At 63.8% G+C, this 57,671-nt stretch carries 42 protein-coding genes (2 of these 42 only partly in view); 25 read left to right on the top strand and 17 right to left on the bottom strand.

The window, feature by feature from the left end; translation table 11 throughout:
• Both GYA95_RS16280 and GYA95_RS16275 read left to right on the top strand, forming a co-directional pair.
• Positions 1 to 5,396, top strand: partial view of an amino acid adenylation domain-containing protein gene (locus GYA95_RS16280; RefSeq protein ID WP_457852357.1) — the 3' portion only. 1,054 nt of this gene lie to the left of the window's left edge; the window shows 5,396 of its 6,450 coding nt (coding positions 1,055–6,450); the start codon falls outside the window, past its left edge; it ends in the stop codon at positions 5,394 to 5,396.
• Between the two features lie 22 nt (positions 5,397 to 5,418).
• A complete protein-coding gene (locus GYA95_RS16275) occupies positions 5,419 to 14,022 on the top strand; it encodes a non-ribosomal peptide synthetase (protein ID WP_015271326.1) in 8,604 nt (2,867 codons plus the stop codon).
• A 157-nt stretch (positions 14,023 to 14,179) separates the two neighbouring features.
• Here GYA95_RS16275 and GYA95_RS16270 read toward each other — a convergent pair whose 3' ends face one another.
• Together GYA95_RS16270 and pvdO are read right to left on the bottom strand one after the other, a co-directional pair.
• Entirely contained in the window at positions 14,180 to 16,642 is a 2,463-nt protein-coding gene (locus GYA95_RS16270; RefSeq protein ID WP_015271325.1) for a TonB-dependent siderophore receptor, read from the bottom strand.
• Positions 16,643 to 16,768: 126 nt separating this feature from the next.
• The gene (gene pvdO / locus GYA95_RS16265; protein WP_015271324.1) at positions 16,769 to 17,629 is read right to left on the bottom strand and encodes a dihydropyoverdine dehydrogenase; all 861 of its coding nucleotides are present in this window, start codon (positions 17,627 to 17,629) and stop codon (positions 16,769 to 16,771) included.
• 388 nt (positions 17,630 to 18,017) lie between these two features.
• Here pvdO and GYA95_RS27685 point away from each other — a divergent pair, with 388 nt between their 5' ends.
• Together GYA95_RS27685 and GYA95_RS16260 are read left to right on the top strand one after the other, a co-directional pair.
• Positions 18,018 to 18,182, top strand: coding sequence for a hypothetical protein (locus tag GYA95_RS27685; protein WP_170304001.1), 165 nt, complete (start codon positions 18,018 to 18,020; stop codon positions 18,180 to 18,182).
• A 116-nt stretch (positions 18,183 to 18,298) separates the two neighbouring features.
• Positions 18,299 to 19,180, top strand: coding sequence for a DMT family transporter (locus GYA95_RS16260; protein ID WP_015271323.1), 882 nt, complete (start codon positions 18,299 to 18,301; stop codon positions 19,178 to 19,180).
• A 3-nt stretch (positions 19,181 to 19,183) separates the two neighbouring features.
• On the opposite strand, the gene GYA95_RS16255 is transcribed toward GYA95_RS16260, so the two are convergent.
• Positions 19,184 to 19,642: a DUF4265 domain-containing protein gene (locus GYA95_RS16255; RefSeq protein WP_015271322.1), complete on the bottom strand. Its 459-nt coding sequence runs from the start codon at positions 19,640 to 19,642 to the stop codon at positions 19,184 to 19,186.
• Positions 19,643 to 19,655: 13 nt separating this feature from the next.
• Positions 19,656 to 20,531: a DMT family transporter gene (locus tag GYA95_RS16250; protein WP_015271321.1), complete on the bottom strand. Its 876-nt coding sequence runs from the start codon at positions 20,529 to 20,531 to the stop codon at positions 19,656 to 19,658.
• A 248-nt stretch (positions 20,532 to 20,779) separates the two neighbouring features.
• On the opposite strand from GYA95_RS16250, the gene aceK reads away from it, so the two are divergent.
• Complete coding sequence (gene aceK, locus GYA95_RS16245; RefSeq protein WP_013973730.1) at positions 20,780 to 22,495, top strand: bifunctional isocitrate dehydrogenase kinase/phosphatase; 1,716 nt, start codon at positions 20,780 to 20,782, stop codon at positions 22,493 to 22,495.
• 128 nt (positions 22,496 to 22,623) lie between these two features.
• Here the strand turns inward: aceK and GYA95_RS16240 are convergent, their stop codons facing one another.
• The gene (locus GYA95_RS16240) at positions 22,624 to 23,484 is read right to left on the bottom strand and encodes a DUF6279 family lipoprotein (protein WP_015271320.1); all 861 of its coding nucleotides are present in this window, start codon (positions 23,482 to 23,484) and stop codon (positions 22,624 to 22,626) included.
• A 131-nt stretch (positions 23,485 to 23,615) separates the two neighbouring features.
• On the opposite strand from GYA95_RS16240, the gene GYA95_RS16235 reads away from it, so the two are divergent.
• On the top strand, positions 23,616 to 24,452 hold the full coding sequence (locus GYA95_RS16235; protein WP_013973728.1) for a CvfB family protein: 837 nt from the start codon (positions 23,616 to 23,618) through the stop codon (positions 24,450 to 24,452).
• Here GYA95_RS16235 and GYA95_RS16230 read toward each other — a convergent pair whose 3' ends face one another.
• Positions 24,453 to 24,833, bottom strand: coding sequence for a hypothetical protein (locus GYA95_RS16230; RefSeq protein WP_013973727.1), 381 nt, complete (start codon positions 24,831 to 24,833; stop codon positions 24,453 to 24,455).
• Positions 24,834 to 25,019: 186 nt separating this feature from the next.
• Here GYA95_RS16230 and GYA95_RS16225 point away from each other — a divergent pair, with 186 nt between their 5' ends.
• From GYA95_RS16225 to def, 3 genes are all read left to right on the top strand, one after another.
• Entirely contained in the window at positions 25,020 to 25,199 is a 180-nt protein-coding gene (locus GYA95_RS16225; protein ID WP_015271319.1) for a CsbD family protein, read from the top strand.
• A gap of 221 nt (positions 25,200 to 25,420) precedes the next feature.
• A complete protein-coding gene (locus tag GYA95_RS16220; protein ID WP_013973725.1) occupies positions 25,421 to 26,380 on the top strand; it encodes a YihY/virulence factor BrkB family protein in 960 nt (319 codons plus the stop codon).
• The gene (gene def / locus GYA95_RS16215) at positions 26,377 to 26,913 is read left to right on the top strand and encodes a peptide deformylase (RefSeq protein ID WP_015271318.1); all 537 of its coding nucleotides are present in this window, start codon (positions 26,377 to 26,379) and stop codon (positions 26,911 to 26,913) included. The genes GYA95_RS16220 and def overlap by 4 nt, the downstream gene beginning before the upstream one ends.
• On the opposite strand, the gene GYA95_RS16210 is transcribed toward def, so the two are convergent.
• Positions 26,868 to 27,236 carry a GNAT family N-acetyltransferase gene (locus GYA95_RS16210; protein WP_015271317.1) on the bottom strand — a complete coding sequence of 123 codons (369 nt, stop codon included), beginning with the start codon at positions 27,234 to 27,236 and terminating at the stop codon, positions 26,868 to 26,870. The genes def and GYA95_RS16210 overlap by 46 nt on opposite strands.
• Before the next feature lie 354 nt (positions 27,237 to 27,590).
• On the opposite strand from GYA95_RS16210, the gene GYA95_RS16205 reads away from it, so the two are divergent.
• From GYA95_RS16205 to GYA95_RS16175, 7 genes are all read left to right on the top strand, one after another.
• A complete protein-coding gene (locus tag GYA95_RS16205; protein WP_004375752.1) occupies positions 27,591 to 27,848 on the top strand; it encodes a DUF2790 domain-containing protein in 258 nt (85 codons plus the stop codon).
• A gap of 140 nt (positions 27,849 to 27,988) precedes the next feature.
• Positions 27,989 to 28,243, top strand: coding sequence for a type II toxin-antitoxin system HicA family toxin (locus tag GYA95_RS16200; RefSeq protein ID WP_015271316.1), 255 nt, complete (start codon positions 27,989 to 27,991; stop codon positions 28,241 to 28,243).
• Positions 28,240 to 28,572 (top strand): type II toxin-antitoxin system HicB family antitoxin, encoded by a 333-nt coding sequence (locus GYA95_RS16195; protein ID WP_015271315.1) that lies wholly within the window; start codon positions 28,240 to 28,242, stop codon positions 28,570 to 28,572. Before GYA95_RS16200 ends, GYA95_RS16195 begins: the two co-directional genes overlap by 4 nt.
• 158 nt (positions 28,573 to 28,730) lie before the next feature.
• Entirely contained in the window at positions 28,731 to 29,156 is a 426-nt protein-coding gene (locus GYA95_RS16190; protein ID WP_015271314.1) for a YybH family protein, read from the top strand.
• Between the two features lie 44 nt (positions 29,157 to 29,200).
• Positions 29,201 to 29,545, top strand: coding sequence for a YciI family protein (locus tag GYA95_RS16185; protein WP_013973721.1), 345 nt, complete (start codon positions 29,201 to 29,203; stop codon positions 29,543 to 29,545).
• A 21-nt stretch (positions 29,546 to 29,566) separates the two neighbouring features.
• Positions 29,567 to 30,052, top strand: a complete 486-nt coding sequence (locus tag GYA95_RS16180) for an SRPBCC family protein (RefSeq protein ID WP_015271313.1) — start codon at positions 29,567 to 29,569, stop codon at positions 30,050 to 30,052.
• Positions 30,052 to 31,290 (top strand): RNA polymerase sigma factor, encoded by a 1,239-nt coding sequence (locus GYA95_RS16175; RefSeq protein ID WP_015271312.1) that lies wholly within the window; start codon positions 30,052 to 30,054, stop codon positions 31,288 to 31,290. Before GYA95_RS16180 ends, GYA95_RS16175 begins: the two co-directional genes overlap by 1 nt.
• A gap of 126 nt (positions 31,291 to 31,416) precedes the next feature.
• Here the strand turns inward: GYA95_RS16175 and GYA95_RS16170 are convergent, their stop codons facing one another.
• A complete protein-coding gene (locus GYA95_RS16170; RefSeq protein ID WP_012273633.1) occupies positions 31,417 to 31,887 on the bottom strand; it encodes a MaoC family dehydratase in 471 nt (156 codons plus the stop codon).
• Between the two features lie 34 nt (positions 31,888 to 31,921).
• Positions 31,922 to 32,866: an alpha/beta hydrolase gene (locus GYA95_RS16165; protein ID WP_015271311.1), complete on the bottom strand. Its 945-nt coding sequence runs from the start codon at positions 32,864 to 32,866 to the stop codon at positions 31,922 to 31,924.
• 219 nt (positions 32,867 to 33,085) lie between these two features.
• Here GYA95_RS16165 and fadD2 point away from each other — a divergent pair, with 219 nt between their 5' ends.
• The gene (gene fadD2, locus GYA95_RS16160) at positions 33,086 to 34,774 is read left to right on the top strand and encodes a long-chain-fatty-acid--CoA ligase FadD2 (protein ID WP_015271310.1); all 1,689 of its coding nucleotides are present in this window, start codon (positions 33,086 to 33,088) and stop codon (positions 34,772 to 34,774) included.
• A 360-nt stretch (positions 34,775 to 35,134) separates the two neighbouring features.
• On the top strand, positions 35,135 to 36,832 hold the full coding sequence (fadD1, locus tag GYA95_RS16155) for a long-chain-fatty-acid--CoA ligase FadD1 (RefSeq protein WP_015271309.1): 1,698 nt from the start codon (positions 35,135 to 35,137) through the stop codon (positions 36,830 to 36,832).
• Between the two features lie 158 nt (positions 36,833 to 36,990).
• Here fadD1 and GYA95_RS16150 read toward each other — a convergent pair whose 3' ends face one another.
• The gene (locus GYA95_RS16150) at positions 36,991 to 38,298 is read right to left on the bottom strand and encodes an NAD(P)/FAD-dependent oxidoreductase (RefSeq protein ID WP_015271308.1); all 1,308 of its coding nucleotides are present in this window, start codon (positions 38,296 to 38,298) and stop codon (positions 36,991 to 36,993) included.
• Positions 38,299 to 38,321: 23 nt separating this feature from the next.
• On the bottom strand, positions 38,322 to 39,686 hold the full coding sequence (locus GYA95_RS16145) for a glutamine synthetase family protein (RefSeq protein ID WP_161551431.1): 1,365 nt from the start codon (positions 39,684 to 39,686) through the stop codon (positions 38,322 to 38,324).
• 570 nt (positions 39,687 to 40,256) lie between these two features.
• On the opposite strand from GYA95_RS16145, the gene hrpA reads away from it, so the two are divergent.
• Both hrpA and GYA95_RS16135 read left to right on the top strand, forming a co-directional pair.
• Positions 40,257 to 44,162 (top strand): ATP-dependent RNA helicase HrpA, encoded by a 3,906-nt coding sequence (gene hrpA / locus GYA95_RS16140; RefSeq protein ID WP_015271306.1) that lies wholly within the window; start codon positions 40,257 to 40,259, stop codon positions 44,160 to 44,162.
• Between the two features lie 157 nt (positions 44,163 to 44,319).
• Entirely contained in the window at positions 44,320 to 45,441 is a 1,122-nt protein-coding gene (locus GYA95_RS16135) for a beta-ketoacyl-ACP synthase III (protein WP_015271305.1), read from the top strand.
• A gap of 221 nt (positions 45,442 to 45,662) precedes the next feature.
• Here the strand turns inward: GYA95_RS16135 and GYA95_RS16130 are convergent, their stop codons facing one another.
• The gene (locus GYA95_RS16130; protein ID WP_015271304.1) at positions 45,663 to 46,907 is read right to left on the bottom strand and encodes a putative porin; all 1,245 of its coding nucleotides are present in this window, start codon (positions 46,905 to 46,907) and stop codon (positions 45,663 to 45,665) included.
• A gap of 262 nt (positions 46,908 to 47,169) precedes the next feature.
• On the opposite strand from GYA95_RS16130, the gene GYA95_RS16125 reads away from it, so the two are divergent.
• Positions 47,170 to 48,297 carry a GNAT family N-acetyltransferase gene (locus GYA95_RS16125; RefSeq protein WP_043936234.1) on the top strand — a complete coding sequence of 376 codons (1,128 nt, stop codon included), beginning with the start codon at positions 47,170 to 47,172 and terminating at the stop codon, positions 48,295 to 48,297.
• 126 nt (positions 48,298 to 48,423) lie between these two features.
• Here GYA95_RS16125 and GYA95_RS16120 read toward each other — a convergent pair whose 3' ends face one another.
• The 4 genes from GYA95_RS16120 to GYA95_RS16105 form a co-directional block, all read right to left on the bottom strand.
• Positions 48,424 to 50,256: an ABC transporter ATP-binding protein gene (locus tag GYA95_RS16120; protein ID WP_015271302.1), complete on the bottom strand. Its 1,833-nt coding sequence runs from the start codon at positions 50,254 to 50,256 to the stop codon at positions 48,424 to 48,426.
• Positions 50,257 to 50,319: 63 nt separating this feature from the next.
• Positions 50,320 to 50,877: a peptidylprolyl isomerase A gene (locus GYA95_RS16115; RefSeq protein ID WP_015271301.1), complete on the bottom strand. Its 558-nt coding sequence runs from the start codon at positions 50,875 to 50,877 to the stop codon at positions 50,320 to 50,322.
• On the bottom strand, positions 50,871 to 51,683 hold the full coding sequence (locus GYA95_RS16110; RefSeq protein WP_013973707.1) for an alpha/beta fold hydrolase: 813 nt from the start codon (positions 51,681 to 51,683) through the stop codon (positions 50,871 to 50,873). Before GYA95_RS16110 ends, GYA95_RS16115 begins: the two co-directional genes overlap by 7 nt.
• 13 nt (positions 51,684 to 51,696) lie before the next feature.
• Positions 51,697 to 52,620, bottom strand: a complete 924-nt coding sequence (locus tag GYA95_RS16105) for a LysR family transcriptional regulator (protein WP_009683100.1) — start codon at positions 52,618 to 52,620, stop codon at positions 51,697 to 51,699.
• 48 nt (positions 52,621 to 52,668) lie between these two features.
• Between GYA95_RS16105 and GYA95_RS16100 the strand changes: the two genes are divergently transcribed.
• From GYA95_RS16100 to GYA95_RS16085, 4 genes are all read left to right on the top strand, one after another.
• On the top strand, positions 52,669 to 52,983 hold the full coding sequence (locus GYA95_RS16100; RefSeq protein ID WP_012051530.1) for a hypothetical protein: 315 nt from the start codon (positions 52,669 to 52,671) through the stop codon (positions 52,981 to 52,983).
• A gap of 110 nt (positions 52,984 to 53,093) precedes the next feature.
• A complete protein-coding gene (locus tag GYA95_RS16095) occupies positions 53,094 to 53,693 on the top strand; it encodes an FMN-dependent NADH-azoreductase (protein ID WP_013973705.1) in 600 nt (199 codons plus the stop codon).
• Between the two features lie 285 nt (positions 53,694 to 53,978).
• Positions 53,979 to 54,860, top strand: a complete 882-nt coding sequence (locus GYA95_RS16090) for a carboxylate/amino acid/amine transporter (protein WP_015271300.1) — start codon at positions 53,979 to 53,981, stop codon at positions 54,858 to 54,860.
• 72 nt (positions 54,861 to 54,932) lie between these two features.
• On the top strand, positions 54,933 to 56,309 hold the full coding sequence (locus GYA95_RS16085; protein WP_043935828.1) for a purine-cytosine permease family protein: 1,377 nt from the start codon (positions 54,933 to 54,935) through the stop codon (positions 56,307 to 56,309).
• Positions 56,310 to 56,453: 144 nt separating this feature from the next.
• Here the strand turns inward: GYA95_RS16085 and GYA95_RS16080 are convergent, their stop codons facing one another.
• Positions 56,454 to 57,671 carry the 3' portion of a mechanosensitive ion channel family protein gene (locus tag GYA95_RS16080; RefSeq protein WP_015271298.1) on the bottom strand. 84 nt of this gene lie beyond the right edge of the window, so the window shows 1,218 of its 1,302 coding nt (coding positions 85–1,302); the start codon falls outside the window, past its right edge; the stop codon is at positions 56,454 to 56,456.

Genomic DNA, 57,671 nt, shown 5'->3' with positions numbered 1-57,671 from the left:
ACAACCACCAGACCGAGCTCAAGGGCAGCCAGCACCGCTTGCCGGGCCTGGAAATGTCCGGCTTGGAGTGGAGCACGAATACAGCCAAGTTCGACCTGTCTCTGGACACATTCGAGCACGAAAAGGGCATCGGGGCTTCGTTGACGTACGCCACCGACCTGTTCGACGCCAGCACCATCGAGCGCATGGCGCGGCATTGGCTCAACCTGCTGGAAGCTATCGTGCGCCAACCGGGCCAGCGCATCAGCGAGCTGCCGTTGCTGGGCGAGGACGAGCAGCAGGCCGTGCTGCGTGACTGGACCCGCAACACCGCCGCCTTCCCGGATGAACGCAGCATCCATGAGCTCATCGAGGCCCAGGTGGCCACCGCCCCCGACGCCCCGGCAGTTACCTTCGGCGAGCAGACCCTGAGCTACGACGAACTGAACCGCCGGGCCAACCAGCTGGCGCACAAGCTGATCGAGCGCGGCGTTGGCCCGGATGTGCTGGTGGGCATCGCCATGGAGCGCAGCCTGGACATGGTGGTCGGCCTGCTGGGCATTCTCAAGGCCGGTGGTGCCTATGTGCCGCTGGACCCGGAATACCCGGAAGATCGCCTCAGCTACATGTTCGCCGACAGCGGCATCACTTTATTACTGACCCAGTCGCACCTGCGTGAAGCCCTGCCGATCCCGCTTGGCCTGCACAGCCTGGATCTGGATGTCGAAGACCTGACCGGCTACAGCGATGCCAATCCGAATATCGACGTAGCCCCGCAGAACCTGGCCTACGTGATCTACACCTCCGGCTCCACCGGCAAGCCCAAGGGCACGCTGCTGCCGCACCAGAACGTGGTCCGGTTGTTCGCGGCGACCCAGGACTGGTTCCGCTTCGATGCCAGTGACGTGTGGACGGTGTTCCACTCCTACGCCTTCGACTTCTCGGTGTGGGAGCTGTTCGGCGCGCTGTTGTATGGCGGCCGGGCGGTGATGGTGGCCAAGGACGTGGCGCGTTCCACCGAGGACTTCCATGCACTGCTGCAGCGCGAGCAGGTGACGGTGCTGAACCAGACGCCGTCGGCGTTCCGCCAATTGATCCCGGTTGCCTGCGCGGCAGCGCGGCAGGGGCAGGGGCAGGGCCTGGCCCTGCGGCATGTGGTGTTCGGCGGCGAAGCGCTGGACGTGGGCAGCCTCGAGCCCTGGTTCGAGGTGTTCGGCGACCGGCAGCCACGGCTGATCAACATGTACGGCATCACCGAAACCACGGTGCATGTGACCTACCGGCCGATCACCCAGGCCGATTTGGCCAAGGGCGCGAGCAGCCCGATCGGCGAGGTGATCCCGGACTTGTCGTGGTACCTGCTGGATGCCGCGCTGAACCCGGTGGCCCCGGGCAGCCATGGCGAACTGGTGATCGGCCAGGCCGGCCTGGCGCGGGGTTATCACGGGCGCCCGGGACTGACTGCCGAGCGCTTCGTGCCGAACCCGTTCGACAGCCAGGGTGGTCGCCTGTACCGCTCGGGCGACCTGGCCCGCTACGGCGGCGCGGGGGTGGTGGAGTACCTGGGGCGGATCGACCATCAGGTGAAGATTCGAGGTTTTCGCATCGAACTGGGCGAGATCGAGGCGCGGTTGCAGGCGCAAGCCAGCGTGGCCCAGGGCGTGGTGCTGGCCCAGGACGGCCCGGGCGGCAAGCAGCTGGTGGGTTATGTGGTGCCTGCCGATGCGGCTGTGATGGCCAGCACCGAGGCCCAGGCTGCCGAGCGGGATGCGCTGCGCACTGCGTTGAAGGCGAGCCTGCCGGACTACATGGTGCCGGCCCACCTGCTGTTCCTGGCCAGGCTGCCGTTGACCGCCAACGGCAAGCTGGACCGCCGTGCATTGCCGCAACCGGACGCCAGTCTGCTGCAAGCGGCATACGTGGCCCCGCAGAGTGAACTGGAACAACAGATCGCGGCAATCTGGGCCGATGTGCTGAAGCTTGAGCGGGTGGGCCTGGGCGACAACTTCTTTGAACTGGGTGGGCATTCCTTGCTTGCCGTCCAGGTGATCTCCCGGGTACGTCAGAGCCTGGGCGTGGAGCTGCAGTTGCGTGCGCTGTTCGAAACGTCGAGCCTGGCCGACTTCGCCAGGCTTGCAGCGCAAGGTGAGCAGGCTTGCTCTGCCGTCATTGCACGGGTTTCCCGGAAGCAGCCGCTGGCGCTTTCCTACGCCCAGCAACGGCAGTGGTTCCTGTGGCAATGGGCACCGCACACCGCCACCTACAACATTCCGGCCGCACTGAAGCTGGCCGGGGCGCTGGATGTCGCCGCCCTGCAACAGGCTTTCGGCGCCTTGATCGAGCGTCACGAAACCCTGCGTACCACCTTCCGCCTGGATGGCGAGCAGGCAGTGCAGGTCATTCATGATCAAGTGCCGTTCGAGCTGGCCATCGAGGAGCAGGCGCACGCCGACGAGGCCGCTGTGCGGGCCTGGGTCGAAGCCGAAGCAGGGAAACCGTTCGACCTGGAGCAGGGGCCGCTGCTGCGGGCCAGGCTGCTGGGCCTGGCGGCGGACCAGCACGTGCTGGTGCTGACCCTGCACCATATCGTCGCCGATGGCTGGTCGATGCCGGTGCTGGTCGAAGAGCTGGTGCAACTGTATGCGGGCTACAGCCAAGGCCAGGCGCCGACGCTGCCGGTCCTGCCGATTCAGTACGCGGACTTTGCCGTTTGGCAGCGCAACTGGATGGAGGCCGGCGAGCAGGCGCGGCAGCTGGCCTACTGGACCGAACAATTGGGTGATGAGCAACCGGTGCTGGAGCTGCCGTTGGATCATCCGCGCCCGGCTGTACCGAGCCATCAAGGCGCGCGTTGGCCGATTGAGTTGGGCAATGAGCTGGCGGCCAACCTCAAGCGCGTTGCCCAGCAGCAGAACGTGACGCCGTTCATGCTGTTGCTGGCCAGCTTCCAGACCTTGCTGCATCGCTACTCGGGCCAGGCCGACATCCGTGTTGGTGTGCCCACGGCCAACCGCAACCGGGTCGAGACCGAGCGCCTGATCGGCTTCTTCGTCAACACCCAGGTGCTGCGTGCCGAGTTCGATATGCAGCTGACGTTCGGCGAGCTGCTGCAACAGGTCAAGCAACGTGTTCTGGGCGCGCAGGCCCACCAGGACCTGCCATTCGAGCAACTGGTCGAAGCCTTGCAGCCTGAGCGCAACCTTGGGCACAACCCGTTGTTCCAGGTGCTGTACAACCACCAGACCGAGCTCAAGGGCAGCCAGCACCGCTTGCCGGGCCTGGAAATGTCCGGCCTGGACTGGAGCACTCACACCGCCAAGTTCGACCTGAGCCTGGATACCTACGAAGACGGGCAGGGGATCGGTGCGGCACTGATCTATGCCACCGACCTGTTCGATGCCAGCACCATCGAGCGCATGGCGCGGCACTGGGTCAACCTGCTCGAAGCCATTGTGCACCAACCGGGCCAGCGCATCAGCGAGCTGCCGTTGCTGGGCGAGGACGAGCAGCAGGCTGTGCTGCGTGACTGGAACCGCAACACCGTCGCCTTCCCGGATGAGCGAACCATTCATGAGCTGATCGAGGCCAAGGTGGTCGCCGCCCCCGAAGCCCCGGCAGTCACCTTCGGCGAGCAGACCCTGAGCTACGGCGAACTGAACCGCCGGGCCAACCGGCTGGCGCACAAGCTGATCGAGCGTGGCGTTGGCCCGGATGTGCTGGTGGGCATCGCCATGGAGCGCAGCCTGGAAATGGTGGTCGGCCTGCTGGGCATTCTCAAGGCCGGCGGTGCCTATGTGCCGCTGGACCCGGAATACCCGGAAGATCGCCTCAGCTACATGTTCGCCGACAGCGGCATCACTTTATTACTGACCCAGGCACACCTGCGTGAGGTGCTGCCAATTCCAGTCGCCATCGAGTGCCTGGAGCTGGATGAGCTAGCTCTGGCCAGCTACAGCGGCGCCAACCCCGGGGTTACGGTAGCCCCGCAGAACCTGGCCTACGTGATCTACACCTCCGGCTCCACCGGCAAGCCCAAGGGCACGCTGCTGCCGCACCAGAACGTGGTCCGCCTGTTCGCGGCGACGCAGGCGTGGTTCCGCTTCGATGCCAGTGACGTGTGGACGGTGTTCCACTCCTACGCCTTCGACTTCTCGGTATGGGAGCTGTTCGGCGCGCTGTTGTATGGCGGCCGGGCGGTGATGGTGGCCAAGGACGTGGCGCGCTCCACCGAGGACTTCCATGCGCTGCTGCAGCGCGAGCAGGTGACGGTGCTGAACCAGACGCCGTCGGCGTTCCGCCAGTTGATCCCGGTGGCCTGCGCGTCAGCGCGGCAGGGGCAGGGCCTGGCCTTGCGGCACGTGGTGTTCGGCGGTGAAGCGCTGGACGTGAGCAGCCTCGCCCCCTGGTTCGAAGCGTTTGGTGACCAGCAGCCACGGCTGATCAACATGTACGGCATCACCGAAACCACGGTGCATGTGACCTACCGGCCGATCACCCAGGCCGATTTGGCCAAGGGCGCGAGCAGCCCGATCGGCGAGGTGATCCCGGACTTGTCGTGGTACCTGCTGGATGCCGCGCTGAACCCGGTGGCCCCGGGCAGCCATGGCGAACTGGTGATCGGCCAGGCCGGCCTGGCGCGGGGTTATCACGGGCGCCCGGGACTGACTGCCGAGCGCTTCGTGCCGAACCCGTTCGACAGCCAGGGTGGCCGCCTGTACCGCTCGGGCGACCTGGCCCGCTACGGCGGCGCGGGGGTGGTGGAGTATCTGGGGCGGATCGACCATCAGGTGAAGATTCGAGGTTTTCGCATCGAACTGGGCGAAATCGAGGCGCGGCTGCAGGCGCAAGCCAGCGTGGCCCAGGGCGTGGTACTGGCCCAGGACGGCCCGGGCGGCAAGCAGCTGGTGGGTTATGTGGTGCCTGCCGATGAGGCCGTGATGGCCAGCACCGAGGCCCAGGCTGCCGAGCGCGAGGCGCTGCGCACTGCGCTGAAGGCGAACCTGCCGGACTACATGGTGCCGGCTCACCTGCTGTTCCTGGCCAAACTGCCGTTGACCGCCAACGGCAAGCTGGACCGCCGTGCGCTGCCGCAACCGGATGCCAGCCAGTTGCAGCGCGCGTACCACGCGCCACAAAGCGAACTGGAACAACGGATCGCGGCGATCTGGGCCGATGTGCTGAAACTGGAGCGGGTAGGCCTGGGCGACAACTTCTTCGAACTGGGTGGGCACTCCTTGCTGGCTACCCAGGTCATGGCACGGCTACAGGTCGAGCTTGGCACGAGCCTGCCCCTGGCGTTGTTGTTCCAGGCGCAAACGCTGCAGGACTACGCAGCAATGATCAATAGCTTGAATACCCATAGCGATGCAGACCTGGATGAACTCCAGGACTTCATGAGCGAGCTTGAGGCAGTCTGAAATGCAAACGGATAACAGAAACATGGCCCTGGTGCAGCGCTTCATCGGCCTGCCGCTGCCACAGCGCAAACTCTTCCTCGAGAAACTGGCGGCGAAGGGCATGAGCCTGGCCCAGTTGCCGATCCCCGAGGTGCGCGGTGAGCATCCGTTGCCGGCGCTTTCATACGCCCAGCAACGGCAGTGGTTCCTGTGGCAATGGGAGCCTGCCAGTGCCACCTACAACATCCCGGCTGCCTTGAAATTCAAGGGGAATCTGGATACCACAGCTCTGCAACTGGCCTTCGCGGCCTTGATCGAGCGACATGAAACGCTGCGTACCACGTTCCGTCGCGACGGTGAGCAGGCGGTGCAGGTCATTCATGGCCAGCTGCCGTTCGAGCTGGTCATCGAAGAGCAGGCAAACGCCGACGAGGCCGCTGTGCGGGCCTGGGTCGAGACCGAGGCAGGGCAACCGTTCGACCTGGAGCAGGGGCCGCTGCTGCGGGCCCGGTTGCTGCGCCTGGCGGCGGACCAGCACGTGCTGGTGCTGACCCTGCACCATATCGTCGCCGACGGCTGGTCGATGCCAGTGATGGTCAATGAGCTGGTGCAGTTCTATCAAGGTTTCAGCCAGGGCCAGGTAACGCAACTGCCGGCCCTGCCGATCCAGTATGCCGACTATGCCATTTGGCAGCGTAGCTGGATGGAAGCCGGCGAGCAGGCGCGGCAGCTGGCCTACTGGACCGAACAATTGGGTGATGAGCAACCGGTGCTGGAGCTGCCGCTGGACCATCCGCGCCCGGCCATGCCGAGCCACAGAGGGGCACGGTTGCCGATCGTGCTGGGCGATGGGCTGGCCAACAACCTGAAAAGGGTTGCCCAGCAGCAGGGCGTGACGCCGTTCATGCTGCTGCTGGCCAGCTTCCAGACCCTGCTGCATCGCTACTCGGGCCAGGCTGATATCCGCGTTGGGGTACCGATTGCCAACCGCAACCGGGTCGAGACCGAGCGCCTGATCGGCTTCTTCGTCAACACCCAGGTGCTGCGGGCCGAGTTCGATGTGCAGCTGACGTTCAGCGAGCTGCTGCAACAGGTCAGGCAACGTGCCCTGGGCGCCCAGGCCCATCAGGACCTGCCGTTCGAACAGCTGGTCGATGCGCTGCAACCGGAGCGCAACCTGAGCCACAATCCGCTGTTCCAGGTGTTGTACAACCATCAGACCCAGGCCAAGGGCGAGCCCCGACGTATAGCGGGGCTGGAGATGGAGGAGTTGGCCTGGGACAACCACACCGCCAAGTTCGACCTGGCTTTGGACACCTCCGAGCATGAAAAGGGCATCGGGGCTTCGTTGACGTACGCCACCGACCTGTTCGACGCCAGCACCATCGAGCGCATGGCGCGGCATTGGCTCAACCTGCTGGAAGCTATCGTGCGCCAGCCCGGGCAACGCATCAGTGAGCTGCCATTGCTGGGCGAGGACGAGCAGCAGGCCGTGCTGCGTGACTGGAACCGCAACACCGTCGCCTTCCCGGATGAGCGAACCATTCATGAGCTGATCGAGGCCCAAGTGGTCGCCGCCCCCGAAGCCCCGGCAGTCACCTTCGGCGAGCAGACCCTGAGCTATGGCGAACTGAACCGCCGGGCCAACCAGCTGGCGCACAAGCTGATCGAGCGCGGCGTTGGCCCTGATGTGCTGGTAGGCATCGCCATGGAGCGCAGCCTGGACATGGTGGTCGGACTGCTGGGCATTCTCAAGGCCGGTGGTGCCTATGTGCCGCTGGACCCGGAGTACCCGGAAGACCGCCTCAGCTACATGTTTGCCGACAGTGGCATCGCCTTGCTGCTGACCCAGTCGCACCTGCGCAAAGCCCTGCCGATCCCGGTTGGCCTGCACAGCCTGGATCTGGATGTCGAAGACCTGACCGGCTACAGCGATGCCAACCCGAATATCGAAGTAGCCCCGCAGAACCTGGCCTACGTGATCTACACCTCCGGCTCCACCGGCAAGCCCAAGGGTACGCTGCTGCCGCACCAGAACGTGGTCCGGTTGTTCGCGACGACCCAGGACTGGTTCCGTTTCGATGCCAGTGACGTGTGGACGGTGTTCCACTCCTACGCCTTCGACTTCTCGGTATGGGAGCTGTTCGGCGCGCTGTTGTATGGCGGCCGGGCGGTGATGGTGGCCAAGGACGTGGCGCGCTCCACCGAGGACTTCCATGCGCTGCTGCAGCGTGAGCAGGTGACGGTGCTGAACCAGACGCCGTCGGCGTTCCGCCAATTGATCCCGGTTGCCTGCGCGGCAGCGCGGCAGGGGCAGGGGCAGGGCCTGGCCCTGCGGCATGTGGTGTTCGGCGGCGAAGCGCTGGACGTGGGCAGCCTCGAGCCCTGGTTCGAGGTGTTCGGCGACCGGCAGCCACGGCTGATCAACATGTACGGCATCACCGAAACCACGGTGCATGTGACCTACCGGCCGATCACCCAGGCCGATTTGGCCAAGGGCGCGAGCAGCCCGATCGGCGAGGTGATCCCGGACCTGTCGTGGTACCTGCTGGATGCCGCACTGAACCCGGTGGCCCCGGGCAGCCACGGCGAACTGGTGATCGGCCAGGCCGGCCTGGCACGGGGGTATCACGGGCGCCCGGGGCTGACCGCCGAGCGCTTCGTGCCCAACCCGTTCGACAGCCAGGGTGGCCGCCTGTACCGCTCGGGCGACCTGGCCCGCTACGGCGGCGCGGGGACGGTGGAGTACCTGGGGCGGATCGACCATCAGGTGAAGATTCGAGGTTTTCGCATCGAACTGGGCGAGATCGAGGCGCGGCTGCAGGCGCAGGCCAGCGTGGCCCAGGGCGTGGTCCTGGCCCAGGACGGCCCGGGCGGCAAGCAGCTGGTGGGTTATGTGGTGCCTGCCGATGCGGTCGTGATGGCCAGCACCGAGGCCCAGGCTGCCGAGCGGGATGTGCTGCGCACTGCGCTGAAGGCGAGCTTGCCGGACTACATGGTGCCGGCCCACCTGCTGTTCCTGGCCAGGCTGCCGTTGACCGCCAACGGCAAGCTGGACCGCCGTGCATTGCCGCAACCGGACGCCAGCCTGCTGCAAGCGGCATATGTGGCCCCGCAGAGCGAACTGGAACAACAGATCGCGGCGATCTGGGCCGATGTGCTGAAACTGGAGCGCGTAGGCCTGGACGACAACTTCTTTGAACTGGGTGGCGATTCCATCGTTTCCCTGCAGGTCGTGGGCAAGGCCCGCCAGGCCGGCGTGCAGTTCACCCCCAAGCAACTGTTCCAGCATCAGACCGTACAAGGCCTGGCCACGGTGGCGCGGCGTGTTGTCGAAGGTATTGGCGAGCAAGGGCCGATCACGGGCAGCACACCGCTGACACCGATTCAGCAATGGTTCTTCGAGGCCGACATTGGCGAGCGTGGGCATTGGAACCAGTCGATTCTGCTGACACCCAGCGAACCCCTGCAAGCGGACCGCCTGCACGATGCGTTGCTGGCACTGGTCGCCCATCATGATGCACTGCGCCTGGGCTTCGAGCAGCAGGAGGGGGTCTGGCAAGCCGAGTACAAGCCACAGCGGCAGGCGCGGATACTCTGGGAGCATGCGTGCGCGGACGAGGAGGCGTTGGCCGCACTTGCTGACCAGGCCCAACGCAGCCTGAACCTGCAGCAAGGCTTGCTGGTCCGTGCGCTGCTGGCCAGCCTGCCCGATGGCAGCCAGCGTCTGCTGCTGGTCATTCATCACCTGGCGGTAGATGGCGTGTCGTGGCGCCTGTTGCTGGAGGACCTGCAACAGGCCTATCAGGCCCTGGGCAACCGACAGCCGCTGCAATTGCCAGCCAAGACCAGCGCCTACAAGACCTGGGCGCAGCACCTGCAGGCCTATGCCCAGAGCGAGGCGCTGCAAGCGGAACTTGCCTACTGGCAAGCGCAGTTGCAAGGCACCAGCGACCACCTGCCGTGCGCCAATGCGCTGGGCGGCAACCAGCAGCAGCACGCTGCGTCGGTCAGTACGAGGCTGGGCCGCGAAGCCACCTGGCAGTTGTTGCACGATGCCCCTGCGGCCTATCGCACGCAGATCAATGACCTGTTGCTGACAGCCCTGGCTCGGGTGATCGCCCGCTGGACCGAGCGGCCGGAGGTGCTGGTCAGGCTGGAAGGCCATGGGCGGGAAGACCTGTTCGATGACATTGACCTGAGCCGCACGGTGGGCTGGTTCACCAGCATGTACCCAGTGAAGCTGAGCCCGCTGGGCGGGATCGCCGAATCGATCAAGGCGGTCAAGGAGCAGCTGCGGGCTGTGCCGAACAAAGGCCTTGGCTATGGCGCGCTGAAGTACATGGGGCCGGCTGGTGCGCGTGAGGCCCTGGCTGCGTTGCCTCAGGGCGAGATCGTGTTCAACTACCTCGGGCAGTTCGACGGTAGCTTCGACGAGCAGTCGGGCTTGTTCGCACCCGCGCGCGAATACGGCGGTGCGGCCAAACCAGCCGATGCGCCACTCGATAGCCAGATCGCCCTGAACGGCCAGGTATACGGCGGCGAGCTGAAACTTGGCTGGACCTTCAGTGCGCAGCGCTACGACACAGCGGTCATGCAAAAGTTGGCAGATGACTATGCCGCAGAGCTTGGCGCGCTGATCGCTCATTGCTGCGAGCCGGGCAACCGTGGTGTTACGCCTTCGGACTTCCCACTGGCCGCGCTGCGCCAACAACAGCTGGATGAGCTGCCGGCAGTTGCACGGCAGGTTGCCGATATCTACCCGCTGTCGCCGATGCAGCAGGGCATGCTGTTCCATTCGCTGCAGGGGCCTGAAGGCGCGCTTTACATAAACCAGACTTCGGTGGAAGTCAAAGGCCTGGAAATCGAACGGTTCGTGGCAGCCTGGCAGCAGGTGATCGACTGCCACGATATCCTGCGCAGTGCCTTCTGGTCGGCGCCCCACTTGGCCGAACCTTTGCAGCTTGTCTACCGCAAGGTCGAATTGCCGGTGGTCGTGCATGACTGGCGCGATCGTCTGGTAAGTGCGCAGATGCTGCAGGCGCTGGCCGAGGCCGATGCCGCACAAGGCCTGGACCTGAGTGTCGCACCGTTGATGCGCCTGACCCTGGTGCGGCTGGACGACGAACGTTTGCACCTGCTGTGGACCCGTCATCACATACTGATGGACGGCTGGAGTACCTCGCGGCTGCTTGGCGAGGTGTTGCAGACTTACCATGGCCACCCTGCGCGAGCGCCGGCAGGGCGGTTTGGCGATTACATCCGCTGGCTTGCCGGGCAGCCCAAGGCGGCGCTGGAGCAGTTCTGGCGCGGCAAGCTGCAAGAGCTGGAAAGCCCCACCTGGCTGGCGGACAGCCTGGCGGCTCGCCCCGCGGCAGACCTGCAGGGGCACGCCGCGCTGTACCTGCGTTGGGATGCCTCGCGTACCCGGCAACTGCGCGAGCAGGCCCAGCGCTTGCGCATCACCCCAAACACCTTGATCCAAGCGACCTGGCTGCTGCTGCTTCAGCGCTATACCGGGCAAGCCACGGTGTGCTTCGGCGCCACCGTGGCGGGCCGGCCAGCCGGCTTGCCCGGTGCCGACGAAATGCTGGGTTTGTTCATCAACACCTTGCCGGTGGTGCAGACGCCCCAACCGCAGCAGCGGATTGTCGACTGGCTGCAGCAACTGCAGGCCTGCAACCTGGAACTGCGCGACCACGAACATGCAGCCTTGGCCGATGTGCAACGCTGGGCAGGGCAGGCAGGGCAAGCGTTGTTCGACAGCATCGTGGTGTTCGAGAACTACCCGGTGGACGAGCGCCTGCAGGAAGGTGGTGGTGGCTCGCTGCAGTTCGGTGAGGTGAGCAACCGCGACGTGACCAACTACGCCATGGACCTGGCGGTGCATCTGGGCGAGACGCTCTCTGTCGAGTTCCTCTACTTGCGCAACCGCTTCACGGAGCAAGCCACCGACAGCATTCGTGGCAGTTTCGAACGGCTGCTCGAGGGCATGCTCGACAACCCTCACGCCACCGTGGGCAGCCTGGACATGCTGACCCCGGCGCAAGCGCAGCAGGCCCAGGCTCGCAACGGCTTGCAGCCATGCGAGCAGGCCATGCCAAGGCTGGCCGAGCTGATTGCCAGGCATGCCCAGGCGCGGCCAGAGGCAATTGCGGTGGCCTGTGGCGAGCGACAGTTGAGCTATGCCCAACTGGATGAGCGTGCCAACCGCCTGGCACACCACCTGATTGCCTTGGGGGCGCGCCCGGAGGTTACGGTCGGCATCGCCCTGGAACGCTCGGTGGAGGTGATCGTGGCATTCCTGGCGGTGATGAAAACCGGCGCCGCCTATGTGCCGCTGGATATCGACTACCCGCAGGATCGCTTGCAGTGGATTGTCGAGGATTCGGCCATGCACCTGCTGGTGACCAGCAGCGGCTTGCGCCAGCGTTTTGCCGGGGTGGAGCACTGCGTGGAGCTGGACCTTCTGGCTATCGCCAGCTTGCCGTCCGATGCCCCTCAGGTGATGGTGCACGACACCAACCTGGCGTACCTGATCTATACCTCTGGTTCCACCGGCAAGCCCAAGGGCGTGGCGGTCAGTCACGGGCAGATCGGCATGCACTGCCAGGCAATCGCCCGCCTTTACGAAATGGATGAAAGCACTCGCGAGCTGTTGTTCATGTCGTTCGCTTTCGACGGTGCCCAGGAGCGTTGGCTGTCGACCTTGTCGTCAGGCGGCTGCCTGGTGGTGCGCGGTAGCCAGCTGTGGACTGCCGAGCAAACCTGGCAGGTACTGCATGCCGAGCGCATCGACATTGCCTGCTTCCCACCGGCGTATCTGCAGCAACTGGCCGAGTTCGCGCAAACCCGGCAGGAAGCCGCACCGCCGGTGCGCATCTATTGCTTTGGCGGTGACGCGGTGCCCGATGCACTGTTCGAACTGGTCAAGCGGACCTTGCGCCCGCAGTTCCTGACCAATGGCTACGGGCCTACCGAAACGGTCGTGACCCCCCTGTTGTGGAAAGTATCGGCACAGCAGTCATGCCAGGCGGTGTATGCGCCGATCGGTGAGCGGGTTGGCCAGCGCACGCTGCATGTGCTGGACCAGGGCCTGAACCCGGTGCCCGATGGCGTGGCCGGGGAGCTCTACATTGGTGGCGAGGGTGTGGCGCGCGGGTATCACCAGCGTCCGTCCCTGACCGCCGAGCGCTTTGTCGCCGACCCGTTTGCCCAGGGCGGGCGGCTGTACCGCACCGGTGACCGGGTGCGTCGTCGTGCGGATGGCGTGATCGATTTCATCGGCCGCCTGGACAACCAGTTGAAGGTTCGCGGTTTCCGTATCGAACCTGGGGAAGTCGAAGCACGGCTGCGTAATCTGGCGGATGTGCGGGATGCTGTGGTGGTGGCCAGGGAGGGCGCTACCGGCAAGCAATTGGTGGCGTATCTGGTCACCGGCAATGGGGTGACTTCCGCTACGCCATTGCGTGACGCCTTGCGTGCCGACCTGCCGGACTACATGGTGCCGACCCAGTGGGTATTGCTGCCGGCGTTTCCACTCACGCCCAATGGCAAGATCGATCGCAATGCGCTGCCGGCCCCGGAGTTGGCCGGGCGCCCGGTGCGGGTGGCTCCGCGCGATGACACGGAGAAGGCGCTGGCGGCCATCTGGCGGGAAGTGCTGGAGGTGGATGAAGTTGGTGTCGATGACAACTTCTTCGAGTTGGGGGGCGATTCGCTGCGCGTGCTGAAGATGCTGTCGAAGGTACGAGCACGGCCCGACCTGTCGATCGAGCTGAAACTGCGCGATGTCATTGCCAGGCCAACCATTGGCGAGCTTTCCGGCTATACCGATGGCGACGTCGCCCTTGATCCGCTGCTGCTGCTCAACAGCCGGGTAACCGGGGCCAAGCCTCTGTTCTGCCTGCATGCAGGCTTTGGCACGGTGTTCGACTACGAGCCGCTGGCGCGCCGGCTGGAAGGGCATTGCAGCGTCTACGGCGTGCAATGCCGCATGCTGCTCGATCGCAACTGGCAGGATGATTCGTTGCAGGCCATGGCGATCGACTATGCCCAGTACATTCGCCAGAAGCAGCCCGAAGGGCCATACCAGCTTGCCGGCTGGTCGCTGGGTGGCACGCTGGCGGTGCTGGTGGCCCAGGAGCTGGAAGCCCAGGGCCAGCAAGTATGGTTGCTTGGCCTGGTCGACAGTTTTATCCCAACCGGTGCGCCGGCGACGCCGGCAGCGGACTGGAGTGCCGACCTTGGCAGCTTCCTGAGTGTGCTGCTGGGGCTGGCAAAAGAGCAGTTGGTACTGCCTGCGGTTGCGGCGGGCAGTGGTGTGCCGCTGCTTGAGCGGCTGATCGAAGAGGCACGCTCGGGGCTGCAGGTAGCGTCGGCCTTCGCCAGTGTCGAAAGCGCTGAACTGGCCCACACCTTTGCCGTGGCGATGCGGCTCAAGGCGTTGTCGGAACGGTTGCCGGCATTGCCGGCAACCCGCGCCGCTGCCTTGTGCTGGTGGGCAGGTGACCATGGCCAACGCTTCGCGGTTCACGGGAGCGGTGAGAACCACGCGGTTGCAGCGGGTCACTATGACATCCTCAAGCATCGGGAAGTGATCGAGGGGCTCGCGGCCAGGCTGGTGGCGGAGCCGGTCATGGGTTGACCCGGCAGGGCCGGCTGAATGACCTGTGGGGCCCACGTTCAACGTGGGCCCCACAGGTTTTTTCATGTCGGCAGTGTCGCCACCGAGACGAAAAAAAGCGGCGTCATCCTGTGTGGATGACGCCGCTTCGATTACAACGGTACAGGTGGCTGTCGGCCTAGAAGTCGTAGCGCAGGCTCATGGTGGCATTACGCGGGTCACCGTAATGGCCAACACTGCCGCCGATACCCGAGTAGTACTTCTCGTCGAAGATATTGTTCAGGTTCAAGGTGGCGGCCAGATGGTCGGTGACCTGATAGCGCGCCATCAGGCTGGCAACCGTGTAGTCATCCTGGGTGGCTCGGGCTTTGAGGCTGTTGTAGTAGAGCGACATGCTGGAGTTCCAGGACACCCCGCCACCCACGGTCAGCCTGTTCCAGTCACCCTGGAAGCGATAGGTGTTCCAGAAGCGGAAGGTGTCCATGGAATATTGCGTCAGCTGGCGCACGCCATCGGCGTCTTCCGTGCGGGCATGGCTGTAACTGGTCATGACTTGCCAACCAGGCAAGACCTCACCCGACAACTCCAGGTCGATACCCTTGGTCTCGGTACCCTTTGCGCCCTTGTAGGCTTGTTGGTCGAGCGTGCCTTGCACGATCTCACCGCTGTCCTCCACCGCCAGGTTGTCACGCTTGACCAGGAACAGTGCCGTACTGGCGTTCAGACGCCCGTCGTAGAACGCCCCTTTCCAGCCCACTTCGTAGTTGCTGCCTATGACAGGGCCAATGACCGAACCGTTACGATCGAGGTTGGACTGTGGCTTGAAGATATCGGTATAGCTGGCATACACCGATTGCTCTGGGGTCAGGTCATAGATGATGCCCGCGTACGGTGTTACTTCACCCCGCTCGTGCATCTTGACGTCCGGCGATCCGAATGAGGTAGGCCAGTAGTAATAGTCGTAGTCATAGTCGGAGGTGCGCGCGCCTACGATTACGTTCAGGTCATCCATCAGGTTGAACTTGAATGCCGCGTAGGTGCCGCGCTGGCTGCTCTTGATGTTGAGAATTTCCCCAAGTGCGCCAGTCTCGGTTGGCCGAGGCAGGTAGTTGTCCCAGTCATAGAAGTTGACGGTTGTGGTGCCGACGTCATAACCGGTGTGATCGTTCTTGTAATCCTGGTAGTTGAAGCCGGTGATGAACTCGTGAGTACGCCCGAACAGGGAAAAAGGCCCTTGCAGTGTCAGGTCCAGGCCACGCTGGGTCTGGTCGGCTTCAGCGTTGTAACGCAGCATTCGCGCAGCGCCGGTTTCTTCATTGATCCACGCTCGGCCCGAAGAGGTCTGATAAGAGCCGTTGTAGTTATCGCGATTGGAATCCATGTAGTTCGCGGCCAGCTTGATTTGCCAGTCATTGGCGAAGGTATGCTCGGCGGCCATGAAATAGTTGGTGGTTTCCAGCTCGTCGTACATCCAGCGGGCGCCGGAACTGGTAGAGCGGGAAAAGTTGGTCTGCTTGCCGTTGGTGAACAACAGCGGTACACCCGGTGAACCGGTGGCTTTGAACTTCTGGTAGTCGACGCCGAAACGTACCAAGGTGTCGTCGTTCAGGTCCGCTTCGAGAACGCCGTAGAGGATGTCTTTGTCTTCCTTGTACCAGTCGCGAAAGCTGCCGCTTTTCTGCTTGGCCGCCACCATGCGCCCGCGCAGGTTGCCACCCTCGGTCAAGGGGCCGGAAACATCGACTTCGCTGCGGTAGGAGTCCCAGGAGCCGACAGTGCCCTGGATATGCGACTGGAATTCGCGGGTCGGGCGTTTGCGAATGAGGTTGACCACGCCGCCGGGTTCACCCGCGCCGGTCATCAGGCCGGTGGCGCCGCGGACGATTTCGACGCGGTCGTAAAGGGTCATGTCCAGCAACGTGCTGGGCATGTTGCGGGTCTGGTTTTCCTGGGTGGTGGTCACGCCGTCAAGCTGGTAGGTGTTGATGGCACTGCCGCGGGAATAGATGTTGTAGCGCAGGCCACCGTCCTGGGACATGGTGATGCCGGGGGTCTGGTTGAGCACCTGGGTCACGCTGTTGAGCTGCTGGTCGTCCATGCGCTGGCGGGTGATCACGCTGATCGACTGGGGCGTTTCACGGATCGACAGGTTCATCTTGGTGGCGGTGTTGGTCACACCGGTGGTGTAGGAGCCCGTGCCTTCGGTAGTGGCACCAAGGCCCACGCTATTGACGTTGGTCGCCGAAAGCTCGACCTGGCCGGCCTGTGCGCCCGAACTGGCCGTCACCGTCACGGTGTTGCCATCGATCTGGTAACGCAGCCCGGTGCCTTGCAGCAATGTCCGCAACGAAGACTGCAGGTCATGCCGGCCCTTGAGGGCCGTGGAGCGCAGCCCACTGATGTCCTCCGGGCTGTACAGCAACTGGGTATCGGTCTGCCTGGCCAGTGCCTGCAACGCCGAGTTCATCGACTGCGCGGGAATATCCAGTGTCCACTCCTGCGCCTGCACCTGGGCAACCATCGCAGCGGATATCGCCAGGCCCAGGCTGATGCGTGTGAGCGCGCGCTGGGGACGAAGGGAATGACGGATCAGTAATGCTTTGGCAAGCGGGTTGAGCGGGCCGGGGAGGGACTTGGACATCTATTGCGGTCTCGTTGGCAGAGGGTTTTTTTCTATGTCAGCTATATGACGCAGCACCTGTGAAAAACCGGAACGATTCTTATTGGCGATTTTTTTGGGCGATGCTGCGTTAACCGCGTCACAACTTCACAGTTCGCGTGCTACGCGAAAGCCGAGGAAGTCACCGCGGGTGGTCTTGAGGCGGTCGTTGCGGTTGGCCGAGCGGGAGAAGATCGGGGGCTCGCCCCAGTCGTTGCCGCGCATGTGCGCGCGGATGCACTTGGGGTCCTGGATCCAGGCACTGCCGTCGGTGGGGGCGCCTTCGTAGCTGTCGTGGTAGCAGTCGGCGACCCATTCGTAGACGTTGCCGTGCATGTCGTACAGGCCGAAGGCATTGGGCGGGTAGCTGCCCACCGGGGCGGTGAAGGTGTAACCGTCCTTGGGTCCATAGGTATTGGCGTGTTTGCTGATCTCGTATTTGCCCGGTTCGTCGAAGGGGAAGGGGAACGGGCCGCTGGAACCGGCACGGGCGGCATATTCGCGTTCGGCTTCGCTGACCATGCGGTATGGCTTGCCGGTGGTTTCAGCCAGCCATCGGGTGTAGGCCTGTACTTCGTCGTAGTCGATGCATACCGCCGGCTGGCGGGGACCTTGCTTGTAGCTGGGCTTGCTGGCTTCGCACCAGCGGTCGGGGCGGTCGTCGCCGCTCTTGATGACGGTGCCGGTGGCCTTGATATAGGCGTCCAGTTCGCCGGCGGTGACCTGATAGCGGCTCATCGCGAAGGGCTTGGCGAAGGTCACGGTGTGCAGCGGGCCCTCGTCGGGCTGGCGGCCGACTTCGTCGTCAGGGGCCCCCATCACGTAGCTGCCGGCGGGCAGCACGACCATTTCGGGGCAGTCCTTGCAGTCTTTGAACACGTCGCCGGGCTTGGCGGCGTGGGCGTAGGCGCTGACCAGCAGCAGGCAGGTGATCTGGGCTGGCCGGTAGAGCCAGGCGGATACGTTCATCGGTGGTCCTCGAAACGGGTGAATGCGGGCTGCGTTTCGCATTCAGACGAATCGGGGTGGTGAGAAATTAACCAATACACACGCGCCCCCTTACCAGCCAGTTAACGTCACTGGGGCTGCTGCGCAGCCCATCGCCGGCAAGCCAGGCTCCCACAAGGACTGCGAAAATCTTGAGTTCTGCGCCGTACTTGTGGGAGCCCGGCTTGCCGGCGATGGGCCGCAAAGCGGCCCCGGCAATATCGGCGTGGATGCAAAGAACTGGGGCCGCTTCGCGCCCCCTCGCGACACAAGGCCGCTCCTACACGGGATTGTGGCCGGCGGGGTAGTTGCCAGCCAGGAAACACCGGGCTATAGTCCAGCCCACTGTTCTTTTCCCGAAGACCTGTTCATGCCAGCCAGCCCATCCACCACAAGCTTTGCCATCGCGCCAGTCGCGGGCATGGTCGTGCGTGGCTGCCAGCAGCCGGCGATGATCAGTCACTATCCACCACCACCTGTCAGTGGCGTTGTAGGCGGCGTAGCTCCGCCTCCTTGCGTGGTCGTGCTGGGCTGATCGGCTTCTGGCCGCATCCCTTCGCACACGCAACCTACTGAACACGGTCGGCGACTTCCCACGCTGAAGCGCACGCCGTCCGTCTGGCTTATTCGCCTTGAATCAGGTGGCAATACATGTCTGTCTTTAGCAAAGCATCCGTGGCCTCGGCGGCCACTACCAGCCTGTTCGTCCTGCTGTGGAGCAGCGGGGCGATCGTCTCCAAGCTCGGCCTGGCGCATGCCAGCCCGTTTGCCTTCCTGCTGTTGCGCTCGGCGCTGGCCCTGGCCGGGCTGCTGTTGATCGGCCCGTTGCTGGGGCTGCGCTGGCCGCGCAGTCGCGGGGCCATCCTGCGGGCCCTGGGCACTGGCTGTGTGCTGCTCGGCGCTTACCAGATCTTCTACCTGCTGGCGCTCGATACCCATGTCACCCCCGGCATCATGGCCACGGTGATGGGGGTACAACCGATCCTGACCGTGGTGCTGATGGAGCGCCAGCGCTCCTGGAGCCGCTTGTTCGGCCTCGGGTTGGGGCTTGGCGGGTTGATCATGGTGGTCTACCAGGGCATCAACCTGGGCGGGGTATCGCTGGCGGGGATGTTGTTCGCCTTGCTGGCGCTGGCCAGCATGACCTTCGGCTCGATCCTGCAGAAGCGCATCACCGACAACCCCATGGGCACGCTGCCGCTGCAGTACCTGGCCGGCTTTGCCATGTGCGCGCTGTTCGCGCCGCTGCAGCCGCTGCATGTGGCGTGGACTGGCGGTTTCGTCGGCGCGCTGCTGTGGATGGGGCTGGTGGTCTCGCTGCTGGCGACCCTGCTGCTTTACCGGCTGATCGCCAAGGGTAACCTGGTCAATGTCACCAGCCTGTTCTACCTGGTGCCAGCGGTGACCGCGGTGATGGACCTGCTGATCTTCGGTAACCGCCTGGCGCCGCTCAGCCTGCTGGGCATGGGGCTGATCGTGGTGGGCCTGCTGTTCGTGTTCCGCAAGCCCGCCGCGCGCCTGGCCGAGGCGTAGGCCCTAGCGGAACTCTTCGGGGATGGCGTGGCGCAGTACGCCTTCCTCGAAGTCCAGCAGGCCGGCTTCGCGCTGGGTGAGCAGGTAGTAGAGCAAGGTGTCGAGCGAGCGCTGCGGCGGGACCTCGACCGCCAGCATCTTCACCGCCTGCTCGGTTTCGCAGTTGCAGCCGAAGTCGTGCAAGGCCGCGCGTACCTGGTCCAGGGTTTCCGGGGGCTTGACGATCACCCGGAACACCGAGCTGCCGCTGCTGCGGCGCAGTTCGGCGAACCAGGTTTCGCCGGCTTCCTCACGGGTGCCGATCACGTCGCCCGGGGCGATGCCGTAGACATGGAAGGGAATGTTGTCGACGGCATAGCCGCCTTCCACGGCCTTGGCCCACAGGCCCTCGACCGAGGCGGGCGGGTAGCCGTTTTCGTCCTGCTCCAGGCGGAACAGGACCTTCTTGTACGCGTCGTTCATCGTGTACCCCGCTTCAGCTGCGCGCCGGACGCAGCACCAGCCACAATGCCACGCCAATCAGCAGGCCACCGTACAGGTGCGCCATCGACAGCGGCTCGTCCAGCAGCCATGCCCCCCACAATACGCCGAATACCGGGATCAGGAAGGTCACGGTACTGGCCTTGACCGGGCCGATCTCCTCCAGCAGGCGGAAGTACAGGATGTAGGCGAACGCTGTGCACAGCAGGCCCAGGCCGAGCAGCGACAGCCACACCTGCCAGCCGCCCCAGCTGGCGGGTGGCTGGCTCAGCGCGCTCCAGGCGAACAGCGGGCTCAGCATCAGGGTGGCGCCGAGCATGCTGCCCAGTGCCGACAGGCGGCTGTCCAGGCCGCTGACCCAGCGGCGGGCGAGGAAGCCGGCAAAGCCGTAGCAGGTGGTGGCCGCCAGGCAGGCGAGGGCGCCTTGCAGCAGGGCCAGGTCCAGGGCCACCGGGCCGGCACCGCTGAGGATGCCGACGCCGAACAGGCCGAGGAAGATGCCGCAGAGCTTGGCCAGGGTCATCGGTTCGCGGAAGAACAGCACGCCGACCAGCACACCCATCAGCGGTGTGGTGGCGTTGAAGATTGCCGAGTAGCCGGCGGGCAGCACCTGGGCGGCCACGGAGTAGAACGTGGCGGGAATACCGGAATTGATCATGCCCAGCACCAGGCAGGCCCCGAGCTTGCCCTGGAAGTCCCAGCGCACGCGGGCGGCAGCGAGCAGTGCAACCAGGCCCAGGCAGGCGATGGACACGCGGAAGAACGCCGTCGGCACCGTGCCCAGTTCGGGGGCGATGATGCGCATGAACAGGAAGCTCGCCCCCCAGACGGCGGCAAGGGTCAGCAGGCGGGCTAGGGCGATGGGGCTCACAACGGTCTCCGGAGGCAGGGCAGGGGCGCGAGTGTACGCCAGGGGGGTTGGGGATTCTTGTGCTTTTTTGCGGTGTAAACCTGTGCCGGCCTCTTCGCGGGCACGCCCGCTCCCACAGGTTCTCTGCAATGCTCGGCCCTGTGGTAATCCTGTGGGAGCGGGCGTGCCCGCGAAGAGGCCGGCACAGGCTCCGCAAAAACCAAGAGGCGACTAAGCTCTGTAACTCAACACCGCACCGAGGTCCTCGCATGCCCCAGCCCTGGCCCGCTGTCGAAATCGCCCGGACGATCCTTGCCGGCTTCGACGACTACCGCGACCACTTCCAGCGCATCACCCTCGGTGCCCGCCAGCGCTTCGAGCAGGCGCGCTGGCAGGATATCCAGCGTGCCGCCGCCGCCCGTATCAATCTCTATGAAGAGAAGGTCGCCGAGGTCAACGGCTGGCTGCGCCAGAGCTTTGCCGAGGACGTGCTGCTGGATGTGGAGCAATGGCCGTTGGTGAAGAACGCCTATATCCACCTGATCGACCCAAGGCTGGACGACGAGCTGTCCGAGACCTGGTACAACTCGCTGTTCTGCAGCCTGTTCAGCCACGACCTGATCAGCGACGGCTGCATGTTCATCCACACCACCCGACCGTCCATGCGCAGCCGTGAGCGCGCCGCGCAAACCCGTACCTATCGGCCTGACGGTGGGCTCAAGGGCCTGCTGCGGGCGGTGTTCAGCGATTACCCGTTCGATGTGCCGTACGGCGACCTGGAGGGCGACCTGGTGCGCCTGGAGGATCAGTTGCGCGACTGCCTGCCGGACTGGGTATGCAAGGATCCGACCTTGGCGTTGGAGCTGTTTGTGCCGGTGCTTTACCGCAACAAGGGTGCATACCTGGTCGGCCGTCTGTTCAACAGCGATGAGCAATGGCCGCTGGTAATCCCGCTGCTGCACCGCGAAGGGCACGGTATCGAGGCCGATGCGCTGATCACCGACGAGGCCGAGGTGTCGATCATCTTTTCCTTCACCCGCTCGTACTTCATGGTCGATGTGCCGGTGCCTGCGGAGTTCGTCAACTTCCTCAAACGCATCTTGCCGGGCAAGCACATTGCCGAGCTGTATACCTCCATCGGTTTCTACAAGCATGGCAAGTCGGAGTTCTACCGGGCGCTGATCAACCACCTGGCCAGCAGCGACGACCGCTTCGTCATGGCGCCCGGGGTGCGCGGCATGGTCATGAGCGTGTTCACCCTGCCGGGCTTCAACACCGTGTTCAAGATCATCAAGGACCGTTTTTCACCGTCGAAGACGGTCGACCGTGCCACGGTGATAGACAAGTACCGGCTGGTGAAAAGCGTCGACCGCGTCGGGCGCATGGCCGATACCCAGGAGTTCGCCGATTTTCGATTCCCGCGTAGCAAGTTCGAGCCGGAGTGCCTGGCCGAACTGCTGGAGGTGGCGCCATCGACCGTGGCGCTGGAGGGTGACACGGTGCTGATCCGCCACTGCTGGACCGAGCGGCGCATGACGCCGCTGAACCTGTACCTGGAACACGCCAGCGAGGGCCAGGTGCTGGAGGCCCTGGAGGATTACGGCCTGGCCATCAAGCAGCTGGCGGCGGCGAATATCTTCCCTGGCGACATGCTGCTGAAGAACTTTGGCGTAACCCGCCATGGCCGGGTGGTGTTCTATGACTATGACGAGATCAGCTTCCTGACCGAGGTGAACTTCCGCCATATCCCGCCGCCGCGTTACCCGGAGGACGAGATGTCGGGCGAGCCGTGGTACTCGATCGGGCCGCATGACGTGTTCCCCGAGGAGTTTCCGCCGTTCCTGTTTGCCGATATCGGCCAGCGGCGCTTGTTCAGCCGCCTGCATGGGGAGTTGTACGACGCGGATTACTGGAAGGGGCTGCAGGCGGCGATTCGTGACGGGAAGGTGATCGATGTGTTTCCGTATAGGCGCAAGGGGCGGTGACTGTGCTTTAGCAGGCCCGGCCTCTTCGCGGGCTTGCCCGCTCCCACAGGTACATCACAGCTCTCGAGGGCAGTGGGTTCCTGTGGGAGCGGGCAAGCCCGCGAAGAGGCCGGGCCTGCTTTTCCCAATTACCCCTTCAAACACTTCAATTCACTGAAATCGGTACGCACCTTGCTCAACCGTTCCAGCAGGTACCGCCGCTGCTGCGGGGTACTCTGGTGCACCAGGTCCACCAGCAAGCTGCGCGCCTGCTGCTCGGTATTCTGATACGCCGCCCGGTACTCCGGCGTCCACAAACTCTCCTTGCGCTGCAACAGCGTTGCCAGGCGCGGCTCGAAGCTGGCGTCGTTGCGCTGGTTCATCGCCAGCAGCAATTGCTGCTGCCAGTGCGCGCGGTTGGCGATCCATTCGCGGTTCTGGTCGCCCAGCGCCTGGGACCAGGCCTGCACGCGCTGCTTCTGTACCGCGGTCAGCTCGCCAAACCACGGCGTCAGGCGTTTCTCCATGCGTTCGGTACGGCGGGCGATCTGCTTGTCCAACGGCGTATCCACATACTTCTTCTGCCGTTCGCTGATGTCTTCGCGGAACGCCTCGCGCATCTCCGCCACCTGGGCATCGCTCATGCCGCGCAGCAGCTCGGTGGCCGAAGGGGTGATTTCCTCGGCTACCCGGCCAATCGCCTCGCGGGCTTCGCGGGTACGCTGCTGCAGGGATTGGTCGGTCACCTGGTCGTCGGCGACCATGCCGCGTACCCGGTCCAGCCAGTCGAGGTAACCAGGCAGCTGGGTCTTGCAATGCCAGGCCAGGTGCTCCCGCAGGCGGTCGTCAAGCATGGCCTTCTGCTCGCTGTTCATGGCCAGGTAGTCGCCCAGCGACCACGGCACCAGGCGGTCGAGGTTGCGGTAGGCCAGGTCGATACGGCTGCAGGCGGCCAGGGCCAGGGCGCAGCCGATGGCGACGAGCAGGGCTTTGGACAGGCGTAGCGGCATGGGCTGCTCCTTGCGGGTGCTTGCCCGTCGGTAGACGCAAGAGGAACGCTGACGGTTCCACTGCATCAGCGGTCGGGCGGCGCGCTGGCTTCAGGTGTAGAATAGCCGCCTTGTCTTGAGGAACATCGGAAATGGCTCTGCTTGGGCGTTACAACAGTTTGCAAATCGTGAAACACGTGGACTTCGGCCTGTACCTGGACGGCGGCGCCGACGGCGAGATCCTGCTGCCCGGGCGCTACATCCCGAAAAACGCCGAAACCGAAGTGGATGACTGGCTGAACGTGTTCATCTACCTGGACAGCGAAGACCAGCTGATCGCCACCACCGAGAAGCCCAAGGTGCAGGTTGGCGAGTTCGCCAGCCTCAAGGTCAAGGATATCAACGGTGCCGGCATCTTCCTCGACTGGGGCCTGTCCAAGGACCTGCTGATGCCGTACTCGGAAGAGGCGCGGCCGCTGAAAATCGGCGACTACTGCGTGGTACACGTGTATCTCGACAAGCGCACCCGCCGCATCACCGCCACCTCACGCCTGGACCGCTACCTGGACCGTACCCCGGCGGACTACCAGGTGGGCCAGCCGGTCGAGCTGCTGGTGGCCGGCGAGACACCGATGGGATTCAAGGCGATCATCAACAACCGCCACTGGGGCCTGATCCACAAGAACGAGGTGTTCAAGTTCCTGCGCTCGGGCATGCACGAGAAGGGCTTTATCAAGGAAGTGCGCGCGGACGGCAAGATCGCCTTGAGCCTGCAACCGGTGGGTGCTGCCCTGGCCGACAGCCTGCAGGAGCAGATCATGGCGCGCCTGGAGGCCGAAGGTGGGGTGCTGGGGGTGTGCGACAAGAGCGACCCGGCGCTGATCAGCAAGCTGTTCAACGTCAGCAAGGGCAACTTCAAGAAGGCCATTGGCGGGCTGTTCAAGCAGGGCCGCATCGTCATCCATGACGATCGCATCGAAAAGGCCTGATCAGGCCTGCACGAAGGTACGGAAGTCCAGCTGCTCGCCACCCGGTCGGGTGTCGCGCAGCAGCGAGTCGCGGTCGGCGCTGAGGGCCAGGCTGATGGTCGAGCGGCGCTTGCCGGGGTTGCGCACTTCCATCTGTTCCTGGTGAGCGCGCAGGAAGTTGGTCGGCACCTTCAGGTGCTGCAGCTCGTCGCTTTCCGGGGTGTGCAGCAGCAGGTTGACCCAGTCGGGCTGGCCCTTGCGCAGCAGCGCCACCGGCACCTCGAACCACCACAGGTTGCGCTTGCGGTCGAGGATGGCGAACAGGGTGTTGCTGCTGGTCAGCACCGGGCGGGCCAGTGCTTCGTTACGCCGGGCGATGGCGGCGGGTTTGTCGAGTTTCATGCAGGTTCCTGCGGGTTGACGCTATGAAGGCCTGCATTGTGAGGGGTGGCGGGTAGCGGAGCAAGGTTTGCCAACCGCCTTGCCGCTCGGTTCGAAGGCGAAAAAACTGTTGGAACGCTTGGCGAAGGCGTCGGGTCCACCGACTGTCGGCACGGTCCACGTGCCCCCAATTGCAGGAGTTTTGCCATGAGCGGTACCAAAGACAAAGCGAAAGGCTTGGCCAACGAAGCGATCGGCAACGTCAAGCAGGGTGTCGGCAAAGTGACCGACAACGAGCGGCTGCGGGCCGAGGGTGAAGCGCAGGAGCTCAAGGGCGAGGGGCAACAGATCAAGGGCAATGTGAAGGACGCGGTGAAAAAACCTTGATGTGACTGGCCTGTCCCGGCCTTTTCGCGGGTAAACCCGCTCCCACAGGTACTGAACAGATTTCAAGCACTGTGCGGTACCTGTGGGAGCGGGCGTGCCCGCGAAGAGGCCGCTACTGGCGTAAGCAAATTCTTGCAGCATGGCCGGGATCAGCACAGCAGCGGCATGGTCTATTAGACTTACCCGTGGTACCCACGAATCAAGCGGCGAAAGGAGACGCTATGATTTTCCCCGACCTGCGCGGCCTGCCCCTGCACCGCGTGTTGGTACGCACCGTCAAGGAATTCCTCGACGACGAGATGTCGACCTACGCTTCCGCATTGGCCTACCAGATGCTGTTCTCGTTGTTCCCGTTCCTGCTGTTCCTGATCGCCCTGATCGGTTTCCTGCACCTGCCGGACTTCTTCTCCTGGCTGCGCCTGCAATCGGAACTGGTGCTGCCACCCCAGGCGCTGGAGCAGGTCAACCCGGTGATCGACCAGTTGCAGCAGTCCAAGGGCGGGCTGCTGTCAGTAGGTATCGTGATTGCCTTGTGGACCGCATCGGCCGGTGTGCGCCTGATGATGAGCGCGATGAACGCCGCCTACGATGTGCCCGAGGGCCGCCCGGTGTGGAAGCGCATTCCGTTGTCGATCATCTATACCGTGGGCATTGCCGGCATGTTGCTGGTGGCAGCGGCGCTGATGGTGCTGGGCCCGCAGGTGATGGAGTGGATTGCCGCCCAGGTAGGCATGCAGGAGGTGATCGTCACGGTGTGGACCATCCTGCGCTGGCCGGCGATCATCATCCTGATGATGGTGGCGGTGGCGCTGATCTACTACGTGATGCCCGATGTCAAGCAGCAGTTCCGCTTCATCACCCCGGGTTCGGTGCTGGCGGTGGTGGTGTGGATCTTGGCGTCGCTGGGCTTTGCCTACTACGTGAAGACTTTTGCCGACTACAACGCCATGTACGGCAGTATCGGTGCAATCATCGTGCTATTGCTGTATTTCTATATCTCCGCTGCCGTTTTGCTGCTGGGCGCGGAGATGAACGCAGTGATCGAGCACATGTCGAGCGAGGGCAAGAACCCTGGCGAAAAGGACGTCGATGAGCACAAGCCCCGCGAAACCATTACCGTGCTGGGCCATGAGCACCCCGTTCCGAGCGAGCACCAATCTTCAGAGCCGAACCCCAGATGATCCGTGACATTCTCAAGATGGGCGACGAACGCCTGCTGCGCATCGCCCCGCCAGTGCCCGAGCACATGATCGGCAGCGCCGAACTGCAGCAACTGATCGACGACATGTTCGAAACCATGCGCCATGTGGGCGGTGTCGGCCTGGCCGCACCGCAGATCGGCATAGACCTGCAACTGGTGATCTTCGGCTTCGAGCGCAGCGAGCGTTACCCGGATGCCGAACCGGTGCCGCAGACTATCCTGCTCAACCCGGTCATCACGCCCACATCCAGCGAGATCGAGGACGGTTGGGAAGGCTGCCTGTCGGTGCCCGGCCTGCGCGGTGTGGTACCGCGTTTCAAGCACATCTGCTATGAAGGCATCGACCCCCAGGGCAACCCGATCAACCGTTTTGCCGACGGCTTCCATGCGCGGGTGGTGCAGCATGAATGCGACCACCTGATCGGCCGGCTTTACCCGTCACGCATCCAGGACTTTTCCCGGTTCGGCTACACCGAGGTGCTGTTCCCCGGGCTCGACGCCAGCGACGACTGACCCCGTTGCAGTGCCACCAGGCGTTTGCTGCGCTGGTAGCGCTGCAGGCGGCCAGCCAGGGTTTCCGGCAGTTGCAGAGCCATGTCGAAGCCCAGGCGCTGGTAGAAGGGCGCAAGGTCCGGGTGGCAGAACAGCCAGGTGGGCCCGCCAGCCTGCGCCAGCGCCGCCTCGACCAACCGCCCGGCCACGCCCTGGCTGCGCCGCTGCGGGTCGACGAACAACCCGGTCAGCCACAAGCCATCGCCCACCGGGCTCAGGCTCAAGCCTGCGATGATGCCGGGGCCCCGCGCCACCCACAGCTCTGCATCGCCCGCAGCACGCATGCGTGAGCCATGCTGGCGGTAAAAGTGGTCCAGCAGCCGGCGTTCCGGGGCCGAAAGTTTCGAACAGTACAAATTTTCAGAAATTGCGCGCCCTGCCCTGAAAGGTGGCCAGAGGCTCTGGCCTGATGTTTTGCGGTGAACTTGTCGCAGATTGTTGCATATCTGGCAAGGGTGAATGTCCGAGTTCGGGGTTCAACTATTCCAGGCCGGGAGTAGACTTTTAGCCATCCCCACTGGCAGTACGAAGCGGGATCGGTACTTCGTGCCATCTTCACCGCAGATGGCAACTTCTCCGCGCCGGGCACGGCAATAGAAGTCAATCGATCAGCTTGAATGCTCAAAAGGCAAACTCACATGAAACCATTACTGATTCTTGCATTGGTCGGTATGTCCTCGTTCGCCCTCGCCGATGAGGCCAGACCCGTCTCCAGCGAGCCCGTCGCCCAGCAGTACGACTACTCCATGAACCTGGACATCAAGCGGGTGATCAACCTGTCGACCATCCCCAACGTCTGCGAAGTGGTACCTGCGACCATGACCTACGAAGACCACCAGGGCCAGGTGCACACCATCCAGTACCGAGCCATGGGTGAGGGGTGCCAGCAGGGTTGATCAGGCTCTTGCCTGTGTTGATGGCCCTTTCGCTGGCCTGCGGGTGACGGGGCCATCAACCGTCTTGCAGTTCGGGCAACAGAAAAATCCTGAATGAATATCGAGGAAAAAGTGCTATCTTAATTTGATAGCATTTTTTGATGAACACTCGATACCGCAAAATCCTCGACGCAATTTTCCGAACGCCGACCACGGCGTCGTTGGCTTTCTCCGAGATCGAGGCATTGGTACTCCATCTGGGCGGTGAGGTGCTGGAGCGGCAAGGCTCCAGGGTCAAGCTGGTGCTGGGTGGCCAATGCTGGAGATGTCATCGGCCTCATCCAGGCAAGGAAGCCAAGCGGTATCAGATTGAAGAAGCCCGTGAATTCCTCTTGCGGGCAGGAGTCAGGATATGAGTTGCATGCGCTACAAAGGCTACGCTGCCCGTATCGAGTACGACGCGCGTGACGATATCTTCGTCGGCCGTGTGCTTGGTATGCGTGACATCATCAGTTTTCACGCAAGCTCGGTGCCCGAGCTGCATGAGGCGTTTCGCGATGCGCTGGAAGATTACCTGGCCGATTGCGCAGAGCAGGGCATTGCGCCGGAAAAACCTGCCTCGGGCAAAGTAATGCTGCGTATCCGGCCCGAAGTTCATGCTGCCGCGAGTGTTGCTGCCCGTGCTGCCGGCAAAAGCCTCAACCAGTGGGCCGACGAGGTCTTCGAACAAGCCGCAATGGCCTGAACAAGCCTGCTTTCGTTGTTTCTCGCGGGTATTCTGCAATTACTCATGCAGAATAGTTTCCGTTGCCTGTCGATTCCTCCAGTTCCCGTTCGACCAATAGGTGAGAGCACGTTGCACCCCCGTGCCCAATCACCCATGACCTGTCGGAGGAACCCCCGATGAGCACCGCAGCCGAAACCGAGATTCGCCAATTGATCGAGCGCTGGATGCAGGCCGTGCGCGACCGCGACATCCCCAACATCGTCGCTCCCTATGCCGACGACATCGTCGCCTTCGATGCCATCCAGGCCCTGCAATTCAAAGGCAAGGCAACCTACCAGGCGCATTGGGAAATGTGCATGGGCATGTGCCCCGGCCCGATGGTTTTCGAATTAGCCGAACTTACCGTGCATGCCGCTGGCGACCTGGCCTTGGCCCACTGGCTTAACCGCTGTGGCCCCGCGGACAACGAAAGCCAGTGCGGCTTCATGCGCGCCACCGTGGGCTATCGTCGTCAAGGTGGCCAGTGGCAGGTAATCCACGAACACTGGTCGGCGCCATTCGACATGGAAACCCAGAAAGCCCTGTTCGATCTCAAGCCCTGAGCTGTTATCGCCAAACGCACTTTGCCAATGCCCTGGAGGCGACCATGAAATACCTGTGCCTGGTCTATTGTGACGAGGGGCTGTTGCACAGCCTGCCCGACAGCCCGGAAGACGCCGAATGCATGGCGTATGCCGAATCCATCCAAGGCTCCGGGCGAATGCTGGCGGCCGAGGCGCTGAAGCCGGTGCAGACCGCCACCACAGTGCGCATGCGCAACGGGCACATGAGCCTGACCGACGGACCGTTCGCCGAGACCAAGGAGCAACTGGCTGGCTTCTACCTGGTGGAAGCCCGCGACCTGAACGAGGCGCTGAACATCGCCAAGGGCATCCCCGCCGCACGGGTCGGCAGTGTCGAGGTGCGGCCGGTGCGCGAACTGCAACCCTGACAGCAATGGAGACCTACCAGCATGAGCCTTGCACACCCCGCGCAAGCGCAACACGAGTTGTCCATCAGCCGCCTGATCGACGCGCCACCGGCCAAGGTGTTCCGCGCCTGGACCGAGCCCCAGTGGCTGATGCAGTGGTGGGGGCCGCACGGCATGACCACCCCGGAGTGCGAGATGCAATTGTGGATCGGTGGCCTGTTCCGCACCCTGATGCGGGCGCCGGATGGCAGCGAGTACCCGAACCAGGGCGTGTTCCTGGAGATCGCCGCGCCGCGGCGGCTGGTGTTCACCGATGCCTTCGGCCCAGGCTGGGTACCTTCGGACAAGGCCTTCATGACTGCCGTGATCAGTTTTGACGAGGAGCAGGGCAAAACCCGCTACACCGCCCGCGCCTGGCACTGGAATGCCGCCGATTGCCGCGCCCATGAGGAAATGGGCTTCCATCAGGGTTGGGGAGAAAGCCTGGACCGCCTGGTGGAGGTGGTGACCCAGCGGATGCCCGACTGATGACGGCACTGGCGCAGGTGCGCGCCGAGGTCGAGGCGGTCTACCGGAGCGAGTCACGGCGCATCCTGGCGACGCTGATCCGCCTGCTGGGTGATTTCGACCTGGCCGAGGAGGCCATGCACGATGCCTTCTTCATCGCCGTCGAGCGCTGGCAGCGCGACGGTATCCCCGATAACCCGCGGGCGTGGCTGGTGTCCACCGGCCGCTTCAAGGCCATCGATGCGCTGCGCCGGCGCGCCCGATTCGACCGTTCCCAGGCGGACCTGAGCATGCTGCTCGACGGCCAGGCGCAGGACCCCAGCGAGGAAGAACTGCTGGCCGACGACCGCCTGCGGCTGATCTTCACCTGCTGCCACCCGGCCTTGTCCGCCGATGCCCAGGTGCCGCTGACCCTGCGTGAAGTCTGCGACCTGACCACCGAGCAGATCGCCCGCGCTTTCCTGCAGAGCCCGGCCACCATTGCCCAGCGTATCGTGCGCGCCAAGGCCAAGATCCGCGATGCCGGCATCCCTTATCAGGTACCGGAGCTGAGCGAACTGCCCGAGCGCCTGGAGAGTGTGCTGCGGGTGATCTACCTGGTGTTCAACGAGGGCTATTCGGCGTCGTCGGGCGAGGCGCTGTTGCAGCAGGAGCTGAGCGATGAAGCCATTCGCCTGGCGCGCCTGCTGGTGCAGTTGCTGCCCGACCCGGAGGTGGTCGGCCTGCTGGCTCTGATGTTGCTGCAGGCGTCCCGGCAGCGGGCGCGTACCGATGGCCAGGGCAACCTGGTATTGCTCGAGCAGCAGGACCGTAGCCTGTGGGACCGGCAACGCATTGCCGAAGGCTGCGAACTGGTGCGCCAAGCCCTGCAAAGTCGGGCGTTCGGTGCCTATACCGTGCAGGCGGCGATTGCGGCGGTGCATGCCGAAGCGGCGACAGCCGAAGCGACCGACTGGGCGGAGATCGTCGGGCTGTATGACGTGCTGCAGCGGCATTGGCCGTCAGCAGTGGTAGAGCTGAACAGGGCCGTGGCGCTGGCAAAGCGGGATGGGCCGGAGGTTGGGCTGCGGGAAGTGGAAGGGATTCTGGCGAGGGGAGAGTTGCTGGACTATCACCTGGCGCATGCGACGCGGGGCGAGCTGCATTACCAGTTGGGGCATATGGAAGAGGCCCGGGCGGCCTGGCGGCAGGCGCTGGCGCTGACCCGGCAGGAGCCGGAGCGCAGGCATATCGAGCGGCGGTTGCAGGCTATCGAATGATGTTGGCTGCACTGGCCTCTTCGCGGGTAAACCCGCTCCCACAGGATTGCGTCACGGCTTGATGCTGTGAGGTCCATGTGGGAGCGGGTTTACCCGCGAAAGGGCCGGTACTGCCTGCATCAATCTTCAGCTAGCCACAAAATTCGGCGGCGACACCAGCTCGACGGTCTGCTGCTTGCGCGGTGCGAGGATCTCGGCCTCGCCCTGGACCACCAGCTCATCATTCTGGTTGTACACATTGGTGGCGATGCGCACCTTGAACTTAGGCAGCTTCTCCAGGATTTCCAGGCGCACGGTCAGGGTATCGCCAATTTTCACCGGCTTCTGGAAGCTCATCTGCTGGCCCAGGTAGATGGTGCCAGGGCCAGGCAAGGTGCAGGCCACTGCAGCACTGATCAGCGCGCCGCTGAACATGCCGTGGGCAATGCGCTCGCGGAACATGCTCTTGGCAGCGAACTCGGCGTCCAGGTGTACCGGGTTGTGGTCACCGGACATCGCGGCGAACAACTGGATGTCGCGTTCTTCGACGGACTTCTTGTACTCGGCCTTCTGGCCGACTTCGAGGGCTTCGTAAGGCGTGTTGGTGACCTGGGACATCGGGGCTTCCTTAAGCGGTAGGCGAGGGCGGCTGTCATTCACTGCGCACAGGGCGGCCAAGAGCCAGCGCCTGTTCAAGCCAGCCGAGAATATCGGCGGTGACCTCGTCACGGTTGGTTTCGTTGAGTACTTCGTGCCGCGCCTCAGGATAGACGCGCAGCTGTACATGTCGATTGCCGGTCGCGCGCAGGGCGTCGGCCAGGTGGGTGAGACGCTTGCCGGCACTGACCGGATCACATTCACCACCGATCACCAGCAGCGGCAGGTTCGGATCGATCTGCGCGAGGTTACTCGGCTGGCTGATCTGCGCCAAGCCTTGCAGCAGGTCAAGCCACAGCTGGTTGCTGCAGCGAAAGCCGCAAAGCGGGTCGTTGACGTACAGGTCGACCTGCGCCGGGTCGCGGCTGAGCCAGTCGAACGCCGTGCGGTTGGGCTTGAAGGCCTTGTTGAACGAGCCGAACGACAACCACTCGATCAGTGCACTCTTGCCCAGCGGCCCCTGGCGCCAGGCTTCCAGCCGGGCAATCAGCCGCGCCACGTGGTACAGCGCCGCCGGCTGGTAGTTGGAGCCGCTGAGGATCGCCCCATGCAGGCTGCCACTGTGGTGCAGCAGGTAGGCCTGGGCGATGTAGCTGCCCATGCTGTGGCCGAACAGGAACAGCGGCGTGCACGGGTATTGCTGGCCGATGTGCTGGGCCAGCAGCCCGAGATCGTTGACCACGGCATTCCAGCCATGATGGCGGGCGAACAGGCCGAGGTTGCCCAGTTCGGCGGTGCGCCCATGGCCGCGCTGGTCGGCGGCGAACAGGGCGAAGCCGGCCTCGCTCAAGGCATGGCCCAGGTGCTGGTAGCGCCCGGCATGCTCGGCCATGCCATGGGCCAGCAACACCACGGCTTTTACCGGTGTGGCCGGCAACCATTGGTGCACGTACAGGCTGCAGTGCTCGCTGGCGGGCAGCCAGAAGGCGTCGTGAGGCATGGCGGGTCCTTGTGCGCACAGGTACCCGAACAGTGTATGCACAACCGACCGGATTGCAGGAAGGGCACAAATAAGATTCACAATGTTAATGGCGGCACTTGGCGTATATGCCGCCTTGGGCTTACCTGCTAACGTCGGATCAACGCCTTTTCGCTTTCGAGCGGGCAGGTGAAAGGACTACAGGACTTACAGCAGGTCCAGGCAGAGGAACAATAATAAATGCAAGCCGACTTCTGGAATGACAAGCGCCCGGCGGGCGTGCCTTCCACCATCGATATCAATGCCTACACCTCGGTCGTCGAGGTGTTCGAGCGCTCCTGCAAACGTTTCGCCGACCGCCCGGCCTTCAGCAACCTGGGCGTGACCCTGACCTACGCGGAGCTGGAGCGCCACTCGGCGGCCTTCGCCGCCTGGTTGCAGCAGCACACCGACCTCAAGCCGGGCGACCGCATCGCGGTGCAGATGCCCAACGTGCTGCAATACCCCATCGCTGTGTTCGGTGCCCTGCGCGCAGGCCTGATCGTGGTCAACACCAACCCGCTGTACACCGAGCGCGAGATGCGCCACCAGTTCAAGGACAGCGGCGCGCGTGCGCTGGTGTACCTGAACATGTTCGGCAAGCGCGTGCAGGAGGTGTTGCCCGATACCGGCATCGAGTACCTGATCGAGGCCAGGATGGGCGACATGCTGCCCACCGCCAAGGGCTGGCTGGTCAACACCGTGGTCGACAAGGTGAAAAAGATGGTCCCGGCCTATCAGCTGCCCCAGGCGGTGTCGTTCAAGCAGGTGTTGCGCCAGGGCCGCGAGCTGTCGCACAAGCCGGTGCCGCTCAGCCTGGACGATACTGCGGTGCTGCAATACACCGGTGGCACCACCGGGCTGGCCAAGGGCGCCATGCTCACCCACGGCAACCTGGTGGCCAACATGCTGCAGGTGCTGGCCTGCTTCTCGCAGCACGGGCCGGACGGGCAGAAGCTGATCAAGGACGGCCAGGAAGTGATGATCGCGCCGCTGCCGCTGTACCACATCTATGCCTTTACCGCGAACTGCATGTGCATGATGGTCACCGGCAACCACAACGTGCTGATCACCAACCCGCGGGATATTTCCGGCTTCATCAAGGAGCTGGGCAAATGGCGTTTCTCCGCCTTGCTGGGCCTGAACACGCTGTTCGTCGCACTGATGGACCACCCGGGCTTCCGCCAGCTCGACTTTTCGGCGCTGAAGGTCACCAACTCCGGCGGCACCGCGCTGGTCAAGGCCACGGCCGAGCGCTGGGAGGCGCTTACCGGTTGCCGCATCGTCGAAGGCTACGGCCTGACCGAAACCTCGCCAGTGGCCAGCACCAACCCCTATGGCCAGCTGGCGCGCCTGGGCACGGTGGGCATCCCGGTGGCCGGCACCGCCTTCAAGGTGATCGACGATGACGGCAACGAGTTGCCGCTGGGCGAGCGGGGCGAGCTGTGCATCAAGGGCCCGCAGGTGATGAAAGGCTACTGGCAGCAGCCCGAGGCCACGGCCCAGGCCCTGGATGCGGAAGGCTGGTTCAAGACCGGCGACATCGCGGTGATCGACCCGGACGGCTTCACCCGCATCGTCGACCGCAAGAAGGACATGATCATCGTCTCGGGTTTCAACGTGTACCCCAACGAGATCGAGGATGTGGTGATGGGCCATCCCAAGGTTGCCAACTGCGCGGCCATCGGCGTGCCGGACGAGCGCTCCGGCGAGGCGGTGAAGCTGTTCGTGGTGCCGCGCGAGGGCGGGCTGAGCGTGGATGAGCTGAAGGCCTACTGCAAGGCCAACTTCACCGGCTACAAGGTACCCAAGCACATCGTGCTGCGCGAGTCGTTGCCGATGACGCCAGTGGGCAAGATCCTGCGGCGGGAGCTGCGGGATATCGCTTGAGGCCGAGTTGGATTCTTCGCGGGTGAACCCGCTCCCACAGGGGGCTTGCAGTTCTCAAGGCCTGTGCAGTACCTGTGTGGGAACGGGTTCACCCGCGAATGCTTTCAAACCGCTCTAGCAGGCTGTTTACAGCACGATCTGCGACATTTTGGATAATTACTCTAAAAGTGACCTGTATTGTTCATTGAGTCATTTTTGTGACCGTGAGGCCTGTTTTGGCCTCTAGGCGACCCCAGGCAAAGCTGTTACTCTCGGCCCGCTTTCAGATGATCCGGTTTGCAACGAGCCGTCATCTCATATCAATAATAAGCGCATCGACGCGTGAATCGAACTTCGCTGTTGCTGAAGGAGTGGGCTTCCATGATCGAACATTTTTGGAAGGATAAGTACCCAGCCGGGATTACGGCGGAAATCAATCCTGACGAATTCCCCAATATCCAGGCGGTACTCAAGCAATCCTGCCAACGCTTTGCCGACAAACCGGCCTTTAGCAACCTGGGCAAGACTATCACTTATGGCGAGCTGTATGCGCTGTCGGGGGCGTTTGCCGCCTGGTTGCAGCAGCATACCGACCTCAAGCCGGGTGACCGCATTGCAGTGCAGCTGCCTAACGTACTGCAATACCCGGTGGCGGTATTCGGTGCCATGCGTGCCGGGCTGATCGTGGTCAACACCAACCCGCTGTACACCGCACGGGAAATGGAACACCAGTTCAACGACTCCGGCGCCAAGGCCCTGGTGTGCCTGGCCAACATGGCCCACCTGGCCGAGAAGGTGGTGCCCAAGACCCAGGTCAGGCACGTCATCGTCACCGAAGTGGCCGACCTGCTGCCGCCGCTCAAGCGCCTGCTGATCAACAGCGTGATCAAGTACGTGAAGAAGATGGTGCCGGCCTACAACCTGCCGCGTGCCGTACGCTTCAACGACGCTCTGGCGCAGGGCAAGGGCCAGCCGGTGACCGAGGCCAACCCGCAGGCCAACGACGTGGCGGTGCTGCAGTACACCGGTGGCACCACCGGCGTGGCCAAGGGCGCGATGCTTACCCACCGCAACCTTGTGGCCAACATGCTGCAGTGCCGGGCGCTGATGGGCTCCAACCTGCACGAAGGCTGCGAAATCCTCATCACCCCGCTGCCGCTGTACCACATCTACGCCTTTACCTTCCATTGCATGGCAATGATGCTGATCGGCAACCACAACGTGCTGATCAGCAACCCGCGTGACCTGCCAGCCATGGTCAAGGAACTGGGCAAGTGGAAGTTCAGCGGCTTCGTCGGCCTCAACACTCTGTTCGTTGCCTTGTGCAACAACGAGGCGTTCCGTGCCCTGGACTTCTCGGCGCTGAAGATCACCCTCTCCGGTGGCATGGCCCTGCAACTGAGCGTGGCCGAGCGCTGGAAGGCCGTGACCGGCTGCGCCATCTGCGAAGGCTATGGCATGACCGAGACCAGCCCGGTGGCTGCGGTGAACCCGGCGGAGGCCAACCAGGTCGGCACCATCGGTATTCCGGTGCCGTCCACCCTGTGCAAGGTCATCGACGACAACGGCAACGAGCTGCCGCTGGGCGAGGTGGGCGAGTTGTGCGTCAAGGGCCCGCAGGTGATGAAGGGCTACTGGCAGCGTGAGGAGGCCACTGCCGAGATTCTCGACAGCGATGGCTGGCTGAAGACCGGCGACATCGCCGTGATCCAGCCAGATGGTTACATGCGCATCGTCGACCGCAAGAAGGACATGATCCTGGTCTCGGGCTTCAACGTTTACCCCAACGAGCTGGAAGATGTGCTGGCGGCCCTGCCGGGCGTGCTGCAGTGCGCGGCCATCGGCGTGCCGGACGAGAAGTCCGGTGAAGTGATCAAGGTGTTCATCGTGGTCAAGCCGGGCATGACCCTGACCAAGGAACAGGTGATGGAGCACATGCGCGCCAACGTCACCGGCTACAAGGTCCCGCGCCAGATCGAGTTCCGCGACGCGCTGCCGACCACCAACGTTGGCAAGATCCTGCGCCGCGAACTGCGCGATGAAGAGCTGAAGAAACAGGGCTTGAAGAAGATCGCCTGACGCCCAGCCAGCGCGGTCTGTGTAGGAGCGGCCTTGTGTCGCGATCGGGTCGCGAAGCGGCCCCAGGTTTTCAGCCGTGATGCTGAAATTGCTGGGGCCGCTTCGCGGCCCGATCGCGACACGAGGCCGCTCCTACAGAGGTTGCGCAGGCCTCAGGTTCAGCGCAGTTTCTCCAGCATCTGGTAGTACCACATCCCCGCCGCCAGCAGCGGATTGCCCAGCAAATCCCCCATCGGCACCCGCACATGCTTGCACTGGGCGAAGGTGTCGAACTTCTCCAGCGTCCCGGTCAACGCCTCGGCCATGATCTCGCCCATAATGTGGCTGGTGGCAATGCCGTGCCCCGAATAACCCTGGCAATACCAAACGTTGTCCGACAGCTTGCCCAGCTGCGGGATGCGGTTGACCACGATGCCCATGGCGCAGCTCCACTGGAACTCGATCGGCACGCCTTTCAACGCCGGGAAGGTGCGCTCGATGCACGGGCGCAGTTCGCCTTCGATATCCCGTGAATCACGGCCGGAATAGTTGGCGCCACCGCCGAACAGCAGGCGCTTGTCGGCGGTCAGGCGGTAGTAATCGAGCACGAAGCGGCAGTCGTATACCGCCAGGTCCTGCGGGTTGATCTGTTCGGCCAGCTCCCCCAGCGGTGCGGTGGTGACGATGCCGCCCATGGCCGGGAAGATCTTGCCCTTGAGCTGGCGCTTTTCCAGTTTGTGGTACACATCGCCGGCCAGCATCACCTGGCGCGCCTCGACCCGCCCGTGGGCGGTGACTACCGCCGGGCGCGGGCCGTGGACGATGTCCAGCACTTCGGAGTTTTCGAAAATCAGCGCCCCCAGGCCATGGGCAGCACGGGCCTCGCCCAGGCACAGGTTGAGCGGGTGCAGGTGCAGGTTGCGCAGGTTTTTCAGCGCGCCCAGGTACAGCGGGCTTTGCAGGTGCTCGGCCACGCCATCGCGGTCCAGCAGTTGTACCTGCTCGCCCATGCCGCGCCGCCGGGCCTCGGCTTCGAATGCGCGCAGCTCGTCCATGTGCGAGGGCTTCATGGCCGCGTGCAGGTGGCCGCGCTTGAGGTCGCAGTCGATGTTGTAGCGTGCCACGCGCTGCTCGATCACCTGGTGCCCGCGCCAGCGCAAGTGCCAGATGAAGTCATCGACCTCGGTACCGAGGCGGTTGCGCATCTGCGAGCGCATGGCTTCGTCGCCCGACAGGCTGCCGGTGACCTGGCCGCCGTTGCGCCCGCTGGCACCCCAGCCGATGCGGTTGGTTTCGACGATGGCCACCTTCAGGCCACGCTCGGCCAGCTCCACCGCCGTGGCCACGCCGGTGAAGCCGCCGCCGATGATCGCCACATCCACCTGTACCGTGCCCTTGAGCTGCGGGTACTCGGTGTGGTCGTTGAGGGTGGCGCTGTAGTAGGACGGCGCGCGTTGCGCCGGCCCTTTGTTCAATGCTGCATTCATGGGTGTTCCTTGTTATCCGGGGATCAGGCCTGGTGCAGGTACCAGCGCCAGTCCTGCTCACTGACTTCGGCCATGAACTGGCGGTACTCGGGGCGCTTGACCTTCAGGTATACGCCAAGGAAGTCCTCGCCCAGTGCTTCGCGAGCCCAGCTCGAATGCTGCAGGGCGTCGAGGGCAGTCAGCCAGTCGGTGGGCAGGTGTTCGGTGGCCTGGGCATAGCCATTGCCTTCCACCGGTGCCCCCGGGTCCAGCTGTTGGCGAATGCCCCAGTGGCTGGCGGCAAGGATCGCCGCAGCGGCCAGGTAGGGGTTGGCATCGGCGCCGCAGATGCGGTGCTCCACGTGCCGGCTGTTGGCCGGACCGCCCGGTATGCGCAGGCTCACGGTGCGGTTGTCGACGCCCCAGGTTGGCGCCAGCGGGGCATAGCTGTTGGCCTGGAAGCGGCGGAACGAGTTGGCGTTGGGGCAGAACAGCAGCAGCGAGTCGCGCAGGTGTCGCAGCATGCCTGCCACGGCCTGGCGCAGCAGCGGGGTACCGGCTTTGTCTTCACTGGCGAACAGGTTGTTGCCGGCGCTGTCGGCCAGGCTCAGGTGCATGTGCATGCCGGTGCCGGCCAGTTGCGCGAACGGCTTGGCCATGAAGCAGGCCTGCATGCCATGGGCATGGGCAATGCCTTTGACCAGGCGCTTGTAGCGCACGGCCTGGTCCATCGCCTGCAGAGCGTCGCCGTGCTCGAGGGTGATTTCCACCTGGCCGGGGGCGTATTCCGAAATCGCCGTGCGCGCCGGGATGCCCTGGGCCTTGCAGGCGGCGTAGAGGTCGGCAAGGAACGGCTCGATCTGCTCCAGTTCGCGCAGGCCATACACCTGGGTGGTGCGTGGGCGGCCGCCGTCATTGTCCAGTGCCGGTTGCGGGCGGCCCTGGGCATCAGGTTGCTGGTCCAGCAGGTAGAACTCCAGCTCGCAGGCCATCACCGGATGGTAGCCGTCGGCCTTCAACGCCTCGATGGTACGCAGCAGCACATGGCGCGGGTCGGCGATGCTGGCCGGCAGGCCCTCGTTCGGGTGCATGCTCACCTGCACCGCGGCGGTCGGCACCCGGCGCCAGGGCAGGCGCACCAGGCTGCCTTCAAGCGGGTAGGCGCGGCAGTCGATATCGCCCACGTCCCACACCAGGCCGGAGTTTTCCACGTCGTCGCCGTTCAGGGTCAGGCCGAGAATGGTGCTGGGCAGCGGCCGGCCGGTCTGGTACACGGCCAACAGTTCGTCGCGGTGCAGCAGCTTGCCGCGCGGCACGCCATTGGCGTCGAGGATGAACAGTTCGAACAGTTCGATATCGGGGTTGTCGGCCAGAAAACGGCTGGCGTGCTCTACAGGTGCAAAGTTCATGATGGATTCGCTCACGGGGCGCACGGGCCACCGTGCATGCAGGCGGCCCGGCTGAGTCAAGCGGCCAGACGACGGCCGGGTTTGGTCACAAAGGCGTGAGCGAGAAATCCGGTGGGCGTGCGTGACGGCAGTGCCACAGGGCCCAGAAGGCGAGGATGATGTGGACCAGCGGATTCTCACCGGCACGGCGCCGGGCCTTCGCTTGCGAAGGGCGGGACGACGGTGGGGCGATGGGCTGGACGGGAGTCATGCCTTTGATACTCACATGCGGCGTAAGGTTGATTAAAGCAGTGAATGGCAACCTTTACATAAGCCCTTGCTAAACTTTCCGCCGCCGTGCGATCCCTGTAGGAGCGGCCTTGTGTCGCGATGGGCTGCGGCAGCAGCCCCAGGATCTTCGCTCCAGCACAAATTGCCGGGGCTGCTGCCGCAGCCCATCGCGACACAAGGCCGCTCCTACAGGGGCAGCGCCAGCCTGGACAGCAAAGCAGGCCCAAATCTGCGACAATCGCGCATCCTTCGAATGCCGATCATGAAAAAGCAGGCCCACCTGCATCACTAAAAAGCCCCATGACTGACCACGCCATCGACAAACTGCTGCAAAACCTCGACCACGCCATGATCGCCGACCGCCATCGCCTGCGCCGGCAATTGCACGAACTGCGCAAGCGCCCCGACGAGGCGAAGCTGGCGCAGTGGGTGGAAAAGGTCCAGGCGTCCTGCGCCCAGGTCACCGCGCGCCAGCAGAGCGTGCCGACCGTGCGCTACGACGACAGCCTGCCAATCGCTGCCAAGCGTGACGAAATCAAGAAGGCCCTGGCCGAGCACCAGGTGCTGGTGATCGCCGGCGAAACCGGCTCGGGCAAGACCACCCAGTTGCCGAAGATCTGTCTCGAACTGGGCCGTGGCAGCCATGGCCTGATCGCCCACACCCAGCCTCGCCGGATCGCCGCCCGCAGCGTTGCCGCGCGGGTCGCCGAAGAGCTGGGCACGCCGCTGGGCGGGCTGGTCGGCTACCAGGTGCGCTTCGAGGACCAGAGCGACGCCAACACCCTGGTCAAGCTGATGACCGACGGCATTCTGCTGGCCGAAACCCAGCACGACCGTTTCCTCGAGCGCTACGACACGATCATCGTCGACGAGGCCCACGAGCGCAGCCTGAACATCGACTTCCTGCTCGGCTACCTGAAGACCCTGCTGCACCGCCGCCCGGACCTGAAGCTGATCATCACCTCGGCGACCATCGACCTGGAGCGCTTCTCCAAACACTTCGATGGCGCGCCGATCATCGAGGTGTCCGGGCGTACCTTCCCGGTGGAAACCTGGTACCGCCCGCTGACCAGCGAGCAGGACGAGGAGGGCAACCAGATCGAGGACGACCTCACCGTCGACCAGGCCATCCTCGCCACGCTGGATGAGTTGGCGCACCACGAGCGGAGTGAGGGCAAGGGCCCCGGCGATGTGCTGATCTTTCTGCCGGGCGAGCGCGAGATCCGTGATGCCGCCGAGATCTTGCGCAAGGCGCAACTGCGCCACACCGAGATCCTGCCGTTGTACGCGCGCCTGTCGCCGGCCGAGCAGCAGCGCATCTTCCAGCCACACACCGGGCGCCGTGTGGTGCTGGCCACCAACGTCGCGGAAACCTCGCTGACCGTGCCGGGCATCCGCTACGTGATCGACACCGGTACCGCGCGCATCAGCCGCTACAGCTACCGCGCCAAGGTGCAGCGCCTGCCCATCGAGGCAGTGTCGCAGGCCAGTGCCAACCAGCGCAAGGGTCGCTGTGGCCGGGTCGAGCCGGGTATCTGCGTTCGCCTGTACAGCGAAGAGGATTTCAACAGCCGGCCGGCGTTCACCGACCCGGAGATCCTGCGCACCAACCTGGCGGCAGTGATCCTGCAGATGCTGCACCTGCGCCTGGGCGCAATCGACGCCTTCCCGTTCATCGAGCCGCCGGATGGCAAGGCCATCAGCGATGGTTTCAACCTGCTGCAGGAGCTGTCGGCGGTCAACCGCGAAAACCAGCTGACGCCGATCGGTCGCCAACTGGCGCGCCTGCCGATCGACCCGCGGCTGGGCCGCATGCTGCTCGAAGGCGCCCGCCTGGGCAGCCTGCAGGAAGTGCTGATCGTCACCAGTGCGCTGTCGGTGCAAGACCCGCGCGAACGCCCGCCAGAGCGCCAGCAGGCCGCCGATCAGGCGCACGCACAATGGAAGGACGTGGATTCCGACTTCGCCGCGTTGGTCAACCTGTGGCGTGGCTTCGAGGAACAGCGCCAGGCGCTGACCGCCAACCCGCTGCGCAACTGGTGCCGCAAAAACTTCCTGAACTACCTGCGCCTGCGCGAATGGCGCGATGCCCATCGCCAGCTGGCGCTGATCTGCCGTGACCTGCAGTTGACGGTAAACAAGGACCCGTCCGACTACCCGAAAATGCACAAGGCCATTCTCAGTGGCCTGCTCAGCCAGATCGGCCAGAAGACCGAAGAGGGCGACTACCAGGGCGCCCGTCAGCGGCGCTTCTGGGTGCACCCGTCGTCGGGCCTGGGGCGCAAGCGCCCGCAGTGGGTGATGGCGGCCGAACTGGTCGAAACCACCAAGCTGTACGCACGCATGGTGGCCAGGATCGAGCCGGACTGGATCGAGCCGTTGGCCGGCCACCTGGTCAAGAAGAACCACTTCGAACCGCATTGGGAGAAGAAGCGCGGGCAGGTGGTGGCCTACGAGCAGATCACTCTGTACGGCCTGATCCTGGTCGGCCGTCGGCCGGTGCATTTCGGCCCGATCGACCCGGTCACATCGCGCGAGCTGTTCATCCGCGAAGGCCTGGTGGGTGGCGAAATCCAGTCGCGGGCCAAGTGCCTGGCGGCCAACAAGCGCCTGCTGGAGGAGCTCGACGAGCTGGAGGCCAAGGCCCGCCGCCGTGACATCCTGGCCGACGAAGAGACGCTGTATGCCTTCTACGAAGCGCGTCTGCCGGCGGAAATCCACCAGACGGCGACCTTCGACAGCTGGTACCGCATGGGCAGCCAGAAGGACGCCAACCTGCTGATCATGCGCGAGGAAGACGTGCTGGCCCGCGAGGCCAGCGAAGTCACCGCCGCGCAGTACCCCGACAGCTTGCAGGTGGGCGAGCTGCGCCTGCCGCTGAGTTACCACTTCGAGCCCGGGCACCCCCGCGATGGCGTGACCGTGCGGGTACCAGCGCCGCTGCTGCCGAGCTTGCCGGGCGAGCGCCTGGAATGGCTTGTGCCCGGCCTGCTGGAAGCCAAGTGCGTGGCGCTGGTGCGCAACCTGCCCAGGGCGCTGCGCAAGAACTTTGTGCCGGTGCCGGACTTCGTCAAGGCCTCTCTGGCGCGCATGACCTTCGGCCAGGGCGCATTGCCGCAGGCCCTGGGCCAGGAACTGCTGCGCATGACCGGCGCCCGTGTGCCCGACGAGGCATGGGACGAGTCGGTCAACCTGGTCGAAGGCCACCTGCGCATGAACATCGAGGTTGTCGATGGCCAGGGCAAGTTTCTGGGTGAAGGCCGCGACCTGGCCGAGCTGACCGCACGCTTTGCTGCAGCCAGCCAGGCAGCGTTGGCCGTGCCGCGTGACGCCAAGAGCGAGCAGCCGGTGCAGGCCAAGGCTTTCAGCGAGGTTAAGCAGACCGCGCAGCAGAAAATTGCCGGCCTGTCGATGACCGTGTACCCGGCACTGGTGGAAGAGGGCGGCACCGTGCGCGAAGGGCGTTTCTCGACCCAGGCCGAGGCCGAGTTCCAGCACCGCCGCGCTTTGCAGCGCCTGTTGCTGCAGCAGTTGGCCGAACCGGCCAAGTACCTGCGCGGCAAGCTGCCGGGGCTGACCGAGCTGGGCCTGCTGTACCGTGAAATGGGCCGGGTCGAGGCGCTGGTCGAGGACATTCTGCTGGCCAGCCTGGACAGCTGCATCCTTGAAGGCGAACAGCCGCTGCCACGCGATGGTGCGGCCCTGGCTGGCCTGGCCGAGCGCAAGCGCGGCAGCTGGGCCGAGCATGCCGAGCGCCTGGCACGGCAGACCCTGGAAGTGCTGAAGCTGTGGCATGGGCTGCAGAAGCGCTTCAAGGGCAAGATCGACCTGAGCCAGGCAGTGGCGCTTAACGACATCAAGCAACAGCTCGGCAACCTGGTGTACCCAGGCTTCGTGCGTGAAACCCCCGGGGCCTGGTTCAAGGAGCTGCCGCGTTACCTCAAGGCGGTGGAGCTGCGCCTGGAGAAGCTGGGTTCGCAGGTGCAGAAGGACCGGGTGTGGAGCGGTGAGCTGGCCAACCTGTGGGCGCAGTACAAGGCACGTGCCGACAAGCATGCCCAGGAAGGCAAGCGTGATGAGCAACTGACGGTGTACCGCTGGTGGCTGGAGGAATATCGGGTTTCGCTGTTTGCCCAGCAGTTGGGGACCAAGGTGCCGATTTCCGACAAGCGATTGAGCAAGCAATGGAGCCAGGTGGAAGGCTAAACTTCCACAGTTGTGGCAATATTGATGCAATTTGGGGCCGCTTTGCGGCCCTTCGCGGGCGCAGCCCTCGCCTTTAAATTGGCACTAAAGTGCCATTAACCTGTCATGTTTCCCAGCCAGCGCCCCGTGGCGATGGCCTTTGACCAGAGGAACGACCGTGCATAACGTCGTGATCAGCGGCACCGGCCTGTACACCCCGGCCCAGAGCATTTCCAACGAAGAACTGGTGGCGTCCTTCAACACCTGGTCGCAGCAGTTCAACCAGGACAACGCCGCCGCCATCGAGCGCGGTGAAGTCGAGGCGGCGCCGCTGTCCGATGCGGCGTTCATCGAAAAGGCCTCGGGCATCAAGAGCCGCTTCGTCATGGACAAGGCCGGCATTCTCGACCCGCAGCGCATGAAACCGCGTCTGCCCGAGCGCTCCAACGACGAACCTTCGGTGCTCTGCGAAATGGCCGTGGCCGCCGCCCGCCAGGCCCTGGAGCGCGCCGGTCGCACGGCGGCCGATGTCGACGGGGTGATCGTCGCCTGCTCCAACCTGCAGCGCCCGTACCCGGCCATTGCCATCGAAGTGCAGCAGGCGCTGGGCATCCAGGGCTTTGCCTTCGACATGAACGTGGCCTGCTCGTCGGCCACTTTCGGCATCCAGACCGCCGCCAACAGCGTGGCCCTGGGCCAGGCGCGCGCGGTGCTGATGGTCAACCCGGAGGTGTGCACTGGCCACCTGAACTTCCGTGACCGCGACAGCCATTTCATCTTTGGTGATGCTGCCACTGCGGTATTGCTCGAGCGTGCCGACAAGGCCACCTCGGCGCACCAGTTCGACATCGTCAGCAGCAAGCTGTGGACCGAGTTCTCCAACAACATCCGTAACAACTTCGGCTTCCTCAACCGCGCGGCGGAAGAGGGCGAGGGCGCGGCGGACAAGCTGTTCATCCAGGAAGGCCGCAAGGTGTTCCGCGAGGTGTGCCCGAAGGTGGCCGAGCTGATCGGTGAGCACCTGCAGGAAAACGGGCTGCAACCAAGCGATGTGAAACGCTTCTGGCTGCACCAGGCCAACCTCAGCATGAACCACCTGATCGTCAAGAAGCTGCTGGGGCGTGAAGTGGCCGAAGAGGATGCACCGGTGATTCTCGATCGCTATGCCAACACCAGTTCGGCGGGGTCGGTGATTGCCTTCCACCTGTACCAGGACGACTTGGCCAAGGGCTCGCTGGGGGTGTTGAGCTCGTTTGGTGCGGGGTATTCGATTGGTAGCGTGATCCTGCGCAAGCGCTGATTGCTTCGAAATATCGGGGCCGCTTTGCGGCCCATTCGCAGCACAAGGCTGCTCCTACAGGAGAACGCGCCGGTTGCAGGGTTCGCATTCCCCTGTAGGAGCAGCCTTGTGCTGCGAATGGGCTGCATGGCAGCCCCCTGCAATTTCACAGGCAAAAAAAGCGGGAAATGCCGGATGGGGTCGGCATTTCCCGCTTCAGGTGAAGCAGTGCAGGGTTTCGCTTAGAACTTGGCTTCCAGGTCTACCTGCAGGGTATCTACATCGGCATCGCTGTTGGGCAACTGCGACAGGTCGGTCTTGGCCATCAGGTAGGCAGCGCCCAGGGAGAAGTTCTTGTCGATTTCATATCCGACCTTGAACTTGTGCCCGCGCGAACCGGTGAAGCCGTTGCCAAAGTCAGAGTCGGTGAACAGGCTGACCACGGCGTTACGCTGCACGTCGCGGTAGTTGTAGTCCAGGCTCCAGGCGCCGACCTTGGTTTTCAGGCCCGCCAACCAGGCCTGGTCTTCGCCATCGGTGCTTTCGGTGTTTTTCACATACTGACCGTAAGCAGAGAGCGGGATGGCAAAGCCGGTGAAGTCCAGCTGGCCGAAGCCTTCCACGAGGTTGAACTCGTTGGTGGTGTTGCCGAACGACTGCAGGATGGTGGCTTCCTTGTCGTTGTCGTAGCCATAGATACTGGCACCTACGGTCAGCTTGAGCACGTCTGCCGGGGCGAATTTGGCGCCCAACTGGCCGTGATAGACCTGTGCGTCATGCTTGTATTGCACGCCGTCGCCATCTACGTTGTCCTTGAGGGTGTACTGACCGGCGCTGGCGAACACCTCGGCCCCGCCCAGGTCGGTCTTGTAGGTGGCTGCCACGCCTTCCGGGTTGATGTCGCTGTCCCAGATGATGTCGCCCATGCTCACCCATGGCTGCGCCATCTTGCCGCCAATCAGGTGCAGGTTGGGAACTGCAGTCGGGTGCCAGTCGAGGTAGGCCTGGTCGACCCACAGCGACTTCTTGTCGAAGTAGTTGTCGAAGCTCTGGTTGGTCGAACGGCGGTCGGCACTGCTGCCGGTGGCGATACGGATGCCCGCGTCGACCTGCGGGTTGATTTCGCTGTAGAAGCCGACACGGGCACGCACGCGCTGGCGGTCCTGGTTGCCGCTGCTGCTGTTCGGGTCGTCGACGTTGACGTCTTCGTAACGCAGGCGCACATCACCCTTGACCTGGGTCTTGGCGGCCCATGCCACTTTCTGTTCAAAGGAGCTCATCCGTTCGGACTGAGCTTTCTGAGCGGCCTTTTCCTTGGTTTCTTGAGCCAGGTCCGCCTGCAGTTCGTTGTACTGCGCCTGGTTGATCGAGCCATTGGCGCGGAGCATTTCGAGCAGCTTGGCGTCGACAGCTGCACTGGCCGGAGTACTCAGAGCCAGCATCATGCCGGTGAGGCTCACTCCGGTAAGTGTAGAAACAAGACGCATAAGGTTCTCCCTGTTGAATAAGATGGGGAGGCTCAAGCGCCCGCCCCTGTGTTGGCATGTCTTCGGAAAGGGCCTGAATAGACAGGTTCTGGGGTTCCGGAAAACAGGCGCAAGTATTGCGGGGGCGAATGACAGATTAATGTCGAATTGGTGGCACTGCGGTTAAGTAATTGAGAATAAAAGGATCTGTCCCGGCTATCGTGATTTGAGTGGCGGGCCTTCCTTGGGGATACTGGGTACCTTGAAACAGCGAGCCGAAACCGTGACCAGCCTGTACAGCCTTGCTCATTTGCGTGATCTTCCGGCGGCCACCTGGGATGCCCTGGTGCCCGCTGGCCAACCGTTTCTACGCCATGCGTTTCTCAGCGCCATGGAGGACAGCGGCAGCGTGGCGCGCAACACCGGCTGGGCCGCCGAGCACCTGGTGCTGGAACGTGACGGGCGGGTACGGGCGCTGCTGCCGGCGTACCGCAAATGGCACTCGTTTGGCGAGTACGTGTTCGACCATGGCTGGGCCGATGCCTGTGAGCGGGCCGGCATTGCCTACTACCCCAAGCTGCTCGGTGCCGTGCCGTTCAGCCCGGTCAGCGGCCCGCGCCTGCTCGCCGCCGACCCAGCCGATGGCCTGCTGGTGCTGCAGGCTTTGCCGGAGTACCTGGCCAAGGGCGGGCTGTCTGGCGCGCACATCAATTTCACCGAGCCGGCGCTGGACGAGCAGCTGGCCGGCCTGCCGGGCTGGATGGAGCGCCTGGGCTGCCAGTTTCATTGGCGCAACCATGGCTATCGTGACTTTCAGGATTTTCTCGACAGCCTGAGTTCGCGCAAGCGCAAGCAGATGCGCAAGGAGCGTGAACAGGTGGCCGGGCACGGTATCGAGTTCCGCTGGTACCGTGGAGATGAACTGGATGAGGCGCAGTGGGATTTCGTCTATCGCTGCTACGCCAATACCTACGCGGTGCGCCGCCGTGCGCCCTACCTGACACGCGAGTTCTTCAGCCTGCTTGCCGAGCGCATGCCCGAAGCGTTGCGCGTGGTGATGGCGCGGCAGGGTGGCCGTGATGTGGCCATGGCCCTGAGCCTGGTGGGGGGCGACAGCCTGTTTGGCCGTTATTGGGGGTGCCTGGACGAGTTCGACCGGCTGCACTTCGAAACCTGTTTCTACCAGGGCATGGACTTTGCCATTGCCGAAGGGCTGCAGCGTTTCGATGCCGGGGCACAGGGGGAGCACAAGCTGATTCGAGGGTTCGAGCCGGTGCTGACGCGGTCGTGGCACTACCTGCTGCACCCGGGGTTGCGGCGGGCGGTGGAGGATTTTCTGGCGCAGGAACGGGAAGGGGTGCGGGCGTATGCCGAGGAGGCCAGGGGGATGTTGCCCTATCGTCGGGACTGATCCATTCATATTGCCTGTGCCGGCCTCTTCGCGGGCTTGCCCGCTCCCACAGGTACGGCACAGTTTTCAAGGCATGTGGTGATCCTGTGGGAGCGGGCGAGCCCGCGAAGAGGCCGGCACAGGAAATCAGTCGACCCCGACAAACCCCCCGGTCTGGTGATGCCACAACCGGGCATACAAGCCTTGCTGCTCCAGCAGTTCACTGTGGCTGCCACTCTCGACAATCCGCCCCTTGTCCAGCACCACCAGCCGGTCCATCCGGGCGATGGTGGAAAGCCGGTGGGCAATCGCGATCACCGTCTTGCCCTGCATCAGCGTCTCCAGGCTTTCCTGGATTGCTGCCTCTACCTCCGAGTCCAGCGCCGAAGTGGCCTCGTCCATGATCAGGATCGGTGCATTCTTCAGCAGCACCCGGGCAATGGCGATGCGCTGGCGCTGGCCGCCCGACAGCTTGACCCCGCGCTCGCCCACATGGGCATCGAAACCGGTGCGCCCCTGAGCGTCCGACAGCTGCGGGATGAACTCGTCGGCGCGGGCCCGGCGCACCGCTTCATGAAGCGCGGCCTCGCTGGCATCGGGGCGGCCATACAGCAGGTTGTCACGGATCGAGCGGTGCAGCAGCGAGGTGTCCTGGGTGATCATGCCGATCTGCGCGCGCAGGCTGGCCTGGCTTACCTCGGCAATGTCCTGGCCGTCGATGAGAATGCGCCCACCCTGCACGTCATACAGCCGCAGCAGCAGGTTGACCAGGGTCGACTTGCCTGCCCCCGACGGGCCGATCAGGCCGATCTTCTCGCCCGGGCGTATGTCCAGGCTGAGCCCTTCGATCACGTTGGCGGCCTTGCCGTAATGGAAGTCCACATCATCGAAACGCACCGCACCGCGGCTGACCTTGAGCGCCGGTGCGTTGGGCCGGTCGGTGACGGTGACCGGCTGGGCGATGGTCTGCAGGCCGTCCTGGACCATGCCGATGTTCTCGAAGATGCCGTTGACCACCCACATGATCCAGCCCGACATGTTGACGATGCGGATCACCAGGCCGGTGGCCAGGGCGATGGCGCCGACGGTGATCAGCGACTGGCTCCACAGCCACAGCGCCAGGCCTGTGGTGGCGACCACCAGCAGGCCATTTAGGGTGGTGATGACCACGTCCATGCTGGTGACCACGCGCGCGGCCAGCTGGGTTTTCTCTGTCTGTTCGCGGATCGCTTCGCGCGCGTACTGCTGCTCGAAGTCGGTGTGGGCGAACAGCTTGAGGGTGGCGATGTTGGTGTAGCCGTCGACGATGCGGCCCATCAGCTTGGAGCGGGCATCGGAGGAAATCACCGAACGCTCCTTCACCCGGGGGACGAAGTAGAACAGCGCGGCGATGTAGCCGGCGATCCATAGCAGCAGCGGCAGCATCAGGCGCCAGTCGGCCTCGGCGAACAGCACCAGCGAGGTGATGGCGTAGATCAGCACGTGCCATAGCGCATCCACCGCCTGCACCGCAGAGTCTCGCAGTGAGTTGCCGGTCTGCATGATGCGCTGGGCGATGCGCCCGGCGAAGTCGCTCTGGAAGAAGTTCAGGCTCTGCTTGAGTACATAGGTGTGGTTCTGCCAGCGGATCAGGCTGGTCATGCCGGGGTTGATGGTCTGGTGCACCAGCAGGTCGTGCAGGCCGAAGAACACCGGGCGCAGCAGCAGGATCACCACCAGCATCCAGATCAGTTCGCCGCTGTGTTCGCTGAAGAAACTGGCATTGGGCGTGCCCTGTGCCAGGTCGATGATGCGGCTGAGGTAGCTGAACATCGCCACCTCGATCAGCGAGGCGACCAGGCCCACCACCAGCAGGGCGACAAAACTTGGCCACACCTGGCGCAGGTAGTACAGGTAGAACGGCCAGACCTGGCCGGGTGGCGACTCGCTGGGCGCGTCGCGGAAGATATCGATCAACTGCTCGAAACGGCGGTACAGCATGGGTGACGACACTCCTGTTTCATCCGACCCTCAGGCGGTTTCACGTCCCTGTGAAGCCTGCGGTCAGTCGATGCGTTTGGCCGACTTGATGTAGACCGGATCGGCCGGTACATCGCGCATGCCTTTCTTGATGGTGGTCGGCGAATTGACGATCTGGTCGACCACTTCCATGCCCTTGGTCACCTTGCCGAATACGGCATAGCCACGGTCACGCCCAGGGTTGAGGAAGTCGTTGTCGGCCACGTTGATGAAGAACTGGCTGGTGGCCGAGTCCGGGTCCTGGGTACGGGCCATGGACAGCGTGCCACGGGTGTTCTGCAGGCCGTTGCCGGCTTCGTTGGTGATCGGGGCTCGGGTGTTCTTCTGCACCATCTGGTCGGTGAAGCCGCCGCCCTGGACCATGAAGCCCGGGATTACACGGTGGAAGATGGTGTTGTTGTAGAAGCCGCTGTCGACGTATTCGAGGAAGTTCTTGGTACTGATCGGTGCCTTCTCGGCATTCAGCTCGATTTCGACCTGGCCGAAGCTGGTGTCCAGCAGTACGTGCGGGGTCTTGTCGGAGGCCATGACGCTGGTGGCGAAGGCGACCGAGCAGGCGGTGAGCAGGAGTTTTTTCAGCATGGGCTCAAAGATCCTTGAGAGGTGGAAGCGGCTGCAAGGAACTGCAGCAGGGTCTGGTTGAAGACCTCGGGTTGGTCGAGGGGTGTAGCGTGCCGGGAATCGTCGATGACCACCAGCCTGGCGTGAGGCATCAGGGCGACGTAGCGTTCTTTCAGTTGTATCGGGGTGTAATCCTGGTCGGCGGCGATCACCAGGGTAGGACAGTGAACCTGGCCGATGCGTTCCTGCACGCCCCAGTCGACGATGGCGTCGAAACTCTTGAGGTACGCACGCTTGTCGTTGCGTGCCCAGCGCTGGGCCATCTTGTGCCGCAGTTCGGCCTGCTGCGGTTTGGGAAACAGCCGCTCGGCCAGGCCCTTGCCGACCGTTTCGACACTGAGCAGGCGCGCCAGGCCCCAGCGCTTGAGCCACCATACCCAGTCACTGCGAGTGCGGCGCTTGACCTCGGGGGCGCTGTTGACGATGCACAGGCTGCGCAGCCACTGCGGGTGGTCGACAGCGAACTGGAAGGCGACCATGCCACCCATGGACAGGCCGACGATGTGCACGGGGCCGGTGTGCAGGTGTTCGAGCAGGGCCAGCAGGTCGGCACTGAAGGTGGCGATCTGGTAGCCGTCGCGTGGCTTGTCGGAGCGGCCGTGGCCGCGGATGTCCATGAGGATTACCCGGTAGTGGCGGCTGAGCACCGGCACCTGCAGCTCCCAGTCCTGGCAGCTGGAGCCCAGGCCATGGAGCAATACCAGGGGTTCGCCCTGGCCGTATTCCTCGTAATGCAGTGTGCATCCTTCGTGTTCGAAATAGGCCATGGGCGCGGTCCTCTCAGGCTTGCGGGGGGGCAGCGAAGGGCACGTCCAGTGGCGCGGTGTCGAAATTGCGCAGCAGGTCGATGAGAATCTGCGTAGCCGGGCCCAAGGTCTTCTCTTTGCTCGAATAAAGGTAGAACAGTGGGTGGCGGCTGCCACCCTGATCCAGCGGCAACGGCTTGAGCACGCCTTCGCGTAGCTCACGCTCGATCATGTGGCGGGGCAGCCAGGCAAAGCCCAGGCCGCTGCTGACGAAGGTAGCAGCAGTGCCCAGGCTACCGACGGTCCAGCGTTGCTCGGCACCCAGCCAGCCGACATCGCGCGGCTGGGCGCGGCCGGAGTCGCGGATTACCACCTGCAACTGGCTTTCCAGGTCCTGGAAGGTAAGTTCGCGGCCCAGGCGGTGCAGGCTGTGTTCGGGGTGGGCGACAGCGACGAACTCTACCGCGCTCAGTTCGGCGCCCAGGTAGCCGCCGATGCTGTAGCTGCTGATGGCCAGGTCGGCGATGCCTTCGTGCATCACTTCCTCGACGCCAGACAGCACTTCTTCACGCAGGCGCACCCGGCAGCCACGGCTCTGCGGCATGAACGCGGCCAGGGCGCGGACCAGGCGGGCACTGGGGTAGGCGGCATCGACCACCAGGCGTACCTCGGCTTCCCAGCCCTGCTCCATGTGGTGGGCAAGGTCTTCGAGCTGGCTGGCCTGTTTGACCAGGTGGCGCGAACGGCGCAGCAGCACACTGCCGGCCTCGGTGAGCACCGCCTTGCGGCCGTCGATACGCAGCAGCGGCACGCCCAGTTGCTCCTGCATGCGGGCCACGGTGTAACTGACCGATGACTGCGAGCGGTGCAGTGCCTCGGCGGCCTGGGCAAACCCGCCGTGATCGACCACTGCCTGCAGGGTTCGCCACTGGTCAAGGGTTACGCGCGGCGCTTTCATCTTTCGCTCCTGTTGTCCTAAGCTGCGCTCTTTCAAGGAGAGCGGCCCATGAAGAAATGTTGTGCGGCAATACTGATGTGCCTGCCCCTCGGGGCCATGGCTTATCCCATCGACGTTGAGAAGGAACTGACCGGGGTAAAGCTCGACTACACCGCCTATGACACGGCTTATGACATTGGCGCCATCACCCTCAACAACTATGGGCAGGTACCGGCCGCGTGCAAGGTGACCTTCCGCAATGGCCCCGAGGCACCAAGGGTGCGCCGGGTGAACGTACCGGCCGGTAAAAGCGTCGATGTCACTGCCAAGTTCAACCGACAGATCATCAAACTTCGGATCGCCTTGAACTGCAGTGCAGAATAAACTGATAAATCGATAGATTGAACCCATTTTTTACGCTTTTTTATCGATAGGTCAACCCGTAATCTCACCTCCATCGAATCGCAACCCTTTTTGCCGATGGAGGCACCCCAATGTCCCGCGTACTGATCATCGAAAGCAGCGCCCGCCAGCAGGATTCCGTTTCCCGTCAGCTGACCCGTGATTTCATCCAGCAGTGGCAGGCCGCCCACCCGGCCGATCAGATCAGTGTGCGCGACCTGGCCGTGAACCCGGTGCCGCACCTGGACGCCAACCTTCTGGGTGGCTGGATGAAGCCCGAAGAACAGCGCAGTGCGGCGGAACTGGACGCCTTGGCCCGCTCCAACGAACTGACCGATGAACTGCTCGCCGCCGACGTGCTGGTGATGGCCGCGCCGATGTACAACTTCACCATCCCCAGCACCCTGAAGGCCTGGCTGGACCATGTGCTGCGTGCCGGCATCACCTTCAAGTACACTCCCACCGGCCCGCAGGGCTTGCTGACCGGCAAGCGCGCCATCGTCCTGACTGCCCGTGGCGGCATCCACGCCGGTGCCACCAGCGACCACCAGGAACCGTACCTGCGCCAGGTAATGGCCTTCATCGGCATCCACGATGTCGACTTCATCCATGCCGAAGGCCTGAACATGAGCGCTGACTTCCACGAGAAGGGCGTCAACCAGGCCAAGGCCAAGCTGGCGGCGGTGGCCTGAGGCTTAGCGAATTCCCAACCCTGACACCTGTTGTTGCTCCTTTGGGTGTACCTGCCCGGCCTGCATGGCCGGGCTTTTTTATGCCAGAAATTTTGTAGGTGCCTGTGCCGGCCTCTTCGCGGGCTTGCCCGCTCCCACATGTACACCGCAGGTCTCAGGTACTGTGATATCCCTGTGGGAGCGGGCAAGCCTGCGAAGAGGCCGGCACAGCCCTTACATTCCTCATGGTTGAACTCATTTGCCGCAACCCGCTAAGGTCGCGGCCTTGATCCACGAGAGGCAACCATGGGCTACCTGATAATCGTCGCGCTGATCCAGGCGTTTTCCTTCAGCCTGATCGGCGAGTACCTGGCCGGGCACGTCGACAGCTACTTTGCCGTGCTCGCGCGCGTGGTGCTGGCTGGCCTGGTGTTCCTGCCGCTGACCCGCTGGCGCCAGGTCGAGCCGCGCTTCATGCGCTCGATGCTGCTGATCGGCGCGCTGCAGTACGGCATCACCTACGTCTGCCTGTACCTGAGCTTTCGCGTGCTCACCGTGCCGGAGGTGCTGCTGTTCACCATTCTCACGCCGTTGCACGTGACGCTGATCGAAGACGCCATGAACCGGCGCTTCAACCCCTGGGCCCTGGTGGCAGCGCTAGTGGCGGTGGCCGGTGCTGCAGTGATCCGCTTCGATACCATCAGCGGCGAGTTCTTCATCGGCTTCCTGCTGCTGCAACTGGCCAACTTCACCTATGCCGCCGGGCAGGTGCTTTATCGCCACCTGGTCGCACGCCACCCCAGCGACCTGCCGCACTACAAGCGCTTTGGCTACTTCTACCTGGGCGCGTTGATCGTGGTATTGCCGGCCTTCCTGCTGTTTGGCAACGCCCAGCACCTGCCGACCACCGATGTGCAGTGGCTGGTGCTGCTGTTCCTGGGCCTGTGCCCGACGGCGCTGGGGCTGTACTGGTGGAACAAGGGCGCATGCATGGTTTCGGGCGGGACGCTGGCGGTGATGAACAACCTGCATGTGCCGGTAGGGTTGCTGCTCAATCTGCTGATCTGGAACCAGGACGAGCCATTGGGCAGGCTGTTCATCGGCGCGGCGGTGATCCTGGCGTCGGTGTGGATGAGCCGCCTGGGTACCCTGACGTTATCAAGCAAGCCATGGCGCAGTCAGCTATGACGCGTTCGTTACTGAACCCAAATTCCGCCGGTCCCTACCCGATAATCAGGGAAACAAAATCGGGAGACCGGCGTGAAGCTAGAAACGCGAAGTATCGAATTTGTCCCACACGCAGAGCGTTATGGCACGCCTAAACGATTGTTCACTATCTGGTTCAGCTCCAACTTCCAGATAACCGCGCTGATGGTCGGCACCCTGGGCATTGCATCGGGGCTAAGCCTTGGCTGGACCTTGTTGGGCCTGCTGGTCGGCAACCTCATCGGTACCGTGTTCATGGCCGCGCACTCTGCCCAGGGGCCTCACCTGGGCGTGCCACAGATGATCCAGAGCCGGGCCCAGTTCGGTGTCCATGGTGCCGCGCTCCCTCTGCTGGTGATGGTCATGGCCGCAGTCCTGTTCCTCGCCGCCAGCGGCGTGCTGATGCGCAATGCCTTGCAGGCGCTGGTGCCCATGAGCGATGACCAGGCGATCGTGGTGGTCGGCTTGCTGACCTTTGTCATCGGCTTTGTCGGCTACGAGCTGATCCACCGCCTGGGCGCGTGGATGAGCCTGTTGTCCACACTGGTTTTTGCCGGCGCCCTGGTGCTGATCCTGCTGCACCCCGGCGACATGGCAACCACGACGGCAGTGAGTACCGGCTTCTCGTTCACCGCCTTCAACCTGATCGTGGCCCAGTCGGCCTCCTGGACGCTGGGGTATGGCCCCTATGTAGCCGATTACTCGCGCTACCTGCCGGCCAACGTCAACCCACGCGCCACGTTCTGGGCCACCTATTGCGGTTGTGCGCTGGGCTCCTTCGCCATGATGGCACTGGGCGCGCTGGTGGCAGTGGCATTGCCGTCGGCACTGGGGCATGACCCGGCCACAGCCATTGCCGCGTTGTTCGGCCCGTGGGCGCCGTTGGCGCTGGCGGTGATAGCGCTGGGGGTGATCCAGTACAACGTGCTGTGTCTGTACAGCGCCTACATGTCGTCGGTCACCATCTTTGGTGCCTTCAAGACCATCCGGCGCGTGACCGCGACGGCCAAGGCCTTGGTAATGGCTGGCCTGACCGCAGCGGCAACGCTGATCGCCATCGCCACCCAATACAATTTCGATACGTTCTTTGCCGACATCCTGATCGGCCAGCTGTACCTGTTGATCCCATGGAGCGCGATCAACCTGGTGGATTACTACTGGGTATGCCGAGGCCACTATGATGTGGGGGCGCTGTATGACTCCAAGGGGCGTTACGGCTGCTTCAATCGTCGAAGCCTGGCGGTGTACGCCGTGTCGATCATCGGTACCATCCCGTTCATGAAACTGTCGTTCTACACGGGCTTCGTGGCCGAGTGGCTGGGGGCGGATATCAGTTGGGCGATGGGGTTGATCCTGGCCGGTGCGCTGTACTGCATGGTCCATGGGCGCGAGAGCAACCGGCTTTCGACAACCATGAATGCGCACCCCTGACTCGGCCCTGACACGGAAAGGGGCCGCTTTGCGGCCCATCGCCGGCAAGCCAGCTCCCACAGGCACCGCGCAAAATTCGAGACGTGTGCAGTACCTGTGGGAGCTGGCTTGCCGGCGATGGGCTGCGAAGCAGCCCAGGCAATCTCAAGCCTCGCTCATGTCTTCCAGCCGACGCGGCACAGGCTCTTGCGATACACGCCCGCTCAACCCCACCCGCATGTCGTTGCCACTTGGCTGCTGATACAGGCTCAAGCCAAACTCCGGCAACACCGCCAGCAGATAATCGAAGATATCCCCCTGAATCCGCTCGTAATCGGCCCACACGGTGGTGGTGGTAAAGCAGTAGATCTCCAGCGGCACGCCCTCGGCGGTGGTCTGCATCTGCCGCACCATGCAGGTCATGTTCGGGTGCACGTTGGGGTGGTTCTTCAGGTAGGCCAGGGCGAACGCCCGGAAGGTGCCGATGTTGGTCAGCTTGCGGCGGTTGGCCGACAGCTCGGCCACTGGCCCCAGGGCTTCGTTCCAGCTTTGCAGTTCCTGGCGCTTGCCCGCCAGATAGTCGCGCAGAAGGCTGACCTGGCTCAGGCGCTGTTCTTCCTCGCGAGTCAGGAACCGCACGCCAGCCGCGTCGATGAACAGGCTGCGCTTGATGCGTCGGCCACCGGACTGCTGCATGCCGCGGTAGTTGCGGAACGACTCGCTCATCAGGCGCCAGGTGGGGATGGAGACAATGGTCTTGTCGAAGTTCTGCACCTTCACCGTGTGCAGGGTGATGTCCACCACATCGCCATCGGCACCCACCTGGGGCATTTCGATCCAGTCGCCCACGTGCAGCATGTCGTTGCTGGTCAGCTGCACACTGGCGACGAACGACAGCAGGGTGTCCTTGTACACCAACAGCAGCACCGCCGACATGGCGCCCAGGCCCGACAGCAGCAACAGCGGCGAGCGGTCGATCAGGGTGGCGACGATGACGATGGAGGCGAAGATCCACAGCATCATCTTGGCCAGTTGCACGTAACCCTTGATCGAGCGGGTGCGGGCGTGTTCGGTGCGGGCGTAGATGTCGAGCAGGGCATCCAGCAGGCACGACAGCGCCATGGTCATGAACAGCAGGGTAAAGGCCAGGGCGACATTGCCGAGGAAGTGCTGGGCAGTGTCGGACAGCTCGGGCACCAGTTTCAGGCCGAACTGCAGCACCAGTGACGGCGTGGTCTGTGCCAGGCGGTGGAAAACCTTGTTGTTGCGCAGGTCGTCCAGCCACTTCAGCGCTGGCTGGCGGGCCAGCAGGCGGGCGCCGTGCAACACCAGGAAGCGTGCCAGGCGGCCGATGACCAGGGAAATGAGCAGCAGCACCGCCAG

Origin of the sequence: Pseudomonas asiatica, assembly GCF_009932335.1 — a bacterium.
In the GTDB taxonomy this organism is placed as follows: domain Bacteria; phylum Pseudomonadota; class Gammaproteobacteria; order Pseudomonadales; family Pseudomonadaceae; genus Aquipseudomonas; species Aquipseudomonas asiatica.
This window is presented reverse-complemented; position numbering and strand designations above follow the sequence as displayed.

Excerpts from the sequence above, each read along its gene's own strand:
- GYA95_RS16275 (WP_015271326.1), top strand. The coding sequence starts at position 5,419 with ATGGCCCTGGTGCAGCGCTTCATCGGCCTGCCGCTGCCACAGCGCAAA.
- GYA95_RS16270 (WP_015271325.1), bottom strand. The coding sequence starts at position 16,642 with ATGTCCAAGTCCCTCCCCGGCCCGCTCAACCCGCTTGCCAAAGCATTA.
- pvdO (WP_015271324.1), bottom strand. The coding sequence starts at position 17,629 with ATGAACGTATCCGCCTGGCTCTACCGGCCAGCCCAGATCACCTGCCTG.
- GYA95_RS27685 (WP_170304001.1), top strand. The coding sequence starts at position 18,018 with ATGCCAGCCAGCCCATCCACCACAAGCTTTGCCATCGCGCCAGTCGCG.
- GYA95_RS16260 (WP_015271323.1), top strand. The coding sequence starts at position 18,299 with ATGTCTGTCTTTAGCAAAGCATCCGTGGCCTCGGCGGCCACTACCAGC.
- GYA95_RS16255 (WP_015271322.1), bottom strand. The coding sequence starts at position 19,642 with ATGAACGACGCGTACAAGAAGGTCCTGTTCCGCCTGGAGCAGGACGAA.
- aceK (WP_013973730.1), top strand. The coding sequence starts at position 20,780 with ATGCCCCAGCCCTGGCCCGCTGTCGAAATCGCCCGGACGATCCTTGCC.
- GYA95_RS16240 (WP_015271320.1), bottom strand. The coding sequence starts at position 23,484 with ATGCCGCTACGCCTGTCCAAAGCCCTGCTCGTCGCCATCGGCTGCGCC.
- GYA95_RS16235 (WP_013973728.1), top strand. The coding sequence starts at position 23,616 with ATGGCTCTGCTTGGGCGTTACAACAGTTTGCAAATCGTGAAACACGTG.
- GYA95_RS16230 (WP_013973727.1), bottom strand. The coding sequence starts at position 24,833 with ATGAAACTCGACAAACCCGCCGCCATCGCCCGGCGTAACGAAGCACTG.
- GYA95_RS16225 (WP_015271319.1), top strand. The coding sequence starts at position 25,020 with ATGAGCGGTACCAAAGACAAAGCGAAAGGCTTGGCCAACGAAGCGATC.
- GYA95_RS16220 (WP_013973725.1), top strand. The coding sequence starts at position 25,421 with ATGATTTTCCCCGACCTGCGCGGCCTGCCCCTGCACCGCGTGTTGGTA.
- def (WP_015271318.1), top strand. The coding sequence starts at position 26,377 with ATGATCCGTGACATTCTCAAGATGGGCGACGAACGCCTGCTGCGCATC.
- GYA95_RS16210 (WP_015271317.1), bottom strand. The coding sequence starts at position 27,236 with ATGCGTGCTGCGGGCGATGCAGAGCTGTGGGTGGCGCGGGGCCCCGGC.
- GYA95_RS16205 (WP_004375752.1), top strand. The coding sequence starts at position 27,591 with ATGAAACCATTACTGATTCTTGCATTGGTCGGTATGTCCTCGTTCGCC.
- GYA95_RS16200 (WP_015271316.1), top strand. The coding sequence starts at position 27,989 with ATGAACACTCGATACCGCAAAATCCTCGACGCAATTTTCCGAACGCCG.
- GYA95_RS16195 (WP_015271315.1), top strand. The coding sequence starts at position 28,240 with ATGAGTTGCATGCGCTACAAAGGCTACGCTGCCCGTATCGAGTACGAC.
- GYA95_RS16190 (WP_015271314.1), top strand. The coding sequence starts at position 28,731 with ATGAGCACCGCAGCCGAAACCGAGATTCGCCAATTGATCGAGCGCTGG.
- GYA95_RS16185 (WP_013973721.1), top strand. The coding sequence starts at position 29,201 with ATGAAATACCTGTGCCTGGTCTATTGTGACGAGGGGCTGTTGCACAGC.
- GYA95_RS16180 (WP_015271313.1), top strand. The coding sequence starts at position 29,567 with ATGAGCCTTGCACACCCCGCGCAAGCGCAACACGAGTTGTCCATCAGC.
- GYA95_RS16175 (WP_015271312.1), top strand. The coding sequence starts at position 30,052 with ATGACGGCACTGGCGCAGGTGCGCGCCGAGGTCGAGGCGGTCTACCGG.
- GYA95_RS16170 (WP_012273633.1), bottom strand. The coding sequence starts at position 31,887 with ATGTCCCAGGTCACCAACACGCCTTACGAAGCCCTCGAAGTCGGCCAG.
- GYA95_RS16165 (WP_015271311.1), bottom strand. The coding sequence starts at position 32,866 with ATGCCTCACGACGCCTTCTGGCTGCCCGCCAGCGAGCACTGCAGCCTG.
- fadD2 (WP_015271310.1), top strand. The coding sequence starts at position 33,086 with ATGCAAGCCGACTTCTGGAATGACAAGCGCCCGGCGGGCGTGCCTTCC.
- fadD1 (WP_015271309.1), top strand. The coding sequence starts at position 35,135 with ATGATCGAACATTTTTGGAAGGATAAGTACCCAGCCGGGATTACGGCG.
- GYA95_RS16150 (WP_015271308.1), bottom strand. The coding sequence starts at position 38,298 with ATGAATGCAGCATTGAACAAAGGGCCGGCGCAACGCGCGCCGTCCTAC.
- GYA95_RS16145 (WP_161551431.1), bottom strand. The coding sequence starts at position 39,686 with ATGAACTTTGCACCTGTAGAGCACGCCAGCCGTTTTCTGGCCGACAAC.
- hrpA (WP_015271306.1), top strand. The coding sequence starts at position 40,257 with ATGACTGACCACGCCATCGACAAACTGCTGCAAAACCTCGACCACGCC.
- GYA95_RS16130 (WP_015271304.1), bottom strand. The coding sequence starts at position 46,907 with ATGCGTCTTGTTTCTACACTTACCGGAGTGAGCCTCACCGGCATGATG.
- GYA95_RS16120 (WP_015271302.1), bottom strand. The coding sequence starts at position 50,256 with ATGCTGTACCGCCGTTTCGAGCAGTTGATCGATATCTTCCGCGACGCG.
- GYA95_RS16115 (WP_015271301.1), bottom strand. The coding sequence starts at position 50,877 with ATGCTGAAAAAACTCCTGCTCACCGCCTGCTCGGTCGCCTTCGCCACC.
- GYA95_RS16110 (WP_013973707.1), bottom strand. The coding sequence starts at position 51,683 with ATGGCCTATTTCGAACACGAAGGATGCACACTGCATTACGAGGAATAC.
- GYA95_RS16105 (WP_009683100.1), bottom strand. The coding sequence starts at position 52,620 with ATGAAAGCGCCGCGCGTAACCCTTGACCAGTGGCGAACCCTGCAGGCA.
- GYA95_RS16100 (WP_012051530.1), top strand. The coding sequence starts at position 52,669 with ATGAAGAAATGTTGTGCGGCAATACTGATGTGCCTGCCCCTCGGGGCC.
- GYA95_RS16095 (WP_013973705.1), top strand. The coding sequence starts at position 53,094 with ATGTCCCGCGTACTGATCATCGAAAGCAGCGCCCGCCAGCAGGATTCC.
- GYA95_RS16090 (WP_015271300.1), top strand. The coding sequence starts at position 53,979 with ATGGGCTACCTGATAATCGTCGCGCTGATCCAGGCGTTTTCCTTCAGC.